The following is a 56,921-nucleotide window of genomic DNA, read 5'->3' on the forward strand; positions in this document are numbered from 1 at the left end:
AGTACAATAAGTGCAGGTGATCAGATGCAATATCCAGATTTTTTAATTCAGCATGTGAAAGAAAAGAGTGCCCCCTATCCATTGGAAGGTTTCTTAAGTGGACAGGGTCCGAAAAACCCGAAATTCATGCTTGTTGGCGAAGCGCCTGGTGAGACAGAAATTCACAATGGTATCCCGTTTAGCGGCCGGGCAGGAAAGTATTTGATGGAATTTTTAAATTATCTTCATATTACGAGAGAAGAAGTGTATATTACGAGTGCAGTTCGAAGTAGACCTTATAAATGGAAAGAGAAAAAAGAAAAAAGTGGAGAAGTGATTCAGAAAAAGTATAATCGAACACCAAATCAAAGAGAAATTGTTGCGCATGCTCCGTTATTAGATTATGAATTGGAACAAATCAAGCCGCGAATGATTGTCACGCTTGGAAATATTGGACTGCAGCGTTTAGTGGGACGAGATAAGAAGATTACGGATGTTCACGGAAAACTACTGAAGCAATCCGTACGAAAGCTAAAAGATATAAATAGCTCAGAGTTTATATGGACAAAAAAAGAGTATTATATCTTTCCTATCTTTCATCCAGCATCTATTTTTTATAATCGAAGTTTATTGGATTTCATATATGAAGATTTAGAAAAGTTGAAGGAGTACATACATCATTAAAAGAGAGAAAACTTTTCTCTCTTTTAATGATGTAACGGATTTTTATTTTCATCGAGGGTAAACCCTTCACCGACGACATCATGCACATCACTAACGGCAACGAAAGCGTGAGGATCAATGGAAGTGATAATGTTTTTTAATTTAACAATTTCATTTTTAGCCACGACGCAATATAATACATTTCGCTCCACTTTTGTATAGGATCCAACCGCTTTTAAAAAAGTTGCTCCACGGCTCATTTCTAATAAAATTTTGTCAGCGATTTGGTCATTTTTATTAGAAATAATCGTAGCACCTTTTGCAGCGTAAGCACCTTCTTGCATAAAATCAATGACTTTCGCCCCGATAAAAACAGCAACTAATGTATACATGCCTTCACGATAAGATAAGTATGTAAGGATAGAAACAACAATCACCACTGCATCAAACATAAACATCGTTTTTCCCATACTCCAACCGATATATTTATGAGCGAGCCGCGCAATAATATCAACGCCGCCAGTCGTTCCGCCATACTTAAAGATAATTCCAAGACCAATACCAATAAATGCACCTGCAAAAAGTGCTGCCAATGTCATGTCGTTTTGCAAGTTTACATGTAATTTGAACAGTTCATAACGCTGAAAAATCCATAAGAAGAAAGATACGCTAAAGGTTCCAATTAACGTATATAAAAATGTTGTTCGACCAAGTAACTTCCAACCGACGAAAAATAGAGGAATGTTTAAAATTAAGTTTGTATAGGAAGGGTCGAGTGAAAAGAGGAAGTATAATAGTAAGGTAATACCTGTAAATCCACCTTCTGCTAGATGGTTTTCAATATTAATATTAACAATACCGAAAGAAAAGATAGCGGAACCGATAAGAATGAAAATAACATTGCGAATCTTCAAGTTTGTCTTCATATAAAAAGCCCCCTCAATAATGTAATGATTTGCACTGCTCCGCTTAAACGGCTAATAGGTGGCAAAAAAGAATAGCCAGTAAGAGTTCGCGCAGTTTAGGCGAATTTTTAATAAAAATAGCATTGCGAAAGAGAATTTCACTTTATTATAGTCTATCCCAAAAAACGGAGCAAATCGGCAAATATGGGGGGATAATATTTGTCAAATTGCGATGAATTGGCTAACATGAAAGAGGAAGGAATAGAGGTGAACAAGATGCAATCAAAAACGATGAAAGATATGCAAAAGGAAGTAGATGCATATATTGGTCAATTTAAAGAGGGCTATTTTAGTCCGCTTGCCATGATGGCTCGTTTAACAGAAGAAATGGGTGAACTTGCAAGAGAAATCAATCACTATTACGGTGAAAAGCCAAAGAAAACGACTGAAAAAGAGAAAACAATTGAAGAAGAGCTTGGCGATATATTATTTGTGATGATTTGCATGGCAAATAGTTTAAATATTGATTTAGAAATAGCGCATAACACTGTAATGAATAAATTTAATACACGTGACAAGGATCGTTGGACACGCATTGAAGAAGGAGAGGAAGAACGATGAAAGACATTAAAGTAATTATTGCAGGACCTAGAGGCCGTATGGGACATGAAGCAGTTCTTCTTATGGAAAGAACACCGCATTTTCAATTTGTAGCAGCTGTTGACTATAAACATGGTGGGGAAAAGATTTCAGACTTACCAGGAATGCCCGCGTTAGATGTTCCGATTTATGAGGATTTACATACTTGTTTAGATGAGATAGAAGCAGATGTGCTGTTAGATTTAACAACACCGGAGGTAGGCAAGAAGCATGTAACGCTTGCGGTTGAACATGGTCTTCGTTCTGTTATTGGTACAACTGGATTTACAGAAGAAGAATTACAGCATTTAACAAATATAGCGAAGGAAAAAGAAGTAGGAACTATTATTGCACCAAACTTTGCAATTGGGGCAGTATTGATGATGAAATTTTCTCAAATGGCGGCGAAATATTTCCAAGATGTCGAGATAATTGAATTGCACCATGATCAAAAATTAGATGCTCCTTCTGGAACGGCTGTAAAAACAGTAGACTTAATTCGCCAACATCGTGAGCCAAAGCAGCAAGGTCATCCAAATGAAACAGAACAATTGAAAGGAGTACGTGGGGCAAATGTAGATGGTATTCATATTCATAGCGTACGTTTACCAGGTTTAATTGCACATCAGGAAGTTTTATTTGGCGGGGATGGACAAATGTTAACAGTTCGTCATGATTCATTCAATCGAGCTTCCTTCATGTCAGGGGTAAAACTTTCTATCGAAACAGTAATGAACTTGGATCATCTTGTATACGGTTTAGAGAATATTATGGATTAAGGGAGAGATAACGGATGAAAATTGCCTTAATTGCACATGACAAAAAGAAAGATGATATGGTTTCGTTTGCATACGCATATAAACCAATTTTTGAACAACATGAACTTTTCGCGACAGGAACAACGGGCCTTCGTGTTATGGAAGCAACAGGTCTTGCTGTTACAAGATATCAATCAGGTCCTCTTGGTGGCGATCAAGAAATTGGTGCTATGATTGCAAAAAATGCTTTAGACATGGTCATTTTCTTCCGAGATCCACTAACAGCACAACCGCATGAACCAGATGTAAATGCGCTACTTCGTTTATGCGATGTATATGCAATTCCACTTGCAACAAATATGGCAAGTGCTGAAATGTTAATGCATGCATTAAATCGGGGAGATTTGGACTATCGAAAGTTTAGAAAATGAGGGGAACGATTATGAGTGGATTACATATATTAGCGTTTGGTGCTCATGCCGATGATGTTGAAATCGGCATGGCAGGAACGATTGCCAAATATACGAAACAAGGATATGAAGTCGGTATTTGTGATTTAACAGAAGCGGACTTATCTTCGAATGGAACAATTGAGCTAAGAAAAAAAGAAGCTCAAGAGGCTGCGCACATTATGGGTGTGAAGACGCGAATAAACTTGGCGATGCCTGATCGCGGTCTATATATGAAAGACGAATATATACGTGAAATTGTAAAGATAATCCGTACATATAGGCCAGCGCTAATTTTTGCACCATACTATGAAGATCGTCATCCAGATCATGCCAATTGTGCAAAACTTGTAGAAGAAGCGGTCTTTTCTGCTGGTATTCGCAAATATATGCCAGAAATTTCACCGCACCGCGTGCAATCTTTTTATTATTATATGATTAATGGTTTCCATAAGCCCAATTTTTGCGTAGATATTAGTGAACATCTTTCTGAGAAGATAGCAGCATTAGAAGCGTATGAAAGTCAATTTACAACGGGAAATGATGGCGTAAAAACGCCTTTAACAGAAGGATATGTAGAAACAGTAGTAGCTCGTGAGAAAATGTTTGGAAAAGAAGTTGGAGTTATGTATGCTGAAGGATTTATGAGTAAGAAGCCAATTTTATTACATGCTGATTTAATAGGAGGATGTAAATGAAATTAAAAATAGGTATTACATGTTATCCTTCTGTAGGTGGCTCTGGAGTTGTTGGGACAGAACTGGGCAAGCAATTAGCTGAAAGAGGCCATGAAATTCATTTTATTACATCAGGTGTTCCATTTCGTTTAAATAAAGTATATCCAAACATTTATTTTCATGAAGTAACAGTGAACCAATATTCTGTTTTTCAATATCCGCCGTACGATTTAGCATTGGCGAGTAAAATGGCAGAAGTTGCGCAGAGAGAAAAGCTTGATATATTACATGTGCACTATGCAATACCACATGCGATTTGTGCATACTTAGCAAAACAAATGATTGGAGATCATATTAAAATTGTTACAACATTGCATGGAACGGACATTACTGTACTTGGTTCAGACCCTTCACTGAACAATTTAATTCGATTTGGTATCGAACAATCCGACGTTGTTACTGCTGTATCTCACTCATTGATTAAGGAAACGAATGAACTTGTGAAACCAAATAAGGAAATTCAGACTGTATATAATTTTATTGATGAGCGTGTCTATTTTAAGCGAGATATGTCTCAACTAAAAAAAGAATATGGTATAAGTGAAGATGAAAAGATATTGATCCATATTTCAAATTTCCGCAAGGTGAAACGTGTGCAAGATGTTGTGCAGGCTTTTGCTAAAGTTGTAAAAGAAGTCAATGCGAAACTATTGCTCGTTGGCGATGGACCAGAGTTTTGCACGATTTTGCAATTAGTGAAAAACTTACATATAGAGGAACGTGTCTTGTTTTTAGGAAAACAGGATAATGTAGCAGAGCTACTTGCTATGAGTGATGTGATGTTACTTTTATCAGAAAAAGAAAGCTTTGGCCTTGTTTTACTAGAAGCAATGGCTTGTGGTGTGCCATGTATTGGCTCGCGAGTTGGGGGCATTCCAGAGGTTATTAAACATGGTGAAACGGGATATATATGTGAAGTTGGTGATACGTCAGAGGTAGCCAAGCAAGCTATACAACTTCTTCAAAATAAGGAACTCCATCGAAATATGGCGGATCAAGCATTAGAAACGGTGCACGAGCAATTTCGTTCAGAAAATATCGTTTCACAATATGAAGCAATTTATTATGACATATTAAGGGATGACAACAATGAAACGATTTAAAAGAGCTGGAGCAATTATTGAGACGTTAAAGGAACATGGACATGAGGCCTACTTTGTAGGAGGAAGTGTACGTGACTTTATTATTGATAGACCGATAGGAGATATTGATATTGCTACATCTGCTCTCCCAGAAGAAGTTATGAAATTATTTCCAAAGCACGTTCCTGTTGGTCTTGAACACGGAACGGTTATCGTTTTGCAAGATGGTGAGCCATATGAAGTAACTACTTTCCGTACAGAGAGTGATTATGAAGATTTTCGCAGGCCAAGTAGTGTACAATTTGTTCGCTCGTTGGAAGAAGATTTAAAACGACGTGATTTTACAATGAATGCGATTGCGATGAATGAGGATGGAGAAATCATTGACTTATTTGGAGGTCAAGAAGCCATTCAAAAACGAGAAATTGTGACAGTAGGAAATGCGGCAGAGCGTTTTCAAGAAGATGCGCTGCGCATGATGCGTGGTATTCGTTTTGTGAGTACATTAGGATTTTCTTTAGAAGAGAAAACAGAGTGTGCGATTAAGCGCTACGGTCATTTATTAGAACATATAGCGATTGAAAGAATTACTGTTGAATTTGAAAAGTTATTAACGGGTCCATACTGTGTAAAAGGACTTCAAAAACTAGTAGAGACGAAATTGTTTATGCATTTACCGTATTTACAAATGTCAGAAGAGAAAATTTTAAAGGCTGCGGAGTATAACTGGGAGTCTTTTGAAACAGAAATTGAAGCATGGGCGTTTTTCTTATCCTGTATAGGAGAGGAACATCCATCTGTATTTTTACGTCAATGGAAATTTTCAAATAAGAAAATAAAAGAAATTGTGGCTGTTTTGTTAGCTATTCGTACTCGAAAGACAAAAGAATGGGATGCAGTTTTCTTATATCAAACTGGTGTACAAATTGCTCTCATGGCAGAGAGAGTCTATCAAGTGATGATAGAAGAATACAATATGTCTACAGTAAGCGAAGTGCAAAGATTATTTGATTCATTACCAATTCAGAAGCGTCAAGAAATGAACGTAAGTGGTAATGATTTATTAAGTTGGACAGATAAAACACCAGGCCCTTGGGTAGCGGAAGTATTACAAAAAATTGAAGAAGAAATTTTGCAGAAGCGATTGGAAAATGAAAAAGAGGCGATAAGGGGGTGGATTGAAGAATGCAATCTACTATGAGAAAACAATTGTTACAAATTTTTTCTGAGGCAAATGGAGAATTTGTATCTGGACAAACGATAAGTGAAAAGCTCGGTTGTTCTAGAACGGCTGTGTGGAAGCATATGGAGGATTTGCGCACAGAAGGTTATGAATTGGAGGCGATTCGCCGCTTAGGATACCGAATTACGAGTAAGCCAGATAAAGTGACAGCAAATGAAATTCAATTAGGGCTACAAACAGACTTTATAGGGAGAACGGTATACTTTGAAGAGTCGGTTGAATCTACGCAGCATGTTGCAGCGAAACTTGCATATGAAGGTGCAGCGGAAGGAACAATAGTCGTCGCCGAAGAACAAACAGCAGGGAGAGGACGCTTAAGTCGAAAATGGTATTCGCCAAAAGGAACAGGAGTTTGGATGAGCATTATTTTACGCCCATCCATTCCTGTTCATCATGCGCCTCAGCTTACTTTACTAGCTGCTGTTAGCGTGGCGCAAGCAATCGAGAAATGTACGGGCGTGAATGTAGGGATTAAATGGCCGAATGATATTTTAATAAATGGAAAAAAAACTGTAGGTATTTTAACAGAAATGCAAGCTGATCCAGATAAAATTAATGCAGTTATTATGGGGATTGGAATTAATGCAAATCAACAAACAGAACATTTTGTTGATGAGATTAAACAAATTGCTACCTCTTTAGCCATCGAGTCAGGAAAACCAATTGTTCGTGCAGAACTTATGCAGCAAATCTTTTTACAAATGGAGAAACTGTACAAAGAATACTTAAATAATGGATTTACGGTTGTTAAGCTGTTATGGGAAAGTTATGCAGTGAGCATTGGAAAAGAAATTACAGCTCGTACAATGAGGCAAACGATTACCGGTGTAGCGAAAGGGATTACCGATGATGGCGTCTTACTATTAGAAGATCATCAAGGTTATATTCATCATATCCATTCTGCTGATATAGAAATGAACTAAAAAGAAGGTTCTATGGTTTGGATTTGAAATAAAATGTAGTCATTTTTATTCTCAGTTTGCTATAATTATTTCGAATATGGGCAGTATCGAAATGAACTGCACCGTTATTCCAAGCAGGGAACAATAATAATTTGGATTCTGCCTTGATCCAATAATGGACTGGGACAGAGGGATGGATTATGCCGATTTACAAACACTACCCTTCTGCCCTTTTATGGTCAGAAGGTTTTTTTATATCATTTCGGCCATCGCCTCTCTCCTAAATAAAGGAGGAGTAATATTTGAAAACGAAAACAGATTTTTTGAGAATGAAACAGAAAGGTGAGCCGATTACGATGCTGACAGCGTATGACTACCCCTCAGCTAAGTTAGTAGAGGAAGCTGAAGTCGATATGATTTTAGTTGGAGATTCTCTCGGAATGGTTGTACTTGGATATGATTCCACAGTACCTGTGACGGTAGAGGATATGATTCATCATACAAAAGCTGTCCGCCGAGGGGCGAAGGATACGTTTGTTGTAACAGATATGCCATTTATGTCTTATCATGTATCGCTGGCAGAAACTATGCATCATGCGCGTCGCATTGTGCAAGAAGGCGGAGCGCATGCTTTAAAAGTAGAAGGAGCTGGAGAAGTCATTTCCACTATTCATTATTTAACGAATGCAGGAATTCCTGTTGTTGCTCATCTTGGATTAACGCCACAGTCTGTCGGTATATTAGGTGGTTATAAAGTACAAGGGAAAGATGCTGAAAGTGCAAAACAACTAATAGCAGATGCGAAGAAATGTGAAGATGCTGGAGCAATCGCTCTCGTATTAGAATGTGTACCGATGCAGTTAGCAAAGATAATATCAGATGAGTTAACTATTCCGACAATTGGCATCGGTGCTGGTAAAGATGTGGATGGACAAGTGCTAGTCTATCATGATTTGATTTCTTACGGAGTAAATAGAGTTCCGAAATTTGTCAAGCAATATACGGCTGTTCAGGATGAAATTGTGCGTGGGATTTCGCAATATGTGGCTGAAGTAAAAACAAGACAATTTCCAGAAGATCAATATTCATTTACGATGAAAGAAGAAGAGTATGTAGCTTTATATGGAGGAAAACAGGGATGAAAGTGATAACAACAGTGAAGGACATGCAACAAATTGCAGGCGAACTTCGGGCAAGTGGTAAAGAGATTGGGTTTGTTCCAACAATGGGATATTTACATGAAGGACATGCAACTTTATTGCGCCAGGCCAAAAAAGAAAATGACATTGTCATTTTAAGTGTATTTGTGAATCCGTTACAGTTTGGACCAGATGAAGATTTTGATCGTTATCCAAGGGATATAAAGCGAGATGAAAGAGTGGCAAAAGAAGCGGGCGTTGACTACTTATTTTATCCGAGTGTAGACGAAATGTATCCAGCAGAACAAACAACAAAAATAGAGGTTGTAAAACGTACAAATGTTTTATGTGGGAAAAGACGACCGGTTCATTTTGCAGGTGTTGCGACGGTGTTGATGAAACTGTTTCATATTACAATGCCAACTCGTGCTTATTTCGGAATGAAAGATGCACAGCAAGTAGCAGTTGTTGAAGGGATTGTCAGTGACTTTCATATCCCAGTTACAATTGTACCAGTTGAGATTGTTAGGGAAGCAGACGGGTTGGCGAAAAGCTCCCGCAACGTATATTTATCGGAGCAAGAACGTAAGGAAGCACCACATTTATACCGCAGCTTATGTATAGCAAAACAGAAAATAGAAGAGGGGGAGCGTCATCCACGAAACATTACCACAGTTGTAAAAGAATACATTGAAGCAAATACAAACGGTATAGTTGATTATGTAGATATATATGCATATCCAGCTTTAACGCCACTAGAAATCATCAAAGGCAGAATAATTTTAGCAATTGCAGTTCAGTTCAAGAATGCGCGATTAATTGACAATATAACATTAACGGTTCAATAAGGGGGAGACATCCATGTTTCGTACAATGATGAGAGCAAAGTTACATCGTGCAACTGTAACAGAAGCTAATTTAAATTATGTTGGAAGTATTACAATTGATGAAGATTTAATGGACGCTGTAGAAATTGTCGAAAATGAAAAAGTACAAGTTGTCAATAATAACAATGGAGAGCGCTTAGAGACATATGTGATTAAGGGGGAGCGTGGTAGCGGCGTCATTTGTTTAAATGGAGCTGCAGCAAGACTTGTGCAGCCTGGAGATAAAGTGATTATTATTTGTTATGGCCTTGTATCAGCTGAAGAAGTCTATAAACAAATACCCAAAATTGCAGTGCTAGATGATCGCAATCAAATTATTGAAATGTTAAGTGCTGAAAAGGCAGGCACTGAAGTATAAACTGATGGGGGGATTCTTTCTCTCGCACTGATTATAAGCCCTTACCAAGCGGGCTGTACTGCCCTAAAATAGCGAGATAAATGGTGAAAACAGGAGTCAGAAGGCTCCTGTTTTTTATCGGCTATTACAAGAATGTCTTTTCTATATGGTTCTTTTTGGAGAAGCAGCATCATTGGAATTGTAAAATCAGTTCATTTTATGCATCTTTTCATTAAGATAAGACAAAACGTGGTATAGTAACAATATATGAATTTTTGTTGTTTGAAAGGTAAGAAATTGAGGTGTTACATATGAGTAAACGTTATGTCGTTGTCGACTTAGAGACGACAGGGAACTCTTGGAAAGATGGGAAAGACAAAATTACCCAAATCGCAGCTGTTGTGGTGGAAGGTGGAGAAATATTAGAAATTTTCTCGTCTTTTGTGAATCCAAAGAGGGAGATTCCCCCATTTATTACAGAATTAACAGGGATTGATGAAAATCTTGTAAAACAAGCCCCGCTATTTCAAGATGTAGCGCCGATGATTGTTGAGCTATTACAGGGTGCTTCTTTTGTTGCACATAACGTTCACTTTGATTGGAATTTTTTAAAAGAAGAATTAAAGCAGGCTGGCTATGCAGATATACATTGTCCTAAAATTGATACGGTTGAATTGGCACAGATTTTATTGCCGACGGCTGATAGTTATAAATTGAGAGATTTAGCTAAAAAACATGAGTTAGAGCACGATCAACCACATCGTGCAGATAGTGATGCTCTTGCAACGGCAGAATTATTTTTACAATTTCTCACTCAAATTGAAAAATTACCGCTTGTTACTTTGCAATCTTTATACGAATTGAGTGATGTATTTCAAAGTGATATGTCTCATATTCTTTCAGAAAATATTCTCAAGAAAATGACGGCTGGTAAAGAGGAATCGGAGGAATATGACATATATCGAAATATTGCACTGCGAAAGCGTAGCTATTCGTTGCACTTAGGTGAAAATCAAACATCTAAATTTAGCATTTTTTTGCACAAGTCAATGGAACAACTTGAGAAAAAGGTGCCCAAATTTGAAAAAAGAGAAACGCAACAACAAATGATGAAAGAAATATATGCTGCCTTACAAGACGCACGTTTTTCATTAATAGAGGCAGGGACAGGTACAGGGAAGACGTTAGCTTACCTCCTTCCAAGTATTTATTTTGCGAAGAAAAAAGAAGAACCGGTCGTGATTAGTACACAAACGGTGCAGTTGCAGCAACAAATATTAGAAAAGGAAATACCGTTATTACAAAGTGTGCTGCCATTTCCTTTTGAAGTTGCTTTACTAAAGGGAAGAAAACATTATCTTTGTTTACATAAATTTGAGTATGCTTTACAAGAAGATGAGAAGAATTATGATATTGCGTTAACGAAAGCGAAAATTTTAATATGGTTATTGAAGACGGAAACAGGTGATTGTGACGAACTTAACATTCCAGAAGGTGGAAAATTACTGTGGAATCGAATTTGTAGCGATGCATATAGCCCAAATGGAGTTCAAAGTAGTTGGTTTAGTCGTTGCTTTTATCAGCGTGCGAAGAATCGGGCATTATTTGCAGATATTGTGATTACAAATCACACATTACTATTTCAAGATTTTATTAGTGAGGAATCGCTGTTTTCGTCTTATAAATACATTATTTTTGACGAAGCGCATCACATTGAAGAAGCAGCAAGTCGAACGTTAGGAGAGCGTTTTTCATGTATGTATTTTCAAATGGTTTTATCACGTCTTGGTACGTTAGATACAGATGATGTATTAGCTAAGGTGTATAAAATGATGAAAGAATCAGGACAAGCCTCTCGCTCTACATTTCGGAAGATTAGTCATAGGTTGAAGGAAATGAAGTTTGATGCCGATGAACTTTTTCAAATGTTGCGCGTATTTATATTTCAGAAAACAAAGCAAGAAAAAAGTTCAAATAACAATATACCACTTATTTATCGATATCATACTGAACGAGAGAACGGAAAGCTATGGAGTGGTATTATAGAATTAACAAGTCGGTTTATATTTGAATTAAAAGATTTGTGTACGGATTTGGAGAAACAAGCTGATTTGCTGCAAAGTGGAATGAAGTGGAATATGCATGTTGTTACAGGTGAATTTTTTCATTTAATTACTACACTCCGAAAGATGACTCATTCTTTACAAGTACTTTTATTAGAAGCAAATACATATGTAACATGGATGGAAACTGAAACGAAAGGGACCATTCATTCAACAATGTTATATGCACAGCCTATTCATATTGGGGAAAGACTTGCGGATGAGTTTTTTGCAGAGAAGAGAAGTGTTATTTTTACATCTGCTACATTGACGGTGAACCATACTTTTGACTATATAAAAGAAGAGCTTGGATTAGAGGATTTTGCGCCACATACATTAATGGTTCCATCACCGTTTCGCTATGAAGAGCAAGTGAAATTAATGGTTCCAACAGATATTCCTCTTATTAAAGAAGTGAAGGAAGAGGAATATATTCGTGAAATTTCTCAACAGCTTAAAAAGATTGCGCAGGCTACAAATGGAAGAATACTCGTACTATTTACTTCCTATGAGATGTTGAAAGAAACGTACGCAAAGTTAAAAAATGAAGCTGCATTAGAAGAATATATATTGCTAACACAAAGTGTTCACAATCGTAGTCGCAGTCGTTTAATCCGGAAATTTCAAGAGTTTGATAAGGCAATATTATTGGGAACTAGTAGTTTTTGGGAAGGAATTGATATTCCTGGGGCTGCATTAAGTCATCTTGTCATTGCTCGATTACCATTTACGCCACCTCATCAACCGATGATGGAGGCAAAAAGTGAATGGTTGAAGAGGAACGGAGAAGATGTGTTTACAAAGCTAGCGCTCCCGCAAGCAATTCTTCGGTTTAAACAAGGATTCGGTCGATTAATTCGAAGTACTTCGGATACAGGTACTGTATTTGTGTTAGATCGCCGGCTAACAACATCTTTTTATGGAGAAAAGTTTTTGCAATCGATCCCAAATGTTCCGCTTTATGAAGAATCATTAGATGAACTTTTACGCCGCTTATAAAATGAATAAATATGAAAAATACGCCTGAAGTAGCGTATGCTTCAGGCGTAAACGATGTGGGTAGGAGGAATTTTATTTTTTCTTACTTCTTATATACAAATTATATTGCTTTTCGACTTGAAACCTTTTTTTGCTGTACATGTCCTGCTATAATAGATGGGTGATGAAGCAGGGGTTGTAAAGAATGTACTATTATTGTAACCGCATTGCGTTCTTCTATAATTAGAAATTTTGTGTAACGGAGGAGTTTTCATGGAGAAGAAAATCGAAGTGCTATCAACGACGCGTATAAAATATTCATCTGATTTGTATAAAATTGTTGATAGTTTAAATCGCACTTTAAAGGAACAGGACCTCATGTTCGGATTGGCGTTAGACGAAAACGAAAAAGAAACAGCAATATTTACGATATACAGAACGTAGTGGTACAATGAAAAAGTGGATCTTTGCCATCATTATCGTTATCGTTGCTATTGGATTGTATGGGGTGCATGTTTATCATGCTACAGTGGAAAAGAAAATTCCGAAAGAATCAAAAGTTGTAGCAATTGCAAAAGAAAAAGCTAAGCTGACAAAGGTAAAATCCGTTGATTATTATAACGGGAAATCTTCATATGTAGTCGTACAAGGTGTAGATGAAAAAGGAGAACAACTGATTGTATGGGTACCTGAGAAAAAAGGAAAAGTTCTAGTAAGGAAAAAGAGTGAAGGCATTTCTGAAAAACAAGCTATACAAAAAATGATGGAGTATTTGGAAACGGTAAATAAAGAATCAAAGCCGCAACTTCCAAAAGAAATTGTAAAAGTAAAATTAGGTATCGAAAAAGATGTTCCGCTTTGGGAAATTACATATATTGATCAAGAAGGTCGTTATAAGTATTATTATTTGAGATTTCAAGATGGGGAATTTGCTGCATTTTACAGCATTGAAAAATAGATACAGGGGGAAAACCGCAAATGAAATTAGCAAAGCGAGTAGCTGCTTTAACACCGTCTGCAACTTTAGAGATTACAGCAAAGGCTCAGGTACTAAAGGCCGAAGGGCATGATGTCATTGGTTTAGGAGCAGGAGAACCTGATTTTAATACGCCGGAGCATATTATAGATGCTGCACATAAAGCGATGTTACAAGGACATACAAAATATACACCTACTGGTGGGTTACAAACGCTAAAACAAGAAATTGTAAAGAAATTTATGCGTGATCAAAAACTAACGTATGATCCGACAGAAATTATTATATGTAACGGTGCAAAACATTCACTTTATACACTCTTTCAAGTATTGCTTGATGAAGGGGATGAAGTGATTATTCCAACTCCTTATTGGGTAAGTTATCCAGAACAAGTAAAACTTGCTGGTGGAAAACCAGTTTATGTGGAAGGGTTAGAAGAGAATCAATATAAAATTACAGCAGAGCAGCTACGTGAAGCGATTACAGAGAAAACAAAAGCTGTTATTATTAATTCACCGAGCAATCCAACAGGAATGATTTATAGCAAGGAAGAATTAAAACAGCTTGGAGAAGTATGCTTAGAACATGACATTTTAATTGTTTCTGATGAAATTTATGAAAAGTTAGTTTATGGCGGAGTAGAATATACTTCAATTGCTCAGCTTTCTAATGAATTGAAAGAACAAACGATTATTATAAATGGTGTATCTAAATCACATTCTATGACAGGATGGCGAATTGGATATGCAGCAGGAAATAAGCAGCTTATTAAAGCAATGACCAATTTAGCAAGTCATAGTACATCAAACCCTACTTCAATTGCTCAATACGGTGCAATTGCTGCATATGCAGGGCCACAAGAACCTGTGGAAATGATGCGACAAGCATTCGAAGAAAGATTAAACATTATTTATAATAAATTAATTCAAGTTCCTGGTTTCACTTGTATCAAACCACAAGGCGCATTTTACTTATTTCCAAATGTAAAAGAAGCGGTAGCACTAGCTGGATACAAAACAGTAGATGAATGGGCAAAAGCGCTGTTAGAGGAAGAAAAAGTAGCACTTGTTCCTGGAACAGGATTTGGTGCTCCAAACAATGTTCGTTTATCATATGCTACATCTCTTGAGCAATTAGAGAAAGCTTTAGAACGAATTCATACATTTATGAAAGGTAAAGTGCAGGCTTAAAAAGAATATTTTGGATTTGCACTTTTGAACAAATGAACATGACCTCCCTATATAGGGAGGTTTTTTGACGAATTGTGGAAAAAGAAATGCTATGAGGTTGTGTTATACTAGAAAGCGAGGTGTTTTGGTTATGAAGAAAAAAATGATGTTACATTGGTTTGAACAGGGGAGTATTGCCATTCCAAAATTGCTTATGATGCACTATAAAAAATTGGGCTTAAATGAGATGGAATTTATGATTGTACTTCATGTTCATACTTTTTTAGAGTCGGGTAATTCGTTTCCAACTCCTTCTGAAATTGCAGAACGAATGACAATTTCAGAAATGAAGTGTATGGAAATGATTCAATCATTAATTCAAAAAGGCTTTCTTGCTTTAGAAGGTGGACAAAGGTCTGAAGCGAAGATGTGCGAAAGTTATTCTTTACAACCACTTTGGGAAAAAATATTACATTATTTAATGAATGAAACAATAGAAGAAGAGCAGAAAGAACAAAAGCAGTTACAACTGAATTTATATACTATTTTCGAACGTGAATTTGGGAGACCATTGTCACCATTTGAATGTGAGACATTGGCAATGTGGCAGGATCAAGATCAACACCATCCTAATTTAATTCAAGCTGCTCTTAAGGAAGCTGTAATGAGTGGAAAGCTTAATTTTCGATATATTGATCGGATTTTATTTGAATGGAAAAAGAATGGAATCAAAACGGTAGATCAAGCACAAGAGCAAGGACGGAAGTTTCGAGCAAATCAGCAACGCTCACATCAGATAACAAAACAAGAGACAAAGTACACAGGGAAAGTCCCTTTTTATAATTGGTTGGAGCAATAAGGTAGGAGGAAATGTATGTTAAATAAAACACAAATTCGCTATTGTCTAGATACAATGGCGAAAATGTATCCAGAGGCACATTGTGAATTAATTCATGATAATCCATTTGAACTTGTCATTGCAGTGGCTTTATCTGCACAATGTACAGATGCACTTGTAAATAAAGTGACGAAAAATTTATTTCAAAAATATAAAACACCTGAGGACTATTTGAAAGTTTCTTTGGAAGAATTACAACAAGACATACGTTCCATAGGGCTTTATAGAAATAAGGCAAAAAATATTCAAAAGCTATGCAGAATACTAATCGATGAGTATGATGGGAAAGTTCCTGCAGATCGTGATGAATTAACAAAATTACCAGGGGTAGGTCGAAAGACGGCAAATGTAGTTGTTTCTGTTGCTTTTGGCATTCCAGCAATTGCAGTCGATACACATGTGGAACGAGTGAGTAAGCGTTTAGGAATTTGTCGATGGAAAGACTCTGTGTTAGAAGTTGAAAAAACATTAATGAAAAAGGTGCCTATGGAAGAATGGGGCGTTACGCATCATAGACTGATTTTTTTTGGACGTTATCATTGTAAAGCACAAAAGCCACAGTGTGAAGTATGTCCGTTATTAGAAATATGTCGTGAAGGTAAAAAGCGGATGAAGGTGAAGTAGGGAATGGAAAACAGAGTTGTGGAGATACCACCTGAGTTTCAATGTGAGCCGTTTTTCAAAGAAAGTGAAACAAAAATTGTGTATACATGTAGTCAATCATTTGAAGAATTAATCCAAAATACTTATTTTTTGTTTGATATAGAACAAAAATATCAACCGTGGCGTAAAATAGAAAAGAGTATACCGGCAGTGCTACAAATGTGGGCGAATAAGAAAGAGGCACTTTCGAAGTTATTTAAAGAGAGAAAAAGAAACGAAGCGAAAGCGCCTATGATTCATTTCAGTGCTTATTTATTATCGATTTTATATTGGATGAATGAAAAAAGAATATCTAGTTTAAAAGATATAAAACAGGATACAGAGAAGTTAAAGCTACAGCCTGTTAATTTTATGGAACGCTATGCATTTATTATAGAGCAACCGAATCATTACCAATCGTACATCCAATTGACACAGCTATATATTGAAATAGAAAAAATATACGCCAAAAACATGATGATAAAAAAGAAGTCACTATCTTAAAAGTAGATAGTGACTTCTTTTTTTATTGTCCATCTGGTTGAGGAGTCGATTCTCCATTCGTTCCACCGTTTCCACCAGTTGGCTGTTCTGGTGGAGTTTGTTGGGGATGCTGATTCTGCTGCTGTTCTTGTTGTTTTTTTGCTTCTTCTTCAGCTTTACGTTTTTCTTCCTCAGCTTTTTTCTTCGCTTCTTCTTCAGCTTTACGCTTTTCTTCTTCGGCTTTTTTCTTTAGTTCTTCTTCAGCTTTACGCTTTTCTTCTTCGGCTTTTTTCTTCAGTTCTTCTTCAGCTTTACGCTTTTCTTCTTCAGCTTTCTTTTGAGCGTCTGCATTTTGACCAGGAACGGTAAAGGAAACGCCAGCTGGACTACTTGTGCCAGTCCCTTTTTGGGCTACGACAGAGAAGCTATATGTTACACCTGATTTTACACCGCCAAGTGTAGCAGATGTTCCTTTTACGGATAAGCTACCACTAGAACCGTCATTTGCTTTATAACTTGCTGCATAAGATACATCAGAAGGACCGGACCAACTTAATGTAATTGTATTTGATCCTGCGTCATAAGAAGGTGTTACACCAGTTGGTGGATCTACCTTAATTTGTTTAATCGCATCTTTTTTCGCACCTTTTACGTAAAGTTCGCCATTGATTCGTTCTACAGAAGAAGGTTGTTCAAAACGACTGCGGTCTGTTGCGAATTTACCCATCATGACTTTAAACATTTGTTGAGCAATTTTCGTTGAGCGGTCGCCTATATAGTTTTCTGAACTATCATTTTCATAACCTGTCCATACAGCCATTGTATATTGCGGTGTATAGCCGGCAAACCAACTATCGCGGTTCGCATCTGCTGGAATATCATATTTTTCAATCACCGATTTGTCATAGTTTTGCGTCCCTGTTTTACCAGCAAGATCGACGCCTGAAACATAAGCTGCTGAGCCAGTTCCACCAGATCCTGGTTTAACAACATCGCGAAGCATATCTGTAATCATATACGCTGTATAGTCTTTCATTACTCGCTCTTCTTTTGGTTTAAAGTTTTTCTTCTTACCATCAGGGAAGACAACTTCTTTTACGAAATGAGGTTTATTATAAATACCGTCATTCCCAAATGCTGCATAGGCACCAGCTACTTGTAACGGAGAACTTTCATTACTACCGATTGCTGCTGATTCATATGGTCCTTGCTTAAATGTCATCCCGAGTTTTTCAGAAAACTCTTTTGACTTATTTAGTCCGACTGCTTGAGCAGTTTTTAATGCTGGGATGTTTAAAGATTTTTTTAATGCTTCACGCATTGAAACATCCCCTTTATAGCTGCTCGTTGCATTTCGAATTTTTGTACCATCTGAGTACGTATATTCTGAGTCATTTAATTGATGATAAGTTGACCATTGCATATATTCAATTGCTGGGCCGTAGTCAAAAATAGGTTTCATTGTAGATCCAACTTGTCGATCTAAATCAGTGGCTAAGTTATGACCTTTAAATGTTGATTTACTTTCTTTACGTCCAGCACCGACTGCACGAACTTCACCAGTTTGTGTGTCCATAAATACGAAAGAACCTTGGAATTTATCATTTGGATATCGGATAAGATCCCCATCTAAAATCTTTTCAGCATAATCTTGTGCTTTTGTATCAAGAGTTGTATAGATTTGTAATCCATCAGATCCAATATTTACATCAGGTATTTGCTTTTCAACTTCTTTTACAACTGCATCTAAAAAAGCAGGATAAGGCATTTCAGTAACCTCTTTAGAAGGAAGGAGTCCTTCTGTTACTGGAATTGCCATCGCTTCTTCCATCTGTTGTTTTGTTATAAAGTTATGACGATTCATTAATGTTAAAACAACGTTACGACGTTTTGTTGCACGTTGTACATTTTCTTTTTTCGTTGGATCATAAATATTAGGGCCTTGTGGTAAGCCAGCGAGCATTGCAGCTTCATGTAACTTTAAATCTTTCAAATCTTTTCCATAATAGTTTTGAGCTGCTGTTGCTACGCCATAAGAGCGATTACCTAAATTAATTTTATTTAAGTACATTTCTAAAATTTCATGCTTAGAGTATTTCTGTTCTAGTTTGTAAGCTAAATACCATTCTTGCACTTTTCGTTTTGGTGTTTTTTTCATTGTAAGGAAGTAATTTTTAATTACTTGCTGCGTAATTGTACTACCACCTTGTGAACCGAACCCGCCTGTGATGTTTTCCATAATGGCTTTTCCTGTACGCTTAAAGTCAATTCCATGATGGTCATAAAATCGAGCATCCTCGGTGGCAAGAAAGGCATTTTCAACTACTTTTGGAACTTGATCATAAGTGATAGCAGTCCGTTTCTCAGCACCATATTCATAAAAGAAGTTACCGTCTTTATCATAAAATTTAGTTGATAGAGGATTGACAAGTTTCGCTTTGTCTAGCTTTGGAGCATCTTTCACTATGACAAAGAATGCTGAAACTCCAGCTACAAGTCCGACAATGCCAAGAAGCAGGCAAGTCACTAAAAATTTCTTGAAAAAGGATCCTTTTTTCTTGGGTTTATCCTTTTTATTTTTATCTTTTGTTTGCTGTTTTGCATGTTTTCGTTCTGTACGAGAACGATAATTTTCTGACATTATACTTTCTCCTACCTTTCATCTTCTCCCCAAAAGTCGAAAAAAGAGCCTTATTTTTGACTCTATCACGAAAAATAAACCATGTCTAGTATAGAAATATAATCGATTCGAGGATGATAACCGCATGATAACAAAGAGCCGTGTTCCTCAATTTCTTGTTTTGTAATTGATTTTCTCCCTCCGGTATCTTTGCGATTCCAAAATGAAATAACGTGTTTTGCATCGAGTAAATAAATTTCGTTATAAAGTGTAAATTTAATAATGACGAATGCAATTCCATCATGAGCAATAACTTGTTTCATATGCTCAATTTGGTGGAGATGGAAGTTTTGGAGCGGGAAGTTTGTTTTATTTTTTGTTTCCTTTGCTTCAAAATCAATGTATTTACCCTTATAAACACCGTTGTAATCTGTTGTAGAAGGCTGTTTAAAATAAGCTTCTCTTACAACTGCAGCACTTCGGGCAGGATAATCCACTTTTACAATTTGAAGAGGTGTTGGTTTTTTGTGTACACAGGCAATATTATGACTCAAATAATATTGATTTGTTTCATTTAGTTCCTCTTCAAGAGACATCCCCCTGTTACCATAAGTATGTTTTTTCATTTTTGTTTTTTGAGGTTGTAAAGCTTGATTATATCTTTTTCCGTTTGGGTAACGAATGGTCATGTTTTGTCCACTCCATCTTGCTTAGAATCACTTACACAGGTGATTATATCAAAAAAAGCAATGAAAATGCGATTTTTTTAAAGAGAGGCGGTGAATGGATGAGAGGTAACGGAAGTGAAGATAAGAATTGGAAAAGAGATGAAGAAATGGTTTCGTTTACAAAAGAGGAGAAACAACTCATTACCTATATTAAGGAAAAGACTGCTATTGCAAATATGGACAACATTTCGCGTACACGAGCTTATCAACAATATTATTTGCGAAATAAAGAGGTCGAGTGGTCTTTTTTAGCGAGTATGGTTTCGAGAAATGCTGGCTGGAATATGACAGATTTAGAAGGAGAAAATTACTCGAATATCCTATCTAAAGGGATGAGACAACAATTATTCCTTACATATGAGAAAGCAAATTGCCTTATTTTTTTAGATGCTTATCCACAGTTATTACTATATGAAGAGAGTAAAAAAAGAAATAGAACGTTCTTTCATTTGTTGCCTTCTTTTTATGTATCTGTTTTTATGGAAAAGGAATGGAATCGTTTTTGGAGAGAAAGAAATAAAAAGCGGTTAATGATAGCATTAATTATTAATGAGCAAAATAAAATTCAAAAACCAGTTATTGAAAATCGGTATATTCAGTCTCGTGTATTGGATCGATTACTTTTTAAAATGCAAGAAAGATTTCATTTGAACGCGGTTGTTTTTCCAACTTTAGAAGGGGATTTATATGGTTTTTCGGTTACTGGATTTGAAAATGTAAAAAAACGTATTGAACTTGGTAAGAAGTTAGCGTGGCTATTATTTCATCCGAAGTATAAGGAGTTATTTTATGATTTTGCTTTGCATACGATTCCTACAGGCTCAAGATTAGATTATGAACAATATTTCAAGGGAATGAAAGGATATCGTACACCGCAACTTAGGGAGGTGTTTTCTATTGTCCCTCCGGCGCGACAAGATCCATTAGATTGGTTTCATTCTTATACAAATGTAGAGAATTTTTTTATAGTTAAGGAGCCGCAGGAAAAGATTGATGTTACTACATGGTTTCTAAAGAAACAAAGGAAGATTCATTACATTGCTTCATTCATTAGCTTTCGTAAACGATTCAACAGCTTCGTGTTATAATAAAAAAAGCCCCGCACCTTTGTGAAAGTGCGGGGATCGATTATATAGCTTACGTTCTTTACGTATTGAATGAAAAAATGCTGTTGTAACAGCGTGAAAAAAGATGAACTTTAGAAGGAAATAGCGAATTTGGATGAACAGCCCCCTGTTTATGTAGCAGGGAAGTTTGGTCCATCTAATTTTGGATTTCCTGTTTCAGGTTTGTTTTGCTGTTTGCTTTGTTTTTTCTTCTTTTCATTTTTATTTTTAGCCATAGTAACACCTCCCATTTGTATTGTTACCATTTCTATAAAACACATGCAGAATACAAGCTTTTCTAATTTTTAAAGGATGAAGAAGAAATACGAATGAAAGTTTCACTTTATTTGCCGAATCACAACTAGTTTTGTCAATCGTGCAGGAGTGAGAACTGGGGTGTCGAAATTACATGGCAAAGGGAAAGCAAATAAGGAGGCGTTTTATAGATGGCGATGGTTCAGAAGGAAAATGTAATGAAGAAAATGGATCAAATGTTAAGTGCTCTTGATTTGCTGGAAATGAAAGTTTCACTTAGGATTAATCATGATTTAAAGGACAGACGTGAGGATATATGTAAGAAAGTAGAAATAACAGAAATGCACATTCAACATATGGAAGATAAATTAGTGCATCATCAGGAGAAAGGAAATTGGCTCCAAACGTTTCAAAACGTTGTCGTAGGTGCATAAGCAAGGTGGGATAAAGTGAAGGATCAAGCGTTAAAGCAATCTTCAATAAAGTTAATAGAGTATAACGATGAAACAATTGTTAAAAAAAGAGAAGTGGTAGAATATGATTTTTATACCGATATGAAGCCGTTTGTGGATATGGTAGATAACGAGTTGAGGGCTTGGAAAGAATTGGCTTACAGATGGATAAAAGAAGAACATCCTAAATATGTCCATTTTCAACAAATAGATCAAGTGTGCGAAAATTTACAAAATAATGCTTTGCAATGCTTTGTGAATAAAGGAAAAGGGAAACGGTTTTATGAAACGCATCAGGCGATTTTATATACGTTACAGACTATTGTGGAATTATGTAAATAACAAGAGGGGAATCCCTCTTGTGTTTTTTATGATTCTGTAATTTTATGACGTGGTCTTGTTGCTCCACTTGTTTCCAATTCTCGTATCAACACTCGATATTCTGAAATACAGATTTTCCCTTCCAAATAACAATGTCGCGCAAAGTCGAGCAATTCATTCATATTTTCTGTACAATACCCCTTTTTTTGTAAAAACGCTTGTTTTAAATCCCCTAATATCATGTTGATTCCTCCCCCATGAGAATCTTCTTCTTTTATATCATAACATGAAAGGGTTTACTTTTTTATTTTTTTAAAAATTTAAACTTCCGACAAAAACAGACAATTATATAAGAACACCTTTTATTTTGTAGGTACATATTCTAAAGGTAGAAACGAAGATAAAGGGGGAGAGAATGCATGTTTCAACAACCTACTTATCAAGGGTTTCATTCAAACCCACAGCCAAACGCGTATCAACATAATGGAGCGCCGCATTTACGCTACAATATGTATCCTTTCGCACCTTATTATGGGAATCAAAATTATTATCAGCCATTTGAAGTATCATTTATGAATCAGCATGAACAACCTTATATGAATATGCCGTATTACGTACCGCCGCACTCACAACCATCTATGTTTTATCCGCCGCAGCAGCCCTTTCAACCATATCCAAAAATGAACAAGCAGAAACAGCAACCGAGTCAGTTTTCTAGTTTGGTGTCTCAATTTAAAACAGCAGATGGAAATTATGATGTGAACAAAATGATGAATACAGCAGGCCAAATGATGAATGCGGTAAATCAAGTTACAGGAATTGTAAAACAAGTTGGGGGGTTCTTCGGAAAGTAATCGTGTGACAATAAGCCAAGCTCTTCATCTAATGACTTATAATCTAGACGAATTTCCTTTGAAGAAATAGGTATATATAACAAGCGGCTTTTACTCTTTTCTCATATTGTAAAGTGTAGTTAGATTTTGAGTGAGAGAGGAGAGAAAAACTATGCGTCATTGTCATCCTTGTTTTGGAGGGCATAAGCCAACAGGTCCTATTTGCACAGCACCTCCTGTTGTTCATCCAACAAAACAATGTGTAACACACACTTTTTCTACAACGGTGGTGCCACATATTCACCCAACTCATACAACGCATGTGCATCATCAACAAATTAAAAACCAACATTTCTTCCCGCAAACACATTCAAATGTAAATGTTGTAGATCCAGGATTTGAAGACCCAGGTCATGGTGGAGGGTGTGGACACCATGGATACCCTCATCAAGTATCACCATTTGGTCCAAATGTAGGCCCTAGTGCATCACCGTTTGGTCCAAATGCAGGCCCTAGTGTATCACCGTTTGGTCCAAATGCAGGCCCTAATGTATCACCATTTGGCCCAAACGCAGGCCCTAATGTAGGTGGAATATTTAAAAAGTAAATGTTATGTTAGAACTAGCGAGATGCTAGTTCTTTTCTTTTTATTGGAGTGTTGATATGAAAGTTTTAGCTGTAACAGGATATAAACCTTTTGAACTTGGAATATTTCAGAATGATCACCCAGGTGTGACTTATATAAAAAAAGCGTTACATCGTAAATTTCTTGCCTTTTTGGAAGAAGGATTAGAATGGGTGATGATTAGTGGACAACTTGGGGTTGAATTATGGGCTGCAGAAGTTGTGTTTGACTTACAATTAGAATATCCCGATTTAAAACTTGCTGTGTTTACCCCTTTTTTAGCACAAGAGGAAAACTGGAAAGAAGAAAATAAAGAATGGTATGAATTCATTTTAGAGCAAGCTGATCATGTTGATAGTATTACAAAAAGAAGATATGAAAGCCCAGAGCAATTTCGATTAAAAAATCAATTTTTTATTGACAAAAGTGACGCACTTTTAGCTGTATATGATGAAGAAAAACCAGGAAGTCCAAAATATATAGTAGAGGTGGCTAAGAAAAAAGAAGAAATAGAAAATTATCATAGCTATTTCATTCTTTTTTCTGATTTACAAGATATAATAGAAGAAGAACAGTGGAATGATGCAGAGTAATATAGAAGATTGCTTGTGCAGATATGATTGACAAAAGTGACTGTTTCTGAAAAAATTTAGCTAATAAAAGTTTTGGTGAAAATTTGAGGTGAAGAGAATGATTTCGGATAAAATTAAATTAACGGCAAAAGATATTTTAGAAAAAGAATTTAAAACAGGCATGAGAGGATATCAGCAAGAAGAGGTCGACAAGTTTCTTGATATGATTATTAAAGATTATGAAGTATTTCATAAGGAACTGGAACAATTGCAACAGCAAAACGCACGTTTGAAACGTGAATTAGAAGAGCAGAAACTTGCTGCGGCACAAGCTCCGCAACAAACGATTCCAACACCGGCTGCACAACCTGTATATAGCAATACAAATACAGATATTTTGAAACGTTTATCTAATTTAGAAAAAGCTGTTTTTGGAAGCAAATTATACGAGTAATGTAGAAATGGAAAAGATTGAAACATCTTACATATAAAAAAGCATTGCAAAATCTTTTTGTTTCCACTATACTAATCTTTGTCATAGCGTTTGGGTAATCGCTGCAACGTAAACGTTGTAGAGGAAAGTCCATGCTCGCACGACCTGAGATGGTCGTAGTGTTCGTGCCTAGCCAATTCATAAGCTAGGGTATTCTGGCCGCGAGGCTGGTTTAACGGCAGGGAAAAAACCTAAGTCCTTTTGGATATGGTTTGACTACCTTTAAAGTGCCACAGTGACGAAGTCCTTGAAGAAATGATAGGAGTGGAACGAGGTAAACCCCACGAGCGAGAAACCCAAATAATGGTAGGGGAATCTTTTCCAAGGAAATGAACGATGGAAAAGGACAGGTTTGAGTAACCTGTAGATAGATGATTACCACCGGAGTACGAGGCGTGGGCCGTTTGTAGTACAAAGGAACAGAACATGGCTTACAGAACGTTATGAACCAATTACGTAATGACTCAGCTCTCCTTTGAAAGAGGAGAGCTTTTTATTTGTATGAAGTAATGATGCTTGAGTTACAATGGTAAAGAAAACAATACGTTATCATACTTAATCATTTATAGAGTGATGATTGTTTGATTATACATAAGAGGTGAATAGAAAATGGGAAAAGTTACTTTAATTGCAACAGCAGCGATGGGAATTGAAGCTCTAGTTGCAAGAGAAGTTCGTGATCTTGGCTACGAGTGCCAAGTAGATAACGGAAAAGTAACGTTTGAAGCAGATGTAAATGCAATTTGTCGTGCCAATTTATGGTTGCGTACTGCTGATCGTGTCAAAATCAAAGTGGGGGAATTTAAAGCAACTACGTTTGATGAATTATTTGAGAAGACAAAGGCTCTAAATTGGGGAGATTATATTCCTGAAAACGGGGAATTCCCTGTTATTGGTAAATCTGTGAAATCAACTTTATTTAGTGTTCCAGATTGCCAACGTATCGTCAAAAAAGCTGTTGTTGAAAAGTTAAAATCAACATATAAGCGTACAACTTGGTTTGAAGAGAATGGTCCTTTATTCCGCATTGAGATTGCCATGTTAAAAGATATTGCAACGTTAACAATCGATACAAGTGGTGTCGGATTGCACAAGCGCGGATATCGTGTTGATCAGGGAGAAGCACCGTTGAAAGAAACGTTAGCTGCATCCTTAATTAAACTTACAAATTGGAAACCAGATCGTCCATTCGTTGATCCGTTTTGTGGTTCTGGAACAATTCCGATTGAAGCGGCGCTGATTGGACAAAATATTGCACCAGGATTTAACCGAGACTTTGCATCGGATGAATGGGACTGGATTGGTAAGCAAAATTGGAAAGAAGCGCGTCAAGAAGTAGAGGATTTAGCAAATTATGATCAGCCATTACAAATTATCGGATCAGATATTGATCATCGTATGATAAGAATCGCGCAAGATAATGCGGATGAAGTTGGATTAGGCGATTTAATTTCCTTTAAACAAATGCAAGTAAAAGATTTTACAACAAAAGAGGAATATGGCTATGTTGTAACGAATCCTCCATACGGAGAACGTTTAAGTGAAAAAGCACTTGTTGAAAAGTTATACAAAGAAATGGGAGAAGTATTCCGTCCGTTAGACACTTGGTCCTTATATGTATTAACAAGCTATGAGGCATTTGAAAAATGTTATGGACAAGAAGCGTCGAAAAAGCGTAAATTATTCAATGGCTTTATTCGTACAGATTACTACCAATACTTCGGAAAACGTCCGCCTCGTAATTCGTAGTATAAAACCTCTTTTTTGCGCATATACTGGCTACTATGTAATGTGCAAAAGGAGGAATCGATATGGATGGGTTCCAGTTGTCAATGATTCAAAAAGCGATTCATCGTACGTATGATGAACTCGGCAAAGAACTTGATTTTCAAAGTGTAGCAGCAGATGAAATTCAAAAGGCACAGGAAGAATATTTATCTGCGTTATCATATGAAACATTAATTGATAAGCGTTATTTAAAGTCATTAATAGAGTAAAAAAAGTTTTCCTTTACATAAAGGAAAACTTTTTTCACGCATTTCTATGTATTACAACAGGGGAAAGCAACTGCTATTTATAAGTAGCAGTTGCTATATCTTTTTATAGAAAAACTTTTTGGTTGGAGGCTAAGCATGTTTACTAAGAAGAGATTACCATTTGAAGTAGGGAAACAAGATAATTTTTATGATAAGTTGAATGAGTGGATTGGAGATGTATTTTACGATATCCTCCCAGAAAAAGGTTTTGAAGAGCGCGATGAACAAATTTTTATGGCGTTTCAATTAGAACGAGCGTTTCAAGAGAAGAAGGTTATGTTTGCTGAGGCTGGTGTTGGAACAGGGAAAACAATTGTATATCTTTTATATGCAATTTGTTATGCACGTTATACAGGAAAGCCGGCTATTATCGCTTGTGCAGATGAAACGCTAATTGAACAGCTTGTAAAAGAAGAAGGGGACATCGCGAAGTTATCAGAAGCGTTAGGGTTATCTGTTGATGTTAGACTTGCAAAATCAATGGATAATTATTTATGTTTACGTAAACTAGAAGATGTAATGAGTGGACGAGCTCCAGAAGTAATTGAAGATTTATATTATGAATTGCCGCAATTTGTATTTGATCACGGAACAATGCAAAATTTTACACCATATGGAGATCGTAAAGAGTTTCCGCTATTAAATGATGAAGAGTGGTCAAAAGTATCTTGGGATTATTTCCAAGATTGTTTCACATGTGAATCTCGCCATCGCTGCGGTCAAACGCTTTCTCGTGAACATTACCGTAAAGCAGCAGATTTAATTATTTGTTCTCAAGATTTCTATATGGACCACATTTGGACATATGATGCTCGTAAGCGTGAAGGACAGATGCCGCTTCTACCAGAAAGTAGCTGTGTCGTTTTTGATGAAGGACATTTGGTTGAATATGCAGCGCAAAAAGCACTAACGTATCGATTAAAGCAAACGATGATGGAACAATTATTAACAAGATTGTTGCAAAATGATATTCGTGAAGAATTTGCTCATTTAATAGAAGAAACAATTTGGCAGACAGAACGTTTCTTTGATGTTTTACAAGAGAATAAACAAGAAATTCCAGGGTCAGATCGTTTGGAAATTACGGTAACAGAAAAAGTGACTACAGAAGCAAAACGATTATATGCCAAAATTGCTGAAGTCGGCGATGCATTGGTATTTGAAAGTGAAATGTATACAGTCAATACATATGATTTAAATATTGTTGACGAGCATTTAGATGTACTGGAACATTCACTTCGTCTTTTCATGCATGAAAAAAATGCGATTACGTGGGGAGAAGAAGGGGATGGAACATTTACATTAGTTATTATGCCACGTGCAGTAGAAGAAGTATTACAAGAGAAAGTATTCTCTAAAAAAATCCCGTATATTTTCTCTTCTGCTACATTATCTGAAAATGGTTCATTTGCATTTACCGCAAATAGTCTCGGCATAAAAGATTATCTATCGTTCTCGGTTGCTTCTCCATTTGATTATGAAGAACAAATGAAAGTGTATTTACCATCCTATAATGAAGAAAATGCATGGGAAAGAAAGTGTCAATATATACTTGAAAATATTCAAAAAACCAATGGACGTACACTTGTATTGTTCCGAACAACTGAGGAGCTTGCTGTCTTTAAAGAATACGTAAGCAAAGAACAAATGTCTATTCCGTTCTTATATGAGGGAGATCAAGAAATTAGTCAGCTCGTTTCACGTTTCCAAAATGAAGAAGAGACTGTCCTTTGTGCTGTTCATTTATGGGAAGGGTTAGATATTCCTGGTTCATCATTATCACATGTCATTATTTGGTCGCTTCCATTCCCTCCAAATGACCCTGTGTTTGAAGCGAAACGAAAACATGTAAATGATTCATTTTGGAACGTAGATGTACCATATATGATTTTACGACTTCGTCAAGGAATTGGACGCTTAATTCGTACAAGTGAGGACAAAGGAGCGATTTCGTTATTCTTGTCTGAAAATGAGAATGAAAAGGTTGTCGAAGCTGTAAAGAAAGTACTGCCAGTAGAAGGAATAATGATCTAACGAAAAAAGCTTGGTCAATGCCAAGCTTTTTTCTATAGGGAGAAAAGGAATTTATCTATTTATGTCGAAATAAAGGGGAGATAGAAAAAGGAGGGAATGAGATATGAAAATCGCTACACATGAATTAGAAAAAGAATTTTTAGCATATGTGAAAAAGATAAATAATTATGGCGAAGCACTTAATTTAATATTTTGGGACTTGCGTACAGGCGCTCCAAAACAAGGGGTAGATCAGCGCTCTGAAGTCATCGGAATGCTTTCGTCAGAAGTCTTTTCTTTATCAACTTCTGATGAGATGGAGAGATATTTAACAGTATTAGAACAACGAATTGCAGAGAATACAATTTCCGAAACAACGAAAAAAATTGTAGAAGAGTGTCGCAAAAAGTATGACCAAAATAAAAAAATTCCACAAGCTGAGTATGAAGAGTTTGTAAAATTACAAGCAAAATCAGAAAGTGTTTGGGGGGAAGCACGTGAAAAGTCTGATTTTGAAATGTTCAGACCATATTTAGAAAAAATTGTTGCATATAAGAAGAAATTTATTACATATTGGGGTTATGATACGTATAAATATAATACGTTGTTAGATATGTATGAACCGGGTGTAACAGTAGAAATATTAGACCATGTATTTGGACAATTACGTGAGCGAATTGTACCGCTTGTGAAAGACATTTCAGCGTCTCATAAAACATTAAAAACAGATGTATTATTTAAGCATTTTCCAAAGGAGCAACAAAAGAATTTTACTTTAGAAGTATTAAAACAATTAAATTATAACTTTGAAGCTGGGCGTTTAGATGAAACGATTCATCCATTTGAAATTACATTAAATAGAGGCGATGTTCGCATTACGACTCGTTATGATGAGAATGACTTCCGAACGGCTGTGTTTGGAACAATTCATGAATGTGGGCATGCTGTATATGAACAAAATATTTCCGAGGATTTAGAAGGAACACCGCTTTGCAGTGGTACTTCAATGGGGATTCATGAATCACAATCGCTATTTTTTGAAAACTTTATTGGGCGTCATAAATCTTTCTGGAAGAACAATTATGAATTATTGAAGCAATTTAGTGAGGGACAATTTGAAAATGTGTCAGTAGATGAATTTTATGATGCAATCAATGAATCAAAGCCTTCCTTTATCCGCATTGAGGCAGATGAATTAACGTATCCATTACATATTATGGTTCGCTATGAGTTAGAAAAAGAATTATTTGACGGAACGTTGGAAGTAAAAGATTTACCAAAAGCATGGAATGATAAAATGGAGAGCTATTTAGGCATTCGTCCAGAAACAGATGCACAAGGAGTATTGCAAGATATCCATTGGGCAGATGGATCGTTTGGCTATTTCCCATCTTATGCACTTGGTTACATGTACGCCGCACAATTTAAACATAAGATGTTAGAAGATATTCCGAACTTCGATGCATTATTAGAAGAAGGGAATATCACACCAATTCGCGAATGGCTGACAAAAAATATTCACCAATATGGTAAAATGAAAAAACCATTACAAATATTAGAGGATGTAACTGGTGAGGGGCTAAATGCGAATTATTTAGCGGACTATTTAGAAACAAAATATAAAGAGATTTATGAACTAAAAAAATGAAGAACCCAAAGGGACTGCTTTGAAAACATAACACGTATTTTATCAAAATATTGAGAGTGAAAAGGAGACTATCACCTGTATAGAGTAGGTGACAGCCTCCTTTTTATTATAAAGTGGTCTCCTTTTAGGTGGTCTCTTTTTACAAATTTGGGTCTTTGTTTCTATTTATTCGTAGTGGCGATGTGCCGAATCACTGATATACCATGATTTTGTGTTTATCCCGCTATTTGAGGGCAGTAAGGCTCCCATCTCAAGATTCAGAGAGAAGCAAGGAAGATAGGTGGGAGGAGGGCTACCCGTAACAGCTCGATTGGTGAAGGCTCATAATCAGCGGGGGATGAAGAACCCCCCCACTGATTAAAGTTTCCCTTTATGTTACAAGAAATAAATATGTGTGACTCAAAAAGAATTTTTTATAAATATAGAGGGAGGTGAAAGGGTTTTAAAAGTCGAACAAAAAAGATATTTCGATAATATTTGTACGTGTTTTTCTTAGAAATGCTTTTCAAAGTAAAAAAAGTGCGTTATAATCCATCTATAAATAAGTTAGCTACACTCATATAATCGCAGGAATAAGGCCTGCAAGTTTCTACCGAAGTACCGTAAATACTTCGACTATGAGTGAGGACGAATAGATTTGCTTGTTTCGTATTCTTTTTTTCGCGAAGCTCCAAAAGCGCGTCTCTCACTTGTAACGAGTGGTGGCTGCTTTTGGGGTTTTTTATTTGCATAAGAGGAGGAACAAATATGAAAGTATTACAAGAAAAGATTTTAAGTGAAGGAAAAGTTTTATCTGGTGATGTATTGAAGGTAGATGCATTTTTAAATCATCAAATTGATCCAGTACTTATGCAAGAAATCGGAAAAGAGTTTGCAAAACGTTTTCAAGAAGAGAAAATTACAAAAATCGTGACGATTGAATCTTCTGGGATTGCACCAGCGGTTATGGCGGCTTTAGAACTTGGGGTAAAAGTAATCTTTGCAAGAAAGCGTAAATCGTTAACGTTACAAGAGAATATGTATGTTGCAAACGTATATTCATTTACAAAACAAGAAACAAATGAGATCTCACTATCTAAAAAACATATTCATGAAGATGATCGAGTGTTAATTATTGATGACTTTTTAGCAAATGGGCAAGCGGCTTTAGGGCTCATGAGCTTAGTAGAGCAAGCTGGAGCGAGCGTTTCGGGAATTGGGATCGTAATTGAAAAAGCATTTCAAGATGGAGGGAAGAAACTGCGTGAGAGAGGCGTTCGCGTAGAATCATTGGCAGAAATTGCATCGCTTGAAGATGGTACGGTTACCTTTGTTCAACATGAAACTGCGGAGGTGAGATAGCAATGAAGCAACATCCATTTAAAATTGCTTCTCTCGGTATGCAACATATGCTTGCGATGTACGCTGGGGCTATTATTGTTCCACTTATTGTTGGCGGAGGACTTGGACTAAGTCAGAAAGAATTAACTTATTTAGTTTCTATTGACTTATTAATGTGCGGCGTTGCTACAATCTTACAAGCATTATCAAATCGTTTTTTTGGAATTGGTCTCCCGGTTGTACTTGGATGTACATTTACAGCGGTTGGACCGATGATTGCAATCGGTAAGCAGTATGGTGTTTCTTCTATATATGGAGCAATTATTGCTGCTGGATTGTTCGTTGTTATTTTTGCGAAACTATTTGGCAAACTAGTAAAGTTATTTCCACCTGTTGTAACAGGTTCTGTTGTTACGGTAATTGGGGTTACGTTAGTTCCAGCAGCCATTAATGATATGGCTGGTGGTGCAGGGAGTAAAGACTTTGGAAGTTTGGAAAATTTAGCGTTAGCATTTGGTGTGCTACTATTTATCGTTATTATGTATCGTTTCTTTGATGGATTTATTCGTTCCATTTCTATTTTACTTGGTCTTTTATTTGGAACGATTATGGCAGCTTTAATGGGGAAAGTAAGCCTGCAGGCTGTTTGGGAAGCGGATTGGTTTCATGGAATACAGCCTTTTTATTTCGGAACACCTATATTTGCATTCACTCCAATGATTACGATGATTCTCGTTGCTTGCGTAGGGATAGTGGAAGCAACTGGGGTATATTTTGCTTTATCTGATATATGTAATAAAAAGATTGGCGAAAAAGATTTAACAAAAGGGTATCGTGCTGAAGGATTGGCGATGATTTTAGGTGGAATCTTTAATGCCTTTCCGTATACGACTTACTCACAAAACGTCGGTCTTGTGCAATTAACAGGTGTGCGAAATCGCATCATCATTTATGTATGTGGTGGTATGTTAATTGTGCTCGGATTTATCCCTAAAATTGCAGCCATTACAACGATTATTCCAAAGCCAGTGCTTGGCGGTGCAATGCTCGCAATGTTTGGGATGGTGATGGCATATGGAATTAAAATGTTAAGCAATGTTGATTTTGGAAAACAAGAAAACTTACTTATCGTGGCATGTTCTGTTGGAATTGGCCTTGGCGTAACAGTCGTTCCAACGTTATTCTCACAATTTCCAGAAAGTATTCGTATTTTAACAGACAATGGTATTGTACTTGGAAGTGCTTCAGCGGTTATTTTAAATATTGTATTTCATATGATTCCGGAGCGCAGAGCGAAAACAAAAGAAGAGCAAGTTTCAATGAAAAGTGCTGTCACAGAAATGTAAATCAACAAAAGCAAGGTTCTCATGAAGAGACCTTGCTTTTCTTTTTGATTGACATCAATTTCCCATATGTACCAAGGCGCCAAATGTATTCAAGTGGGCCATACAGATAGTGAGAAAGCCACCAGCGGCTAATAAAGATTTGTAGTGCATAAAAACTAATACAAAATAGCGGGCCTATCCATAATGGAACCGGCAAATCATTTTTGAAAAATAGACCGAACACAATCAATGTAATTGCTGTGTGTGAAATGTAGCTTGTTAGTGCCATTCGTCCTACATATTGGAAAGGCTGTAATAATTTTTGCCATTGTTCCTTTTGTAATAAACGCATAAGTGTGAGGATATAAAAAATAAATAAGGTTTTCCCACTAAACATTGTAAAACCACTCATGTAGATTGGTTCATAAGGCTGTTTTGTTACAAAGTAACGAATCATAAAGAACCACATCGGAAGTGTTAAGATAAACATAATGATTTGCCACTTTTTTAGTTTGGAATCTAATTCTTTTGCTTGGCGGAAAATGTCTTTTTTGCCAGCGTATAAGCCGAGTAAGAATAAACCAACTGTTTCGGGAAGCATTGAAATGTTTAAACCAATGGATTCAGAATAAAAGGCATGAAAGCGATCTTGCACTTGTATGCTCCAATTTTCTAATGGCATAATGGGTAGAGAAGACGCTAGTTCTTCTATTGGTACAAAAGCAATCATGATGCTAGCTAATAACATAAACAGTTGGAAAAGACCTAATAGAATCAATGAACATACTAAAATGGTATGTGGTTGTCTTTTGTAAAATAATAATAAGAAAAACCCCGCAATTGCATAACTATGTAAAATATCACCATCCCATAAAAGGACGTAATGCAAGAAGCCGAATAAGAATAAAATGAGAAGTCGACGAACGAATAATGTTTTTGGATGATCTGTTTTCGCTTCAGCGCGCTGCATAAAAATGAAAAAGCCTAATCCGAATAAAAATGAAAAAATAGTATAAAATTTTGTTTGAATAAACATGTCATAAAATAGGCGAATATAGCTGTCTATTCCTTCATAACTTCCTGTAATGTCACGAGAATCAACACCAGCAATAACGGGCCAGTTCACAAGAAAAATACCAAGTACAGCGATTCCTCTTATGATATCGATAGAATGAATCCTCTCACCTTGCGAAAGATTTTGTTCCATTATTCTCCTCCTTATCAAGTAAATCCCTTTTATTATACAAAATAGACAGGAAAGGGCATAGCGGGAATTTCCAATTATTGAAGCTACTAAGATGCGCTTGATGAGATATAATAAAGATGCACAACAAATTTTTTCACTCCTTTAAAACAGGTGGTCAAAGCCCCTTGGAAGAAAGGGGCTTTCTTTTTTAGAAATGTATTGATAATGATTCTCTTTAATGATAAAATGTATTCAAAAGTGATAATCATTATCAAAAAGGTTGGTGTGCGAAATGATATATGCATTTGTTGCAGGCACAGTTGCTATATATATTGGCATAACAAAGTATGTGTTAAATGGAGTCGGAGCAACAAAATGAAAAAGTTAATATAAAATCCCTTTCATCCTATAAAAAGAATGAAAGGGATTTTTTTATTTTTAATGAGAATATGCTGAAAATTTAGTATGATAATAAGGTATATACATCTTGGAATAAAGGGGAACAAGGGGATGACAAACATAGTACAGACAAACAGTATGAAAAAACTTGTTTGTTTTTATGAAGAATGGCAAAAGCATGGTGACACAGAAAATAGCTTGAAGTTGTTTGAAGTAATTCAAAAATATAAAGAAGAGCAGTTGATGATTGCTTTTTGTGGGCATTTTTCTGCTGGAAAATCGACGATGATGAATTACTTGTACAAAGCACAGTTATTGCCAACAAGTCCAATTCCAACTAGCGCAAATGTCGTTAAAATTGAAAAAGGACTGGATCGAGTTATTGTTACATTAAAATCAGGGGAGCATTATGAATATAGTGGTGCATATTCAGCAGAAGAGTTAAAACAGCTCTGTAAAAATGGGGATGAAATTATCGGTGTACATATTTACCGAAATGATGCACCGATTCCTGATGGTGTTATGCTTGTTGATACTCCTGGAATTGATTCAACAGATGATGCGCATCAACTAGCGACCGAATCTACACTGCATCTTGCGGATGTTATTTTTTATATGATGGATTATAATCATGTGCAGTCTGAAGTGAACTTACAATTTGTGAAAGAGCTAAAGCAGCGCAACAAAACGGTGTATCTTGTTGTGAATCAAATTGATAAGCATAAAGAAAATGAATTGTCATTTGCAGAGTATAAGCAAAGCGTGAAACAATCATTTTTAAATTGGGATATTCAAGTAGATGGTATCTTTTACACTTCATTGCGAATGATGAACCATCCGCATAATGAAATTCAAAGTTTAGAGCGTTTACTATTTTCTATTATGAAAGAGCGCGACCAACATGTGAAACAAGGGATGGAAAGAGAAACAGAATATTTATTACAAGAGCACCTTTCTGCTATTCTTGCTGAAAATGAAAAGCAACTTCAACCTTTTGAAAAAGAATTAGCTTCGCCGTTATCTCTTTCAGAAGTGAAAGAAAAGAAGGAAATGCTTCTTGAAAAGAAACAGCGTGCAATTCATAAAGAATCCGATGTAAGAAATGAATTTATAAAAGGCTTACAAGGAATATTGGATAATGCGTATTTAATGCCGTTTGAAATGAGAGAATTAGCAAATCAATATTTAGAAACAAAGTTAACGAAATTTAAAGTGGGTTTCCTATTTGCAAAAGGAAAAACAGAGCAAGAGAAACAAAGGCGATTGGAAGCATTTTATTCTGCTCTGAAAAAGGCTGTGGAAACACAAATTGATTTTCACGTGAAAGAATTTATCGTCTCTTTCTTAAAAGAAAAGGAGTTATTTACAGAAAATACAGGGAAATCCATATATGAATTGGAAATTGATTTTTCTCCTGCATTGTTAGCAGAAACGATTAAGCAAGGAGCTGGTTTTACAGGGGATTATTTACTTCTTTATACAGAAGATGTCGCAAATGAGCTTAAGAAAAGATATTTTGCGAAAGCGCGGCAAATTTTAGAGAGCAGTACGAGTATATTGAAAGAAAAGATCAAAGAAGAAATGGTTCATCTTGATGAAGAACTGGAGCAATATACCGTATTACAAACTGCAAAAGAAACGAAATTACAATATGCGGCAGCATATGATAAATACGAGAACTACTTACAGGACATTTGGAGAGAGCGCATCCCTGTGCCAGATGGGTTACAAATAGAAGAAATATTGCAAGGGAAGAAGTTAGTTGTAAATGAGAAGTTCACATTACAAGAACAAGAAGTGAAAACGGAAAGACTTTCTTATAATGAGGAAGAAAGAAAGAGCGAAGCAAAATTAAATATTCCTCACATATTAGAGCGGGTAAAAGGTGCAGAAAAGATAATAGAGTCACTTCCTACTTTGCAGCATTTATATCAAGAGGTGCTTGAAAAAAGAAAGCGTGTGGAAACAAAGCAGTTTACCGTTGCCCTTTTTGGAGCATTTAGTGCAGGGAAATCTTCATTTGCCAATGCGTTGCTTGGCGAAAACGTACTTCCGGTATCACCAAATCCAACAACGGCGACGATTAATCAAATTTTACCGGTTACAAAGGAGAAACCTCATGGTACGGTAGTTGTTCAGTTTAAATCAAAACAGGCATTATTAGAAGATATGAAAGCTGTTTATAAACTGTTTCATTATGAAATATCTACGTTGGAAGAAGCGCTGTCACAAATAGAGACAATTATTCAGTATCCATCACCAAGTGGAAAGCAGAAAACAACATTTAGTTTCTTGCGGGCAGTACAAAGAGGATATAGGGCGGTTTTCAATCAGTTAGGAGAGAAAGTGCAAGTAACAGTAGCTGAATTTGCTGATTATGTCGCGAATGAAGAAAAGTCATGTTTTGTGGAATATATGGAGCTTTATTACGACTGTGCGTTAACAAGACAAGGGGTGGCTTTAGTTGATACGCCAGGAGCAGATTCAATTAATGCTCGCCATACAGATGTGGCATTCCAATATATTAAAAATGCAGATGCGATTTTATTTGTAACATACTATAATCATGTGTTCTCAAGAGCAGATCGGGAGTTTCTCATTCAGCTTGGTCGCGTCAAAGATACATTTGCTCTTGATAAAATGTTCTTTTTAATCAATGCTGCAGATTTAGCACAATCTGAAGAAGAGCTTGAAATGGTAAAAGGTTATATTGCAGAGCAACTCTTACAATATGGTATTCGTAATCCGCGTCTCTTTGCGATTTCCAGCTTATGTGCATTAAAAGAAAAACAAGGTGACGTTATTGCGAAAGAACAGTATGGTGTTTTACAAGATTCGGGAATTTCTAAATTTGAAGAGTCATTTACATCATTTATGATGCACGATCTTATGCTTGTATCGATACATTCTTTATACAGAGCACTGCAAAGTGCAGATCAGCTGCTAACAAATATGATACAGGGGGCAAAACAAGGGAATAATGAAAAAGAGAAGCAAATAAAAAAATATGAAGCAGAGCGAGCACGGCTACTTCATATGATTTCATCATATAGTGTTTTGGCAGAAGAACAAGCAATGAAGAATGAAGTAAAAGAGCTGTTATATTATGTACAGCAACGCTTATTTTTACGTTATAACGATGTGTTTACGGAATTTATTAATCCTGCAGCACTTCGAACAGATGGAAGTGTGAAGGTGAAATTACAAGAATGTCTTATGGAATTAGTTGCGTTTATCCAACATGATGTATTACAAGAAATGCGAGCAACATCACTACGTCTTGAGAAATGGATTGATGAAGCGATAGGGCGGGCAAGAGATGAGATTGTAATGACATGCCAAAAAGAAAATGAATTCATTTCAATGAGCGAAGTAGCAGAGTATGAATATCAAGTGATAGCACATCAAGAACCATTTCCATCTATTGAAATGAAACATTTTAAAAAGGCGTTATCTCATTTTAAAAATGAGAAAAGCTTTTTTGAAAAAAATGATAAAGCAGCTATGCAAAGCGATACGAAAGAAGCGCTTGAGCCTTTCGTATCTCAATATGTAGCGGATGAAGAAAAATTATTTGTTAATCATTATAAACAGGAATGGGAAAGGAAATGGAACTTATCCCAAAATGTTATGCAGGAAGATGTGAAGCAGTATTACGCAAGTCTATTATTTGCTTTAGCAGAAACAATTGATGTGTCACTATATGAAACAAGTAAGGAACAATTACAAGAACAATTGATAGCGATTGAGAAAGAGATTCATATTTTATAATCTTTATGAAAAAAAGATTCGCTCAATTTTCTTCTGCAGAACAGTATCGAGTGATTTTACAAATCCGGCAAACTCGTCTGTGGAAATCATATGAGTTAATACTAAACGTCTACCATCCGGTGTTTCACCGCATAAGACGAATGAAGAAAATTCATATGTTTTCCCTTCGATAACTAATTTTGGATAGGAATAAGTTTCACTTTTCTTTTTCTTTGCATCAATTGAGATGACGTTGCACTTTTTCTCATTGTTGTCCATGGTGAATCCCTCCTTTGTATTACTTATGGTAGACAAGGAGGGTTTAGAACAAGAGAAAGGAGAGAATTTTTATAGCGATTGTAATTGAACGCATACAAAAGGAAAATGCTCCTCGGTCATTATTATTACTTGCTGATCCGAGTGAGCAACAAATTGATTCATATGTAAAACGTGGTCGCATTTATGTTGCAAAAGATGAAGAAAACGTAATAGGTGTATATGTATTACTGGAAACAAGGCCATATACAATGGAAATCATGAACCTTGCTGTTGTAGATGAGCTGCAAGGGAGAGGAATTGGTAAACAATTGTTATGCCACGCTATTCAAACAGCGAAAGAATATCATATGCATACACTTGAAATAGGGACAGGAAATTCTAGCGTTTCGCAGCTTGCTTTATATCAAAAATGTGGTTTTCGCATTGTTTCGATTGATTTTGATTACTTTTCAAAGCATTATGAAGAGGAGATTATTGAAAATGAAATTGTATGTCGTGATATGATTCGGCTTACAATGACGCTTTAAGTAGTGGTTTATCCCGCTATTTTAGGGCAGTAAGACTCCCGCCTCAAGATTCAGAAAGAAGCAAGGAAGATAGGTGGAAGTAGGGCTGCCCGTAACAGCTCGATTGGTGAGGGCTCATAATCAGCGGGGGATGAAGAACCCCCCCCACTGATTAAAGTTTCACTTTATTAAATCTAGGGGGTAGTGAAGATGGAAGTACATACAGCAATTACAGCACATTCTCGTAAGCAAAATGAAATTGTGAAGACTTTTTTACAATTAGAAGCGCAGCGTGAAGCAGCAATTGATGCTGTAGTAGCACTTGCGTCAAGTGGAAAGCAGTTTTCGGTAGATGCAATTAATAGGATCACAAAACAAATGAATGAACTGGCTAAACGAGGTATCGTACCACAGCGTAAGATTGTAACAGCGAATATGGTTATGGAGTATGTAAAGCGCTTGTCAGAGAAAGAAGGTCGTTAAGCATGATTGTCACGGTTGAATGGTTACGTAATCATATAGAAGATGAACATGTTCGAGTGATTGATTGCCGTTTTGATTTAGCAAATCCAAATTGGGGCCGGCAGCAGTATGAACAAGAGCATATCCCTTACGCATTATATTTTGATTTGAATCGTGATTTATCGAGCCCTGTAACGAAGCACGGTGGGCGCCATCCGCTTCCTAATATGAAAGAGTTTGCCGAAAAGCTTTCGCAAGCTGGCATTGATGAAAATACGACAGTTGTTGCATATGATAGTCAAAGCGGTGCGATGGCTTCACGTTTATGGTGGCTGTTAACGTATGCAGGGCATAAGAAAGTATATGTGTTAAATGGAGGATTTCCTGTATGGAAAGAACGGAATTTACCAACAGAATCTGAATGTACTGAAGTGAAGCGGAAAGAGTTCATTCCAAACGTACAAGAAAATATGCTTATAACGATGGAAGAGGTGAGAGAAAGTATTCGTACCAATGCCGATATGACATTAATTGATTCGCGAGAGCCAAAACGGTATGCTGGTATAGAAGAGCAAGTGGATTCTCAGGCTGGACATATTCCAACAGCACAAAACTATTTTTGGAAAGAAGGAATCACAGAAGAAGGTAAGTTCAAAGAACAAAAAGAACAAGAAGAGCGCTTCCATCATCTCGATAAAGAGAAAGAAATCATCGTGTATTGTGGCTCTGGCGTAACGGCTTGTCCGAATATATTAGCGTTACAAACAGCTGGTTTTCAGAATGTAAAATTATATGCCGGAAGTTGGAGCGATTGGATTTCTTATCCAGAAAACGAAATTGAAAAAGAACAGTAGTAAACTCTTGCATACGAAAATATTTTGTATTAAAATAAGGTCACAGTAAGAAGTTGTTGTATAAATATTATATTTTACACATTGTTTGTAATGTGGTAAGATAACGACAAGTAAATAACACATCCTGCGGTGTGCGTAACTCATTTATGTCTAAAACCGATGTTAGTAATAAGGAAGCTCAACATTTAGTTATTATAATCAAGCCTTCCTTGTGGAGGAAGATGTATGGTAACTGTGAGGGCATCCACCTGCGAGTAGCGGGTTTTTGGACATTTAGGAGGAACGGCACGTGCGGGGGTTTTATTTCAACTCATATCATATAAAATTCCTACGGTGTACGTAGCTTATGTATGTCTTAAACCAATGAGTATAATAAGGAAGTTCAATATTTAAATGTAAACAGTAGGCCGTCTTTTTAAGAAGGAAACTGGGAGCGTTTGTGAGGACATCCACCTGTGAGAGCAGGTTTATGGACATCTAGAGAGAACGGCAGATGTGGGACTATATAAAAAACCTTACGTTTGAGGCGTAAGGTTTTTATTATGGTAATTGGAAAGCTTATCGATGTTCGTTATTAAAAGTTCCATAATACACATAGCATTTTCGGTCTTCATCAATTTCTCTTGAGTCTAATGTAAATTCTATAAATTGTTCATCTTTTTGTATATAGATGATATCGGAGTGGAGAATCGCTAAAATATCCTCATGATTCCAAACCTCTTTACTTTCAAGTAAAATAGAGTCCGTCCCTTGTAGCTCTCTAATTTCAAAACCGATATGAGAATATGTATGATCTAAGGGATCATTAAGAAAATCTTCTTTTTGTACGTATAAGACCGCTGTTTCATCATGATCCATCGCGGTTGCTGTTACAACATACGTATCCCCTTCTTTCACGAAATACTCACAGGTCATTCTAGCGATGACTTCCGAAACAGGAATATTTATATAGTTCCATAAGGCAGGATATTGTTCCTCTTTACTATTCAGTCGATATTCTAACCGCAATTTCCATCCCTCTTCCTTTTTCTTCTACTTTATCATGAATTCTTTTATAATAAAAATATAATTTATAAAGGGGAGTGGGAAGGTGACAAAAACAAAATTGTTAGTATCAAGTGTAATTACTTCTTTAATGGCAACTACTGTATCAGGTTGTACACAAGATCTTCCACCAAAACCAAAGGATAAAAGTTGTTCGAAGTGGAAGTGGGATGATGAGATGGGGGTTTGGCGATGTAATGATGGTTACTCGAGCCATGGTGGAGCTTATTATTATGGCGGGAAATATTATCGTAATAAGGATACTCTTACAAAATCATCGAAGTTTAAGTCGTATCAAGCTTCTTCCAAATTTAAAGGAGGGATTGGTAGCGGTACAAAAGGTGGATTTGGAGGGTGAATAATGTCCTTATATAGAAAGGAAAGAAAACGATTTTATTCCAAATTCCCTCATTTTTGGTCTGATTTATATGGTGGGGAATATAGCTTGTTTTATCTTTTTGAAATAACGGAAGAAACGGTTCGGAATTTACAACTTGCGACAGAGCGAATGGGAAAAATATTTTTTAAGACTGCTAGACTTCTTCGCACGTTATCTGACGCACAGCTTCTTGAACTTGGATTTCCACTTTCCAGTCTACCTTATATTAGAATGAGGTCTTTGTTTCCTGAATCTGTTATTTCGCGTTTTGATTTCGCTGTGACAGATGGTGGAATAAAAATGCTGGAGTTTAATAGCGATACGCCGACCTTTATTATGGAATGTTTTCAAATAAATGGAGCAGTTTGTAAGGCCTTTGATTGTTATGATCCAAACAAGCAGCAAGAACGTCTTCTTTCTTCGGGGATAACAAAAGCTGTAACGGAAAGTGCGAAAGGAATTGCAAATCCAAATGTAGTATTTACAGCTCATCATGAACATATAGAAGATTGGAATACAACGCAATATTTGAGAGAATTATGTCAAGTGGAAAGTAAAATCGTACCAATGTCAGAGCTAAGAATTACGGATGAAGCTTTAGTTGATACGGACGGTATTCCGATTGATGTTTTATATCGGCAAACGTATCCAATTGAAGACTTACTTGAGGATCATGACCCGATTACTGGAGATTTTGTTGGGATTGAGTTATTGCAACTTGTGAAGAGAGGGAAGCTTTCGATTATTAATCCGATTTCGGCCTTTCTTATGCAGCCGAAATCCGTTCAAAGTTTAATTTGGGGGTTAGCAGAGGAGGAGGCTTTTTATACAAGGGAAGAACAAGAGTGGATTCAGACATATATGCTTCCTACATACTTAGAGCCTGATGAATTTTTAGGAAAAGATGCCTTTGTTCAAAAGCCTTCGTTTGGCCGGGAAGGCGACACTGTTACAATTCGTGATAAAGACATGAAAATTATGACGCAAAATACATATCAAACATATAAAAAAGAACTACCAGTATTTCAAAAGTACATAGAACTTCCAGTTGTTTCTCTTGAGACTGCAAAAGGGAAAGAAGATTTGTCCTATGTATTTGGTTCGTTTTTAATTGCTGGGAAGCCAAGTAGCATTGGGATACGTGCTGGTGAAAAGATTACAGGGAATGAATCTTATTATTTACCTATAGGAATCAAAAAGGGGGAGTATACATGACGAATTTTTTACTTTATTTAGTTGTTTCGTTAGGTCTTTTATGCATCGGTCTGTTTCTTATGGAAGTGACGACAAAAGTGAAAGAATTTTCGCTTATGGCAAAAGGAAATAAAGCGGCGAGCTATGCGCTTGGAGGGAGAGTTCTTGGTCTCGCCATCGTTCTTTATTCAACGGCCGCTCATTCCGTTTCATTGCTTGATATGCTTATATGGGGAGCAATTGGTGTATTGGCACAAATCATTGTGTTCTACTTAGCAGAATGGTTAACGCCTCGTTTTAATATTAATCAAAGCATTGAAGAAGATAATCAGGCGGTTGGCCTTTTCCTTATGTTTTTATCCGTGTCCATCGGAATTGTCATTGCTGGATGTTTAACCTATTAAGCTCCTAGTTTCCAAGAAATACTTGTTGCAATTTAAAAACTTTAAACCGAAAGTGTTGACATCTATTTTAAATCAGAGTAACATTTTCTATGTAATGCAATAAAGTCTCTGTTAGGTGAGGCTCCTGTATAGAGAAATGCTACTGCCCAAAAATGTCGAGAGACGCCAATGGGTCAACAGGAATGATCGAATTAAGGTTTTTCTTAATGTAGCTGGTAATGTACCTATGCTATACAGTGCTAAAGCTCGGCGAGGGAGAGGTTCGTAGATTTCTATATGGAGTAGAAATCGTTTATTTCTGTATGTTATGGCCTTTACTCGTTTTTGAGTAAAGGTCTTTTTGTTAACGTGCTATGAGAATTTTCATAGTATGAATTGTAATTAAAATGAAAGAGGAGGTGAGGAGCATGTCGAACTCTGACTCGGTTCCGTTACCCATATACTTGGAAGCAAAAATATATAATGTAGGTAGGAAACGACTTGTTCCTCCCCCTATATGGAATCATAAGGTGACACTTTTGGAGCATCGTAAGCTAAATATGGAACACTTTAAAGGGGATACTGTTAAAGTGGGGTAAATTGAGAAACAAAGCGTTTCTTCCTATGTTGTAAAGGAGGAGACGAGCATATGTTACATGTAAACAAACTTGTGGGTAACACTTCTCACAAACAGAGTAAAAAAGGAATGAAAGAACAAATATTGTTACAACAAAATAAAGAGTTGTTAATTGAAATCGCAACAAGAGACGTGAAATCTGTATTTGTTTATTTTAAAACAACAAGAGACGGTCTTTCTATGAAAGAAGCACAAAAGCGTATCCATGTGTACGGGAAAAATGAATTCTCTTCCAAACGTACACTTTTGACAAATGTAATCATGAAACTAGGCGGAGTGATTCCTAGTTTGACAAAACAACGTGAGCAGTGTGATGTGGAAACAGTTACAGTTTCTAGGGTAGAAGGAGAGATGAAGCAAGAATCGAAAAGAATCAATCTTCCTGTTACAGAACTTGTTCCGGGAGATATCGTTTTTCTTTCTGCAGGTGATACAGTTCCAGCTGATGTTCGCATTATTTACGCAAATGATTTATTAGTGGATGAATCTATGTTAACTGGAAAAGAAACAAATGTAGAGAAATTTGAAAGCTGTTATTATCTCGAACGCAAACGTTTTATTCCATTAAAACGAATGAAAGACTACAACCCACTTCAACTTGAAAATGTATGTTTTAAAGGAACAAAAGTGGTAAGTGGTGCAGCGAAGGCAGTTGTTATTTCAACAGGTAAAAATACGTATCCTGGATTGCTTCATACATGTTGCATGCAAACATCTTGAGTTACGAATGGTGCTAAATATGAAAAAACATTGTATAATAAATGGGTTGAAAAAACGTAGAATGGTAATCTATTTGATATAACCTTACGTGTTAGCGTGAGGTTATTATTTTTTGTTAGTAGGAGAGGAATTATGAATAAAGTATTGTTAGTTGATGGAATGGCATTATTATTTCGTGCTTTTTATGCAACAAGTGTATACGGACAATTTATGAAGCGACAAGATGGTACTCCGACAAATGGGATTCATGGTTATATGAAACATTTATTAACGGCGGCGCAAACGATTGAACCCACTCATATTGTAACGTGCTGGGATATGGGCAGTACAACATTCCGAACAGAATCATTTTCAAATTATAAAGCAAATCGGGCAGCGCCTCCAGAAGAGTTGATTCCGCAATTTGATTTAGTTCAGGAAATGACTGCACAGTTATCCATTCCTGTCATCGGTATGAAAGGGTATGAAGCTGATGACTGCATTGGAACGTTAGCGAAAAAGTATTGCAGTGAAGCAGAGGTATATATATTAACCGGCGATACAGATTTATTGCAGCTTGTTGATACGAATGTTACAGTCATGCTACTTCGCAAAGGGGTTGGAAATTATGAGTACTATACCCCGGAAAAAATTATGGAAGAAAAAGGAGTAGAGCCTTGGCAAATCGTTCACGCTAAAGCATTTATGGGTGATACAAGTGATAATTATCCAGGTGTAAAAGGAATCGGTGAAAAAACGGCTTATAAATTAATTCAAGAATATGGTACAGTAGCTGCGGTATTAGAAAATATTTCATCGTTGACGAAAGCGCAGCGAACAAAAATTGAAAATGATTTAGAGAATTTAAATCTATCCTTACAATTAGCGGAAATTCATTGTGAAGTTCCCATTTCGTGCTCATTAGAAGAAAGTGTGCACGAAATTGATGAAAGTAAGATGCGCAGTGTTTGTAATCAAATGAATTGGGGCAGACCTGAAATGTTCATAAGTATGTTATAAAAAATGTCTGATCAAGTAGAGCTTGGTCAGACATTTTTTTGTTAGAATATTTTACTATGATTTCTGCTTTAATTCTTGTATTCTTTTTTCTCCCCAGTCATACATCATTTGTAAAATAGGTTGTAAGCTTTCACCAAGTTCTGTTAAAGAATATTCAACTTTAGGTGGAACTTCTGGATAGACCTTTCTTGTAACGACCCCATCATCTTCTAATTCACGTAACTGTTTGGTTAACACTTTATGAGTAATTTTTGGGAAAAGTTGCTGAATAGCACTAAAGCGCATTGGACCATGTATTCCTAGCCGATATAAAATAACAATTTTCCACTTGCCACTTATAATAGATAACGTTAATTCTTTTGCGCAATGAAATTCTTTACTCTTTATTTTTTGTAATACGTCATCACGTAAGTCTTTTCCCATGTTTTTCACCTTCCATTTCATATCCTAGAGGATACTTTCTATCCTTAAAGTGCATTCTTTTCCCATTGTTACATTACACTTATAATAAAAGAAAGCGCTTTATTCTATATTAACACAATTAGGGTTGGGAATTTTAGTATAGAGGGGGAGTATAGATGCAGGAAGTGGGGGAAATGACAAAAAATTTTATTAGTATCTCTTTGGTAGAGGAACCAATCAATATTAATAGTCGTTATACATTTAGTCTACCGCTATATACGATTGGTATATTATGTATGGAGTTACTTAACAAAGGGTATTTACAGCTTAACCATAAAGAAGAATTAGAAATCATCAAAGAAAAAACTAGTAATCGTGGGTATGTAAAACATCTTATGGAATATGTGAAGCAGAAGCGAGGACGTACGTGTAAAGAATGGATGCATTATTTTGCCGAAAAGACGAAAATAACAAATGATATATTTAAAAGTATTGTGAAAGAAATGAAGGAAGAAGGTACAGTTCGGTACCATATGAAAAAAAGCGTTATGAATGTGTTTTCACAAACAAAAATTGAATATGTTACAGGTACAAACTCGTTTGTAGAGCATATGAAACAAGATTCCTTGATGGAAAGAGAAGATAAACTTGAGCTGATGCTGCTGTTATGTGAATACGGTGGTGCAGAACGAGCTACTTTACAAAGAGACAAAGTCTATCGATTCATACAACAAATGCAAGAAGGGATTTTAGAAGGGGCACAAAGAAAGGTTTTATTTGTGTAAAAATAAATTTGATGAAAACAGGTTCTTCGGATAGGAGAACCTGTTTATGTAGGAAAAATCCAAACGCGTGCGAATAAAGAAATTTTCAAAGAAAATTCATTCTCATCTTGCATAAAAACATGTATGATAGGAAAGGGACAATTTTTAAATTAGGTGGGAACAGCATGCAGACAGTGCAGGATTATCTTTCATTCTTATATGCAAAAGGATTCAAGTTATCTGAAGAAGCACAAGGGTTTATTAGGTTTGGTCAAGGATATACAGGTGCATCGGATACAATTGTAAACGCAGCGATTGAGGCGACAATTAAACATCAATTAGAGTTTGATGGGAGTTATTTTGTGGCGCTGCTAGAAAGATTGAAAGAAGAACAAATTACCGATAAAAAAAGCGCAAAGGCTTTTATGCGGAAGTTACAAGCTTAACTTCACGCAGCCTGCGCTTCTTTTTTTGCTTTTGAAGGAAGTTCCACAAAAATCATACCGAGAAAAATACAAAGGCAGCCGAGGATGGCTGAAGTAGATAGCTGTTCACCGGCAACAAGGACGCCTGTTAAAGCAGCGAAGACGGGTTCCATTGCAAAAATAATCGCAACCCTTGTTGGAGAGGTATGTTTTTGGGCTGCTGTTTGAATAAAAAAGGCAATAGAGGTTGCAAATAAAGATGTAGCAAGTAGCGCAAATAAGAAAGCGCTGTTCGTCCATAAAGAAGTAGAGAATATTTTTTCGTAATCTTCAAATAAAAAGGCGCAAATAGTCGAAAAGACTCCGACAGATAAGATTTGAGATGTACTTAATAATAAAGGTGATATTTTTTTGGAAAAGACGCCGTTGATTAAAATATGGGCTGCAAAGGCAATCGCACAGCCGAGAACGAGTATGTCTCCGATATTAAGCTGAAAGGAATCAGCAGCAGTTAATAAATAAAGGCCGATTGTGGCAGTGAGAATGCCGATTAAAACAGAGGGCGACGCCTTTTGTTTTAAAAAAATGAATGAAAGAATCGGAACCATAATAATGCTGAGCCCCGTCAGAAATCCTGCTTTAGAAGAGGTTGTATAAAGCAAGCCAAATGTTTGCAAAAGATAGCCAGCAAACAGAAAAAAGCCTACAATGAGTCCAGCGAAACTACTACAGTACATTTGTTTCTTTGAAATCTTTTTTGAAAATAGAATTTGGATGAATAATAAAATGATGCCAGCGCATAAAAAACGAATAGCGTTAAATGTAAAAGGATTCACAAATGACATTGCATTTTGAACAACGACAAATGTAGCTCCCCAAATAAAGGAGACGAATAATAAAGCAAAAGGAGCAATCCACTCTTTCTTCATATTAAGACCTCCGTTCATTTTGTAAAATCGCTTTTCTTGCTAGCTCATCTGCAACTTTATTTTGACTGCTTGGAACCCACTTGATAAAGAAAAGCTCGAACTTATCAATATATGTTAATGCTTCTTGTAAAAGTGGAGCGTATGTTTTGTTTTTTGCATATTCTTTTTCAATCGCACGTTCTACAAGCTGAGAATCGGTGCGAAATGATACAATGCTATAATTATGTTTTATACAATATTTTAATGCGATAAGTAAGGCATGGTACTCAGCTTCATGGTTTGACATGCTCCCAAGAGGGATAGATAATTGCACCGGTTGCTGAATCCCTTTAATAAAAACGCCTGCACCAGAAGGACCAGGATTTCCTTTTGATGCGCCATCAATATATACTTCAATCAAAATAAGATACCTCCGTTAATGAATCATAAGGATCCCCCCGCCTTATTTATGAGAAAAGCGGGGGAGAAAGTTGTATATGTACTATCCAATTGTAATGCTATAACGACATGTAAATGTTTCATTCGCTTGTAAAGACTGAATTCCCTTTTTCTCTTTGAAATCTTTTGCTCTGTTTACTTCATCAGCAATTCCATACCAAGGTTCAATGCATAGGAAAGGAGCATTGTTTCCGGGTGTCCATACCCCGACGAATGGGAAGCCTGTAAATGTTACTTTCACAAATTTATTATGCTTATGAGATCGAATTGCGATTTCATTTGTATTCATATTTTCAAAAATAAGAGCATCATTTTTGAATAAATCATATGTAAGCGGTAATTCTGATGCATGATCTACAATAAGCTGTTTTTCCTTTGAAAGAAATGGTCCTTCTAAAATGCTCGTTTCTAAATATTCTGGTCCACGGAATGCAAGGTAGTAATCTGTAAATGATGTACTTTCTACAAGTGGGCAATTGAATCCAGGGTGAGCACCAATGGAAAAGAACATTTCTTGCGAAGATGGATTATGTACGTTGTAAGTAACGTGTAGAGTTTGCCCCTCGAGTTCATAAGAAACGAATAATTCAAATTCATAGGGATATTTTTGTAACGTTTCTGCATTGCTCGTGACGATATAAGTAATAGTTGTTTCACTCTGTTCTTTTATAGAAAAGGGAAGATCGCGGGCGAAACCGTGTTGTGTTAATGAGTAAGCAATGCCGTCTACATAATAGGTATGATCGACTAATCTACCGACGATTGGGAATAAAAGGGGAGCGCGGCGTCCCCAATAGTTAGCGTCTCCTTGCCATAAGTATTCGGTGTTGTCTTCTTTTAAACGAATGCTTTGTAGTTCTGCACCTTTTTCAGAGATGGAAACGATTACTTTTTCATTTTGAATTGTTGCTATCATGAAGTGAAACCTCCTAAATAGTTCATCGTTCTTATTATACGTTGTCTATAAGAAAAAAGGTAGTAATCTATTGACGAATGGTTAGCTATTGCGTACAATATGAAATTGTTGTGTAAAAACGAATCACGTGGTTCGAAACCATCCCACGTAAAAAAACTAAGGAGTTTTTATGATGAATATTAAAACATTAGTTGGAAATGGTATTATTGCAGCTTTATATATTGCTGTTTCCACACTGATTCAGCCATTTGGCTTTACAAATGTACAGTTCCGGGTGTCGGAGATGTTCAATCATCTCGTTGTATTTAATAAAAAATCCATTTACGGAATTGTTTTAGGTGTATTTTTAACAAACTTATTTTTCTCACCGATGATTGCATACGATTTAGTATTTGGAGTAGGACAGTCAGTTTTTTCGCTTCTTGCTACCATTATTTCGATGCGCTTTATTAAAGGAGTTTGGGAACGGATGATTTTTAATACAGTTATCTTTACGATTACAATGTTTATGATAGCGATTGAACTTCATCTTGCATTTGATCTACCATTTTTACTGACATGGCTTACATGTGCAGCTGGTGAATTTGTTGTCATGGCAGTTGGAATGCCGGTTATGTATTGGATTAATAAACGAGTACAATTTGAAAAAATGATGTAAATCATAAAGAAAGAGGCCGTGCCAATTGAAATAGATTGGGCGGCCTCTTTGTACATAAAGTGAAACTTTAACCAGTGGGAAGGTTCTTCAGTCCGCATCGACCTTTCTTGTTCCGCTCTCTATCTTGAGATGGGAGTTTTACTACCTTAAATTAGAAAGATAAACGTTTCCCTGAAAAATGAAATGTTCATATAACAAATGGATACCGGATTCACTCGCATATAATATACGGATTTTTGATAAAATATAATAACAGATAAGAAGTCATCTATAAGGGGAAAATAATATGAAATACAAAATTCATTGGCAATATAAAACAAAACATGGTCTTCAAACTGAATTAACAACAGAGTATATAAGTATCGAGGAAGCACTTCAACTTGCAGCTGACTTTGAGAAAACTGGACGTGTAAAGACCCTTATATTTTATGATGAAATGAATGTAGAGTGGACGCTAAAAGAAATGAAAAAGCTCAGTAAACAAGTAGAAGAGGAACCACAAGATATTCATCTTTATTTTGATGGTGGCTACGATGTCGAAACAAAAACAGCAGGTATTGGTATATGCGTCTACTATAAAAAGGGAAGTAGTAATTATCGAATTCGTCGCAATGCTTACATAGAAGGAATATATGATAATAATGAAGCTGAATATGCAGCATTGCAATATGGCATACATGTATTGGAAGAATTACAAGTGAAATATGAAGCAGTTAGACTACGCGGTGATTCGCAAGTTGTACTGCAACAACTTGCTGGAAAATGGCCATGTTACGATGAGCATTTGAATGATTATTTAGATCAGATTGAACAAAAGGCGAAGCAAATGAAATTGAAACTGATTTGTGAGCCAGTAGCGCGAAAACAAAATAAAGAAGCTCATCAATTGGCGACACAGGCGCTAGAAGGGATAGCAATCGATAGTCATATAGAAATAACTGGATAAAGGGGTGTAGTGGTGAATAAAAAGCGACTGATTATCGAGGTGAATGATTTATTAGAGACATATTGTCAAGATTGTTTTTTACAAGAACATAATCGGCAAACGCATAGTAAGTACTATGCCCATTCTTTTTGTATTCGGCAATGCACAGTTGGACAACAGTTAAAGAAATATGGAAATCAATTATCATAAAAAAACATCCAGAGGTTCCTCTGGATGTTTTTTATCGTCTCATTTCTTCCTCTCATATATAGAATTCAGTTAGAGGGAAGATCAATGCTTAGCTTCTTGTAATTGATGTTCGCATTGGTCTAATTTTTTTTCTTCATTTCGTAAAAAAGGTTCATCTAAATCCGTTGCAACGGATTTCATAATTTCAAGTTGGGAGCGTGCCGACTCAACTGCATTTGTCGCATGCTCCAAGGATTCCGGGTCCATTGTAATCGTTGCAGAACCTACTAGTTTTTGTGCAGTTTCTACGCGGAATTTTACTTCTTCAAAATCATTTACATGTGAGCCCATCCTGATTACCTCCTTTGTAGTTTCACATTTCACATAGTTTTTGCTCTGCAAAAGGGAAATATACAAAGGAATAAGAAAGGAGGCTACCTCATTGGTAACCCCCTATTATACGTTAGATTAAAGTTTTACTACGTTAGCTGCTTGAGGTCCGCGGTTACCTTCAACGATGTCGAAAGAAACTTCTTGACCTTCTTCTAAAGATTTGTAGCCTTCGCCTTGGATTGCTGTGAAGTGTACGAATACATCGTCAGCACCTTCGATTTCGATGAAACCAAACCCTTTTTCGTTGTTAAACCATTTTACTTTTCCTTGCATGTTACAATTCCTCCTAAAAACAATTACTTTTTCATTTAGTCATATTCATTTTAAATATTGCACATTCACAAAACTAGAAATGCTATATTCTCGAATATTCTGCTAAATGATTAATTTAAATATACACGAAATGGTAGAATTTAGTCAAGTAAGCGGTTTTAAATTTTTGTATTTTTAAATAATTTTTTGCTCAAATTTCTTATATTTTGAATGGAACAAAATATAAAAAACTGCATTGAATCCAACTTTTCTTTATTATTTTGGAATCCTAGTTTTAATGGGAAATACATACTGCTATTTTTCTTCATGCGCACAACTACTTCTGTATAGTATGAGAGTATTTTTCAAACGTTTTTAGTGTAAAACAAGGAATTTTGCAGCAGAATATAGAATATATTCATTAAGAAGGCTTCGGTGTTTTTTCATAGCGGATTTTTCCTTACAATATATACTCCTTCAGTCTTATTTGAAGGGATATGTGAGAGGAAGCTGAACTGATGTTGTTCATACAAGATTGAAGGGGAGATTGTTATGTATCGAACCATTATTCATGGAAAAGAAATCATTATTACACTAGGTCCAAAAATTCGAAAAGAAGTGACCGACAGAAATTCGTTATATGAAGCTGTACTTCAAACGGTAGAAAGACTATTACAAACAAAGCAACCAACGTTTGCAGTAAATCATGATGAGTTTGGACTGATTATTGGTGAAGTGCAGAGAGGGGAAGTAACGGTTTTTGCGGTTGAACATATTATTCCGAAGCAAAATATATTTGATCCAAAGAACTTTTTGTCTACAATAAATCGGCAAGCAAATTTGTAATATCATGTGAATACGATAGATAAAAAAGCAGTCGTAACGGTAGTCGTTACGACTGCTTTTTTTCTGAAAGAGGGGGATGAAACGAGTTGTTAAGGGATTCTTTTTACGACATGATAGTGTAATGATGTTTAGATTTATTGCGAAAAAATATAGTAGAAAATTGTAGTAATATGACAGGAAATGTCTACTGAAAAACCTTTGCAGCAAAGGAGAGATTGTCTAAAATAAATATAAGTTTCTGAATATTTATAAAATTTAGACCTTTGAAATGGAGAGGAGAATGGGAAATGAAACGAGAGGATAGTTCGGCGCGTCAGTTGCAAAGAGAGATCAATTATACAGAAATTGTGCAATCAACTGAATTTCAAGCATTGTTAGAAAAGAAGAAGAGATTTATTATTCCGATGAGCATCTTTTTCTTTAGTTTTTTCATTGCCTTACCGATTTTAACATCGTATTCAAAAGTGTTACATACAAAAGTGTTTGGTGATGTGACATGGGCGTGGATTTTCGCTTTTGCTCAATTTGTTATGACGTGGGCGCTTTGTATGATTTATAGCAAAAAAGCTGAATCATTTGATGAAATTGCTCAGAGGATTCTCCACGATGTGAAAAAAGGGAGGGGATAAAAGTGAATACGACGGCATTTATACTGTTTTTAATAATTGTGCTTGGTACGCTAGTGATCACGTATTTTGCCTCGAAAAAAACGAAAAATGCGAGCGAGTTTTATACAGCTGGCGGAGGATTAACGGGTTGGCAAAATGGACTGGCTATTGCTGGTGATTATATGTCAGCTGCCTCGTTTCTTGGAATTGCAGGAGCGATTGCGTTAACGGGATTTGATGGCTTTTTTTACAGCATTGGTTTTCTAGTTGCTTATTTAGTCGTGTTATATTTAGTAGCTGAGCCCTTGCGGAATTTAGGGAAATATACACTAGCGGATATGATTGCAGCACGTTTTAATGCGAAAAAAGTGCGAGGCATTGCGGCGTTAAATACAATGACCATCTCCATTTTTTATATGATTGCTCAATTGGTAGGAGCGGGTGCACTTATTAAATTATTGTTAGGGATTGAATATACAACGTCAGTTTTAATCGTTGGTACATTAATGACGGTATATGTTATTTTTGGGGGCATGACGGCAACGAGCTGGGTACAAATTGTAAAAGCGGTATTACTTATGGCAGGTACATTTATTATTTCAGTCATTGTATTTTCCAAATTTCATTTTAGTATAACGGACATGTTCACCCAGATGAAAACAGCAACACCGCTGAAAGAAGCATTCTTACATCCAGGAGTGAAATATAAAGATGGACTGGATACACTTTCTTTAAATTTAGGACTTGTTCTTGGAACAGCAGGCTTACCTCATATTCTTGTGCGCTTTTTTACGGTTCGCGATGCAAAAACAGCACGTCAATCTGTTGTATGCGCAACATGGTTAATCGGTGCATTTTATATTATGACGATTTTTCTCGGCTTTGGTGCAGCTGCATTTGTTGGAAATGCAGCGATTGTGAAGGCGAACCCAGCAGGGAATATGGCAGCGCCGCTATTAGCCAAAGCGCTGGGAGGAGATTTCTTATTTGCCTTTGTTTCTGCTATTGCATTTGCAACGATTTTAGCCGTTGTAGCGGGACTTGTTTTAACAGCTGCTTCAGCTTTTGCTCACGATTTTTATAATGAAATTATTCGCAAGGGGAAAGCGACCGAGAAAGAACAAGTATCGATGGCGCGCTATGCATCACTTGGCGTAGCTATATTGTCGATTATTTTGGCGCTATTTGCTCAAACGCTCAATGTTGCGTTCTTAGTTTCCTTAGCATTTGCAGTTGCTGCAAGTGCGAATTTACCCGTTATTTTATATACAATTTATTGGAAGCGTTTTAATACGACGGGGGCTATTTGTGGAATGCTTGTTGGATTAATTTCAGCCATTGTTTTAGTAGCATTTAGTCCAAATGTGTGGAGCCCAGAAGCCGGGAAAGCAATTTTTATTGGCGAGGCGTTATTCCCTTATACAACACCAGGAATTATTTCCATTCCACTCGGATTTTTGGCGGCTTACTTAGGAACAATTTTTTCCAGCAGGAAAGAGGATAAAGCGAAATTTGATGAAATTCTTGTTAAATCTAATACAGGATATGGCGTGAGTGATGTTTCTAGTCATTAAACGAAAGAGCTTTCCGATTTGGGAGAGCTCTTTTTTCATTTTAAACGCTGGAATGGGTAGGATTTGTATCGTTCATGTGGAATGAAGATAAGCAGGAAGTTTTAACTCATCATGGCACCAGCACAGCTTGAGAAAGAATAAGTTGTTATGAAAGGTGGAATGTATGGTGAAAATGAAGCAAACAGATGCACTACTTGTAAAGGATGAAAAATATGTTTGGCACGGCATGCGACCATTTAGCCCGAAAGGAATAATGGTTGGAGCGAAAGCAGAAGGGTGCTGGGTAGAAGATATAGACGGGAAAAGATATTTAGATGGAATGAGTGGTCTTTGGTGTGTAAATAGCGGATATGGGCGAAAAGAGCTTGCTGAGGCGGCGTATGAGCAATTGCAAAGGTTATCCTATTTTCCAATGTCACAATCGCATGAGCCTGCAATAAAACTTGCCGAAAAATTAAATGAATGGTTAGGAGGAGAATATGTTATTTTCTTCTCTAATAGTGGTTCGGAAGCAAACGAAACAGCATTTAAAATAGCAAGGCAATATTATGCCCAAAAAGGGGAAGCATCCCGCTATAAATTTATATCGCGTTATCGCGGTTACCACGGAAATACGATGGCAACGATGGCAGCGACCGGACAGGCGCAGCGTAAATATCAATATGAGCCATTTGCTTCAGGCTTTTTACATGTAACACCACCAGATTGTTATCGAATGCCGGAAATAAAATCGCAAGACATTTATGATGTAGAGTGTGTAAAAGAAATCGATCGCGTTATGACATGGGAATTAGGCGGAACGATCGCTGGGTTTATTATGGAGCCAATCATTACAGGTGGTGGCATTTTAATGCCGCCGCAATCCTATATGAAGGCTGTGCATGAAATTTGTCAAAAACATGGAGCTTTACTGATTAGTGATGAAGTTATTTGTGGTTTTGGTCGGACTGGAAAAGCATTTGGCTTTATGAATTATGGTGTGAAACCTGATATTGTGACAATGGCAAAAGGGATAACAAGTGCATATTTACCATTGTCGGCGACAGCGGTAAAAAAAGAAATATATGAAGCATTTAAAGGGACAGGGGAATATGAGTTTTTCCGTCATATTAATACATTTGGTGGAAACCCCGCAGCTTGTGCACTTGCACTTAAAAACTTAGAAATTATGGAAAATGAAAATTTAATTGAGCGTTCTGCACAAATGGGAGCTCTCTTGTTAGAACAGTTAAAAGAAGAACTTGAAGAGCACCCTTTCGTCGGAGATATTCGAGGAAAAGGATTGCTTGTTGGGATTGAGTTAGTTCGTAATAAACAGACGAAAGAACCGATTGAGGATGAGAAAATAGCAAGCGTAGTGAATGGTTGTAAAGAAAAGGGATTAATCATTGGACGAAATGGGATGACAACAGCGGGCTACAACAATGTGTTAACGTTGGCACCACCGCTTATTATTTCAAGTGAGGAAATTGCTTTTGTAGTAGGGACGCTGAAA

62 protein-coding genes, 3 other RNA genes and 3 riboswitches (1 of these 68 running past the window's edge) are annotated in these 56,921 nt (G+C 36.4%); of the genes, 52 read left to right on the plus strand and 13 right to left on the minus strand.

The genetic code is table 11. The annotated features are described in order from the left end of the window. Window positions 1–24 precede the first annotated feature (24 nt). Complete coding sequence (locus MR059_RS01190) at window positions 25–663, plus strand: uracil-DNA glycosylase (protein ID WP_011984325.1); 639 nt, start codon at window positions 25–27, stop codon at window positions 661–663. A gap of 23 nt (window positions 664–686) precedes the next feature. Here MR059_RS01190 and MR059_RS01195 read toward each other — a convergent pair whose 3' ends face one another. After that, entirely contained in the window at window positions 687–1,568 is an 882-nt protein-coding gene (locus MR059_RS01195) for a YitT family protein (RefSeq protein ID WP_011984326.1), read from the minus strand. 255 nt (window positions 1,569–1,823) lie between these two features. On the opposite strand from MR059_RS01195, the gene MR059_RS01200 reads away from it, so the two are divergent. The 17 genes from MR059_RS01200 (at window position 1,824) to MR059_RS01280 (ending at window position 16,989) form a co-directional block, all read left to right on the plus strand. Continuing rightward, a complete protein-coding gene (locus MR059_RS01200; protein ID WP_012093744.1) occupies window positions 1,824–2,168 on the plus strand; it encodes a nucleotide pyrophosphohydrolase in 345 nt (114 codons plus the stop codon). Further along, entirely contained in the window at window positions 2,165–2,965 is an 801-nt protein-coding gene (dapB, locus tag MR059_RS01205) for a 4-hydroxy-tetrahydrodipicolinate reductase (RefSeq protein ID WP_012093745.1), read from the plus strand. Before MR059_RS01200 ends, dapB begins: the two co-directional genes overlap by 4 nt. 14 nt (window positions 2,966–2,979) lie before the next feature. Further along, on the plus strand, window positions 2,980–3,375 hold the full coding sequence (mgsA, locus tag MR059_RS01210) for a methylglyoxal synthase (RefSeq protein WP_012093746.1): 396 nt from the start codon (window positions 2,980–2,982) through the stop codon (window positions 3,373–3,375). Window positions 3,376–3,386: 11 nt separating this feature from the next. Beyond that, on the plus strand, window positions 3,387–4,091 hold the full coding sequence (gene bshB1, locus MR059_RS01215) for a bacillithiol biosynthesis deacetylase BshB1 (protein ID WP_012093747.1): 705 nt from the start codon (window positions 3,387–3,389) through the stop codon (window positions 4,089–4,091). Then, window positions 4,088–5,233 carry an N-acetyl-alpha-D-glucosaminyl L-malate synthase BshA gene (gene bshA, locus MR059_RS01220; RefSeq protein WP_012093748.1) on the plus strand — a complete coding sequence of 382 codons (1,146 nt, stop codon included), beginning with the start codon at window positions 4,088–4,090 and terminating at the stop codon, window positions 5,231–5,233. The genes bshB1 and bshA overlap by 4 nt, the downstream gene beginning before the upstream one ends. Further along, complete coding sequence (locus MR059_RS01225; protein WP_012093749.1) at window positions 5,220–6,413, plus strand: CCA tRNA nucleotidyltransferase; 1,194 nt, start codon at window positions 5,220–5,222, stop codon at window positions 6,411–6,413. The genes bshA and MR059_RS01225 overlap by 14 nt, the downstream gene beginning before the upstream one ends. Then, window positions 6,398–7,378 (plus strand): biotin--[acetyl-CoA-carboxylase] ligase, encoded by a 981-nt coding sequence (locus MR059_RS01230; protein ID WP_012093750.1) that lies wholly within the window; start codon window positions 6,398–6,400, stop codon window positions 7,376–7,378. Before MR059_RS01225 ends, MR059_RS01230 begins: the two co-directional genes overlap by 16 nt. Before the next feature lie 281 nt (window positions 7,379–7,659). After that, window positions 7,660–8,499, plus strand: coding sequence for a 3-methyl-2-oxobutanoate hydroxymethyltransferase (gene panB, locus MR059_RS01235; protein WP_012093751.1), 840 nt, complete (start codon window positions 7,660–7,662; stop codon window positions 8,497–8,499). Then, the gene (gene panC, locus MR059_RS01240) at window positions 8,496–9,344 is read left to right on the plus strand and encodes a pantoate--beta-alanine ligase (RefSeq protein WP_012093752.1); all 849 of its coding nucleotides are present in this window, start codon (window positions 8,496–8,498) and stop codon (window positions 9,342–9,344) included. Before panB ends, panC begins: the two co-directional genes overlap by 4 nt. A gap of 13 nt (window positions 9,345–9,357) precedes the next feature. Then, window positions 9,358–9,741, plus strand: coding sequence for an aspartate 1-decarboxylase (gene panD, locus MR059_RS01245; protein WP_012093753.1), 384 nt, complete (start codon window positions 9,358–9,360; stop codon window positions 9,739–9,741). A 290-nt stretch (window positions 9,742–10,031) separates the two neighbouring features. After that, window positions 10,032–12,821 (plus strand): ATP-dependent DNA helicase DinG, encoded by a 2,790-nt coding sequence (dinG, locus tag MR059_RS01250; RefSeq protein ID WP_242161391.1) that lies wholly within the window; start codon window positions 10,032–10,034, stop codon window positions 12,819–12,821. Between the two features lie 252 nt (window positions 12,822–13,073). Next, a complete protein-coding gene (locus MR059_RS01255) occupies window positions 13,074–13,244 on the plus strand; it encodes a YpmA family protein (RefSeq protein ID WP_012093755.1) in 171 nt (56 codons plus the stop codon). Between the two features lie 7 nt (window positions 13,245–13,251). Next, window positions 13,252–13,758 carry a cell wall elongation regulator TseB-like domain-containing protein gene (locus MR059_RS01260; RefSeq protein WP_012093756.1) on the plus strand — a complete coding sequence of 169 codons (507 nt, stop codon included), beginning with the start codon at window positions 13,252–13,254 and terminating at the stop codon, window positions 13,756–13,758. Window positions 13,759–13,778: 20 nt separating this feature from the next. Next, window positions 13,779–14,966: a pyridoxal phosphate-dependent aminotransferase gene (locus tag MR059_RS01265; RefSeq protein WP_012093757.1), complete on the plus strand. Its 1,188-nt coding sequence runs from the start codon at window positions 13,779–13,781 to the stop codon at window positions 14,964–14,966. A 130-nt stretch (window positions 14,967–15,096) separates the two neighbouring features. Next, on the plus strand, window positions 15,097–15,804 hold the full coding sequence (gene dnaD, locus MR059_RS01270) for a DNA replication protein DnaD (protein WP_012093758.1): 708 nt from the start codon (window positions 15,097–15,099) through the stop codon (window positions 15,802–15,804). Between the two features lie 15 nt (window positions 15,805–15,819). After that, the gene (nth, locus tag MR059_RS01275) at window positions 15,820–16,467 is read left to right on the plus strand and encodes an endonuclease III (RefSeq protein ID WP_242161393.1); all 648 of its coding nucleotides are present in this window, start codon (window positions 15,820–15,822) and stop codon (window positions 16,465–16,467) included. A gap of 3 nt (window positions 16,468–16,470) precedes the next feature. Beyond that, entirely contained in the window at window positions 16,471–16,989 is a 519-nt protein-coding gene (locus MR059_RS01280) for a YpoC family protein (protein WP_012093760.1), read from the plus strand. A 22-nt stretch (window positions 16,990–17,011) separates the two neighbouring features. On the opposite strand, the gene MR059_RS01285 is transcribed toward MR059_RS01280, so the two are convergent. Together MR059_RS01285 and recU are read right to left on the minus strand one after the other, a co-directional pair. Further along, window positions 17,012–19,609 (minus strand): PBP1A family penicillin-binding protein, encoded by a 2,598-nt coding sequence (locus tag MR059_RS01285; RefSeq protein ID WP_087094718.1) that lies wholly within the window; start codon window positions 19,607–19,609, stop codon window positions 17,012–17,014. Window positions 19,610–19,674: 65 nt separating this feature from the next. Then, window positions 19,675–20,277: a Holliday junction resolvase RecU gene (gene recU, locus MR059_RS01290; protein ID WP_012093762.1), complete on the minus strand. Its 603-nt coding sequence runs from the start codon at window positions 20,275–20,277 to the stop codon at window positions 19,675–19,677. Between the two features lie 98 nt (window positions 20,278–20,375). Here recU and MR059_RS01295 point away from each other — a divergent pair, with 98 nt between their 5' ends. The 3 genes from MR059_RS01295 to MR059_RS01305 all read left to right on the plus strand — a co-directional run bounded on the left by MR059_RS01295 (window position 20,376) and on the right by MR059_RS01305 (window position 22,471). Then, window positions 20,376–21,404 (plus strand): DUF2515 domain-containing protein, encoded by a 1,029-nt coding sequence (locus tag MR059_RS01295; protein WP_242161395.1) that lies wholly within the window; start codon window positions 20,376–20,378, stop codon window positions 21,402–21,404. Between the two features lie 464 nt (window positions 21,405–21,868). Then, window positions 21,869–22,111: a hypothetical protein gene (locus tag MR059_RS01300; RefSeq protein WP_012093764.1), complete on the plus strand. Its 243-nt coding sequence runs from the start codon at window positions 21,869–21,871 to the stop codon at window positions 22,109–22,111. 15 nt (window positions 22,112–22,126) lie between these two features. After that, entirely contained in the window at window positions 22,127–22,471 is a 345-nt protein-coding gene (locus tag MR059_RS01305) for a YppE family protein (RefSeq protein WP_012093765.1), read from the plus strand. A 26-nt stretch (window positions 22,472–22,497) separates the two neighbouring features. On the opposite strand, the gene MR059_RS01310 is transcribed toward MR059_RS01305, so the two are convergent. Beyond that, window positions 22,498–22,692, minus strand: coding sequence for a YppF family protein (locus MR059_RS01310; protein WP_012093766.1), 195 nt, complete (start codon window positions 22,690–22,692; stop codon window positions 22,498–22,500). Between the two features lie 177 nt (window positions 22,693–22,869). Here MR059_RS01310 and MR059_RS01315 point away from each other — a divergent pair, with 177 nt between their 5' ends. From MR059_RS01315 to pbuX, 11 genes are all read left to right on the plus strand, one after another. After that, window positions 22,870–23,304: a YppG family protein gene (locus MR059_RS01315; protein WP_242161397.1), complete on the plus strand. Its 435-nt coding sequence runs from the start codon at window positions 22,870–22,872 to the stop codon at window positions 23,302–23,304. 151 nt (window positions 23,305–23,455) lie between these two features. After that, on the plus strand, window positions 23,456–23,890 hold the full coding sequence (locus MR059_RS01320) for a CotD family spore coat protein (protein WP_242161399.1): 435 nt from the start codon (window positions 23,456–23,458) through the stop codon (window positions 23,888–23,890). Window positions 23,891–23,946: 56 nt separating this feature from the next. After that, window positions 23,947–24,501 carry an SLOG family protein gene (locus MR059_RS01325; protein WP_012093769.1) on the plus strand — a complete coding sequence of 185 codons (555 nt, stop codon included), beginning with the start codon at window positions 23,947–23,949 and terminating at the stop codon, window positions 24,499–24,501. A 97-nt stretch (window positions 24,502–24,598) separates the two neighbouring features. Next, a complete protein-coding gene (gene gpsB, locus MR059_RS01330) occupies window positions 24,599–24,934 on the plus strand; it encodes a cell division regulator GpsB (RefSeq protein ID WP_012093770.1) in 336 nt (111 codons plus the stop codon). A gap of 86 nt (window positions 24,935–25,020) precedes the next feature. Then, window positions 25,021–25,412: RNase P RNA component class B (rnpB, locus tag MR059_RS01335), an RNA gene on the plus strand. A 170-nt stretch (window positions 25,413–25,582) separates the two neighbouring features. Then, window positions 25,583–26,722: a THUMP domain-containing class I SAM-dependent RNA methyltransferase gene (locus MR059_RS01340; RefSeq protein WP_012093771.1), complete on the plus strand. Its 1,140-nt coding sequence runs from the start codon at window positions 25,583–25,585 to the stop codon at window positions 26,720–26,722. Window positions 26,723–26,784: 62 nt separating this feature from the next. Then, window positions 26,785–26,970: a DUF3921 family protein gene (locus MR059_RS01345; RefSeq protein ID WP_012093789.1), complete on the plus strand. Its 186-nt coding sequence runs from the start codon at window positions 26,785–26,787 to the stop codon at window positions 26,968–26,970. Between the two features lie 135 nt (window positions 26,971–27,105). After that, window positions 27,106–29,043 (plus strand): ATP-dependent DNA helicase, encoded by a 1,938-nt coding sequence (locus MR059_RS01350; protein WP_048722607.1) that lies wholly within the window; start codon window positions 27,106–27,108, stop codon window positions 29,041–29,043. 103 nt (window positions 29,044–29,146) lie between these two features. After that, window positions 29,147–30,670, plus strand: a complete 1,524-nt coding sequence (locus tag MR059_RS01355) for a carboxypeptidase M32 (RefSeq protein ID WP_242161401.1) — start codon at window positions 29,147–29,149, stop codon at window positions 30,668–30,670. Between the two features lie 536 nt (window positions 30,671–31,206). Then, window positions 31,207–31,308, plus strand: a riboswitch (purine riboswitch). Between the two features lie 109 nt (window positions 31,309–31,417). Next, window positions 31,418–32,011: a xanthine phosphoribosyltransferase gene (locus MR059_RS01360; RefSeq protein WP_012093792.1), complete on the plus strand. Its 594-nt coding sequence runs from the start codon at window positions 31,418–31,420 to the stop codon at window positions 32,009–32,011. A 2-nt stretch (window positions 32,012–32,013) separates the two neighbouring features. Then, the gene (gene pbuX, locus MR059_RS01365; protein WP_242161403.1) at window positions 32,014–33,336 is read left to right on the plus strand and encodes a xanthine permease PbuX; all 1,323 of its coding nucleotides are present in this window, start codon (window positions 32,014–32,016) and stop codon (window positions 33,334–33,336) included. Between the two features lie 19 nt (window positions 33,337–33,355). Here the strand turns inward: pbuX and MR059_RS01370 are convergent, their stop codons facing one another. Next, window positions 33,356–34,522: a DUF418 domain-containing protein gene (locus MR059_RS01370; protein ID WP_242161405.1), complete on the minus strand. Its 1,167-nt coding sequence runs from the start codon at window positions 34,520–34,522 to the stop codon at window positions 33,356–33,358. Between the two features lie 489 nt (window positions 34,523–35,011). On the opposite strand from MR059_RS01370, the gene MR059_RS01375 reads away from it, so the two are divergent. Further along, window positions 35,012–38,671 (plus strand): dynamin family protein, encoded by a 3,660-nt coding sequence (locus MR059_RS01375; RefSeq protein ID WP_242161407.1) that lies wholly within the window; start codon window positions 35,012–35,014, stop codon window positions 38,669–38,671. A 3-nt stretch (window positions 38,672–38,674) separates the two neighbouring features. Here MR059_RS01375 and MR059_RS01380 read toward each other — a convergent pair whose 3' ends face one another. Beyond that, window positions 38,675–38,929 carry a DUF3931 domain-containing protein gene (locus MR059_RS01380; protein WP_012093796.1) on the minus strand — a complete coding sequence of 85 codons (255 nt, stop codon included), beginning with the start codon at window positions 38,927–38,929 and terminating at the stop codon, window positions 38,675–38,677. Between the two features lie 71 nt (window positions 38,930–39,000). On the opposite strand from MR059_RS01380, the gene MR059_RS01385 reads away from it, so the two are divergent. The 5 genes from MR059_RS01385 (at window position 39,001) to ssrS (MR059_RS01405) (ending at window position 41,257) form a co-directional block, all read left to right on the plus strand. Next, the gene (locus MR059_RS01385) at window positions 39,001–39,456 is read left to right on the plus strand and encodes a GNAT family N-acetyltransferase (RefSeq protein ID WP_087094724.1); all 456 of its coding nucleotides are present in this window, start codon (window positions 39,001–39,003) and stop codon (window positions 39,454–39,456) included. A 189-nt stretch (window positions 39,457–39,645) separates the two neighbouring features. Continuing rightward, window positions 39,646–39,918 (plus strand): YpbS family protein, encoded by a 273-nt coding sequence (locus tag MR059_RS01390; RefSeq protein WP_087094725.1) that lies wholly within the window; start codon window positions 39,646–39,648, stop codon window positions 39,916–39,918. A 2-nt stretch (window positions 39,919–39,920) separates the two neighbouring features. Next, the gene (locus tag MR059_RS01395) at window positions 39,921–40,751 is read left to right on the plus strand and encodes a sulfurtransferase (protein WP_087094726.1); all 831 of its coding nucleotides are present in this window, start codon (window positions 39,921–39,923) and stop codon (window positions 40,749–40,751) included. Window positions 40,752–40,869: 118 nt separating this feature from the next. Then, window positions 40,870–41,053: non-coding RNA, 6S RNA (ssrS, locus tag MR059_RS01400), on the plus strand. 20 nt (window positions 41,054–41,073) lie between these two features. Beyond that, window positions 41,074–41,257: non-coding RNA, 6S RNA (gene ssrS / locus MR059_RS01405), on the plus strand. A 52-nt stretch (window positions 41,258–41,309) separates the two neighbouring features. On the opposite strand, the gene MR059_RS01410 is transcribed toward ssrS (MR059_RS01405), so the two are convergent. Continuing rightward, window positions 41,310–41,759, minus strand: a complete 450-nt coding sequence (locus MR059_RS01410; RefSeq protein ID WP_242161409.1) for a hypothetical protein — start codon at window positions 41,757–41,759, stop codon at window positions 41,310–41,312. 82 nt (window positions 41,760–41,841) lie between these two features. Here MR059_RS01410 and MR059_RS01415 point away from each other — a divergent pair, with 82 nt between their 5' ends. The 5 genes from MR059_RS01415 to MR059_RS01435 all read left to right on the plus strand — a co-directional run bounded on the left by MR059_RS01415 (window position 41,842) and on the right by MR059_RS01435 (window position 46,107). Beyond that, a complete protein-coding gene (locus MR059_RS01415) occupies window positions 41,842–42,153 on the plus strand; it encodes a hypothetical protein (protein WP_242161411.1) in 312 nt (103 codons plus the stop codon). 3 nt (window positions 42,154–42,156) lie between these two features. After that, complete coding sequence (locus MR059_RS01420) at window positions 42,157–43,389, plus strand: glutathionylspermidine synthase family protein (RefSeq protein WP_242161413.1); 1,233 nt, start codon at window positions 42,157–42,159, stop codon at window positions 43,387–43,389. Further along, on the plus strand, window positions 43,386–43,772 hold the full coding sequence (locus MR059_RS01425; protein ID WP_012093803.1) for a DUF350 domain-containing protein: 387 nt from the start codon (window positions 43,386–43,388) through the stop codon (window positions 43,770–43,772). Before MR059_RS01420 ends, MR059_RS01425 begins: the two co-directional genes overlap by 4 nt. 100 nt (window positions 43,773–43,872) lie before the next feature. Beyond that, window positions 43,873–44,036: riboswitch (M-box (ykoK) riboswitch) on the plus strand. Between the two features lie 364 nt (window positions 44,037–44,400). Further along, the gene (locus tag MR059_RS01430) at window positions 44,401–45,108 is read left to right on the plus strand and encodes a P-type ATPase actuator domain-containing protein (protein WP_012093804.1); all 708 of its coding nucleotides are present in this window, start codon (window positions 44,401–44,403) and stop codon (window positions 45,106–45,108) included. 132 nt (window positions 45,109–45,240) lie between these two features. Continuing rightward, window positions 45,241–46,107 carry a 5'-3' exonuclease gene (locus tag MR059_RS01435; RefSeq protein ID WP_012093805.1) on the plus strand — a complete coding sequence of 289 codons (867 nt, stop codon included), beginning with the start codon at window positions 45,241–45,243 and terminating at the stop codon, window positions 46,105–46,107. 54 nt (window positions 46,108–46,161) lie between these two features. Here MR059_RS01435 and MR059_RS01440 read toward each other — a convergent pair whose 3' ends face one another. Next, window positions 46,162–46,530, minus strand: coding sequence for a winged helix-turn-helix transcriptional regulator (locus MR059_RS01440; protein ID WP_012093806.1), 369 nt, complete (start codon window positions 46,528–46,530; stop codon window positions 46,162–46,164). Window positions 46,531–46,685: 155 nt separating this feature from the next. On the opposite strand from MR059_RS01440, the gene MR059_RS01445 reads away from it, so the two are divergent. Next, window positions 46,686–47,294, plus strand: coding sequence for a hypothetical protein (locus tag MR059_RS01445; protein ID WP_087094729.1), 609 nt, complete (start codon window positions 46,686–46,688; stop codon window positions 47,292–47,294). Between the two features lie 164 nt (window positions 47,295–47,458). After that, window positions 47,459–47,719 carry a DUF6123 family protein gene (locus tag MR059_RS01450; RefSeq protein WP_012093808.1) on the plus strand — a complete coding sequence of 87 codons (261 nt, stop codon included), beginning with the start codon at window positions 47,459–47,461 and terminating at the stop codon, window positions 47,717–47,719. A 2-nt stretch (window positions 47,720–47,721) separates the two neighbouring features. On the opposite strand, the gene MR059_RS01455 is transcribed toward MR059_RS01450, so the two are convergent. From MR059_RS01455 to MR059_RS01465, 3 genes are all read right to left on the minus strand, one after another. After that, window positions 47,722–48,627 (minus strand): DMT family transporter, encoded by a 906-nt coding sequence (locus MR059_RS01455; protein WP_242161415.1) that lies wholly within the window; start codon window positions 48,625–48,627, stop codon window positions 47,722–47,724. A 1-nt stretch (window position 48,628) separates the two neighbouring features. Then, entirely contained in the window at window positions 48,629–49,027 is a 399-nt protein-coding gene (locus MR059_RS01460) for a reverse transcriptase-like protein (RefSeq protein WP_012093812.1), read from the minus strand. An 81-nt stretch (window positions 49,028–49,108) separates the two neighbouring features. Beyond that, window positions 49,109–49,981 (minus strand): aldose 1-epimerase family protein, encoded by an 873-nt coding sequence (locus MR059_RS01465; RefSeq protein WP_242161417.1) that lies wholly within the window; start codon window positions 49,979–49,981, stop codon window positions 49,109–49,111. Between the two features lie 121 nt (window positions 49,982–50,102). Further along, window positions 50,103–50,147, plus strand: a riboswitch (PreQ1 riboswitch). Between the two features lie 6 nt (window positions 50,148–50,153). Here MR059_RS01465 and MR059_RS01470 point away from each other — a divergent pair. From MR059_RS01470 to MR059_RS01480, 3 genes are all read left to right on the plus strand, one after another. Further along, window positions 50,154–50,639 (plus strand): QueT transporter family protein, encoded by a 486-nt coding sequence (locus MR059_RS01470; RefSeq protein ID WP_041809608.1) that lies wholly within the window; start codon window positions 50,154–50,156, stop codon window positions 50,637–50,639. Window positions 50,640–50,925: 286 nt separating this feature from the next. Next, window positions 50,926–51,585: a ribonuclease H family protein gene (locus tag MR059_RS01475; protein WP_012093816.1), complete on the plus strand. Its 660-nt coding sequence runs from the start codon at window positions 50,926–50,928 to the stop codon at window positions 51,583–51,585. Window positions 51,586–51,597: 12 nt separating this feature from the next. After that, on the plus strand, window positions 51,598–51,774 hold the full coding sequence (locus MR059_RS01480) for a zinc-finger domain-containing protein (protein ID WP_012093817.1): 177 nt from the start codon (window positions 51,598–51,600) through the stop codon (window positions 51,772–51,774). 81 nt (window positions 51,775–51,855) lie between these two features. Here the strand turns inward: MR059_RS01480 and MR059_RS01485 are convergent, their stop codons facing one another. Both MR059_RS01485 and cspD read right to left on the minus strand, forming a co-directional pair. After that, on the minus strand, window positions 51,856–52,104 hold the full coding sequence (locus tag MR059_RS01485) for a DUF2564 family protein (RefSeq protein ID WP_048722634.1): 249 nt from the start codon (window positions 52,102–52,104) through the stop codon (window positions 51,856–51,858). Window positions 52,105–52,221: 117 nt separating this feature from the next. Beyond that, the gene (cspD, locus tag MR059_RS01490; RefSeq protein WP_012093819.1) at window positions 52,222–52,419 is read right to left on the minus strand and encodes a cold-shock protein CspD; all 198 of its coding nucleotides are present in this window, start codon (window positions 52,417–52,419) and stop codon (window positions 52,222–52,224) included. A 531-nt stretch (window positions 52,420–52,950) separates the two neighbouring features. Between cspD and MR059_RS01495 the strand changes: the two genes are divergently transcribed. The 4 genes from MR059_RS01495 to MR059_RS01510 all read left to right on the plus strand — a co-directional run. Then, window positions 52,951–53,244 (plus strand): hypothetical protein, encoded by a 294-nt coding sequence (locus MR059_RS01495; RefSeq protein WP_012093820.1) that lies wholly within the window; start codon window positions 52,951–52,953, stop codon window positions 53,242–53,244. 287 nt (window positions 53,245–53,531) lie between these two features. Next, window positions 53,532–53,873 (plus strand): DUF485 domain-containing protein, encoded by a 342-nt coding sequence (locus MR059_RS01500; protein ID WP_012093821.1) that lies wholly within the window; start codon window positions 53,532–53,534, stop codon window positions 53,871–53,873. A 2-nt stretch (window positions 53,874–53,875) separates the two neighbouring features. Further along, a complete protein-coding gene (locus tag MR059_RS01505; protein WP_242161419.1) occupies window positions 53,876–55,426 on the plus strand; it encodes a solute symporter family protein in 1,551 nt (516 codons plus the stop codon). 163 nt (window positions 55,427–55,589) lie between these two features. Next, window positions 55,590–56,921: the 5' portion of an aspartate aminotransferase family protein gene (locus MR059_RS01510; RefSeq protein ID WP_012093823.1), read on the plus strand. The gene runs 24 nt beyond the window's last position; 1,332 of the gene's 1,356 nt are visible here — the first part of the coding sequence; it begins with the start codon at window positions 55,590–55,592; its stop codon lies beyond the right edge, outside the window.

The organism is Bacillus cereus group sp. BfR-BA-01522 (assembly GCF_022662635.1).
Classification (GTDB): Bacteria; Bacillota; Bacilli; order Bacillales; family Bacillaceae_G; genus Bacillus_A; species Bacillus_A cytotoxicus.

Excerpts from the sequence above, each read along its gene's own strand:
- MR059_RS01190 (WP_011984325.1), top strand. The coding sequence starts at position 25 with ATGCAATATCCAGATTTTTTAATTCAGCATGTGAAAGAAAAGAGTGCC.
- MR059_RS01195 (WP_011984326.1), bottom strand. The coding sequence starts at position 1,568 with ATGAAGACAAACTTGAAGATTCGCAATGTTATTTTCATTCTTATCGGT.
- MR059_RS01200 (WP_012093744.1), top strand. The coding sequence starts at position 1,824 with ATGCAATCAAAAACGATGAAAGATATGCAAAAGGAAGTAGATGCATAT.
- dapB (WP_012093745.1), top strand. The coding sequence starts at position 2,165 with ATGAAAGACATTAAAGTAATTATTGCAGGACCTAGAGGCCGTATGGGA.
- mgsA (WP_012093746.1), top strand. The coding sequence starts at position 2,980 with ATGAAAATTGCCTTAATTGCACATGACAAAAAGAAAGATGATATGGTT.
- bshB1 (WP_012093747.1), top strand. The coding sequence starts at position 3,387 with ATGAGTGGATTACATATATTAGCGTTTGGTGCTCATGCCGATGATGTT.
- bshA (WP_012093748.1), top strand. The coding sequence starts at position 4,088 with ATGAAATTAAAAATAGGTATTACATGTTATCCTTCTGTAGGTGGCTCT.
- MR059_RS01225 (WP_012093749.1), top strand. The coding sequence starts at position 5,220 with ATGAAACGATTTAAAAGAGCTGGAGCAATTATTGAGACGTTAAAGGAA.
- MR059_RS01230 (WP_012093750.1), top strand. The coding sequence starts at position 6,398 with ATGCAATCTACTATGAGAAAACAATTGTTACAAATTTTTTCTGAGGCA.
- panC (WP_012093752.1), top strand. The coding sequence starts at position 8,496 with ATGAAAGTGATAACAACAGTGAAGGACATGCAACAAATTGCAGGCGAA.
- panD (WP_012093753.1), top strand. The coding sequence starts at position 9,358 with ATGTTTCGTACAATGATGAGAGCAAAGTTACATCGTGCAACTGTAACA.
- dinG (WP_242161391.1), top strand. The coding sequence starts at position 10,032 with ATGAGTAAACGTTATGTCGTTGTCGACTTAGAGACGACAGGGAACTCT.
- MR059_RS01255 (WP_012093755.1), top strand. The coding sequence starts at position 13,074 with ATGGAGAAGAAAATCGAAGTGCTATCAACGACGCGTATAAAATATTCA.
- MR059_RS01260 (WP_012093756.1), top strand. The coding sequence starts at position 13,252 with ATGAAAAAGTGGATCTTTGCCATCATTATCGTTATCGTTGCTATTGGA.
- MR059_RS01265 (WP_012093757.1), top strand. The coding sequence starts at position 13,779 with ATGAAATTAGCAAAGCGAGTAGCTGCTTTAACACCGTCTGCAACTTTA.
- dnaD (WP_012093758.1), top strand. The coding sequence starts at position 15,097 with ATGAAGAAAAAAATGATGTTACATTGGTTTGAACAGGGGAGTATTGCC.
- nth (WP_242161393.1), top strand. The coding sequence starts at position 15,820 with ATGTTAAATAAAACACAAATTCGCTATTGTCTAGATACAATGGCGAAA.
- MR059_RS01280 (WP_012093760.1), top strand. The coding sequence starts at position 16,471 with ATGGAAAACAGAGTTGTGGAGATACCACCTGAGTTTCAATGTGAGCCG.
- MR059_RS01285 (WP_087094718.1), bottom strand. The coding sequence starts at position 19,609 with ATGTCAGAAAATTATCGTTCTCGTACAGAACGAAAACATGCAAAACAG.
- recU (WP_012093762.1), bottom strand. The coding sequence starts at position 20,277 with ATGACCATTCGTTACCCAAACGGAAAAAGATATAATCAAGCTTTACAA.
- MR059_RS01295 (WP_242161395.1), top strand. The coding sequence starts at position 20,376 with ATGAGAGGTAACGGAAGTGAAGATAAGAATTGGAAAAGAGATGAAGAA.
- MR059_RS01300 (WP_012093764.1), top strand. The coding sequence starts at position 21,869 with ATGGCGATGGTTCAGAAGGAAAATGTAATGAAGAAAATGGATCAAATG.
- MR059_RS01310 (WP_012093766.1), bottom strand. The coding sequence starts at position 22,692 with ATGATATTAGGGGATTTAAAACAAGCGTTTTTACAAAAAAAGGGGTAT.
- MR059_RS01315 (WP_242161397.1), top strand. The coding sequence starts at position 22,870 with ATGTTTCAACAACCTACTTATCAAGGGTTTCATTCAAACCCACAGCCA.
- MR059_RS01320 (WP_242161399.1), top strand. The coding sequence starts at position 23,456 with ATGCGTCATTGTCATCCTTGTTTTGGAGGGCATAAGCCAACAGGTCCT.
- MR059_RS01325 (WP_012093769.1), top strand. The coding sequence starts at position 23,947 with ATGAAAGTTTTAGCTGTAACAGGATATAAACCTTTTGAACTTGGAATA.
- gpsB (WP_012093770.1), top strand. The coding sequence starts at position 24,599 with ATGATTTCGGATAAAATTAAATTAACGGCAAAAGATATTTTAGAAAAA.
- MR059_RS01340 (WP_012093771.1), top strand. The coding sequence starts at position 25,583 with ATGGGAAAAGTTACTTTAATTGCAACAGCAGCGATGGGAATTGAAGCT.
- MR059_RS01345 (WP_012093789.1), top strand. The coding sequence starts at position 26,785 with ATGGATGGGTTCCAGTTGTCAATGATTCAAAAAGCGATTCATCGTACG.
- MR059_RS01350 (WP_048722607.1), top strand. The coding sequence starts at position 27,106 with ATGTTTACTAAGAAGAGATTACCATTTGAAGTAGGGAAACAAGATAAT.
- MR059_RS01355 (WP_242161401.1), top strand. The coding sequence starts at position 29,147 with ATGAAAATCGCTACACATGAATTAGAAAAAGAATTTTTAGCATATGTG.
- MR059_RS01360 (WP_012093792.1), top strand. The coding sequence starts at position 31,418 with ATGAAAGTATTACAAGAAAAGATTTTAAGTGAAGGAAAAGTTTTATCT.
- pbuX (WP_242161403.1), top strand. The coding sequence starts at position 32,014 with ATGAAGCAACATCCATTTAAAATTGCTTCTCTCGGTATGCAACATATG.
- MR059_RS01370 (WP_242161405.1), bottom strand. The coding sequence starts at position 34,522 with ATGGAACAAAATCTTTCGCAAGGTGAGAGGATTCATTCTATCGATATC.
- MR059_RS01375 (WP_242161407.1), top strand. The coding sequence starts at position 35,012 with ATGACAAACATAGTACAGACAAACAGTATGAAAAAACTTGTTTGTTTT.
- MR059_RS01380 (WP_012093796.1), bottom strand. The coding sequence starts at position 38,929 with ATGGACAACAATGAGAAAAAGTGCAACGTCATCTCAATTGATGCAAAG.
- MR059_RS01390 (WP_087094725.1), top strand. The coding sequence starts at position 39,646 with ATGGAAGTACATACAGCAATTACAGCACATTCTCGTAAGCAAAATGAA.
- MR059_RS01395 (WP_087094726.1), top strand. The coding sequence starts at position 39,921 with ATGATTGTCACGGTTGAATGGTTACGTAATCATATAGAAGATGAACAT.
- MR059_RS01420 (WP_242161413.1), top strand. The coding sequence starts at position 42,157 with ATGTCCTTATATAGAAAGGAAAGAAAACGATTTTATTCCAAATTCCCT.
- MR059_RS01425 (WP_012093803.1), top strand. The coding sequence starts at position 43,386 with ATGACGAATTTTTTACTTTATTTAGTTGTTTCGTTAGGTCTTTTATGC.
- MR059_RS01430 (WP_012093804.1), top strand. The coding sequence starts at position 44,401 with ATGTTACATGTAAACAAACTTGTGGGTAACACTTCTCACAAACAGAGT.
- MR059_RS01435 (WP_012093805.1), top strand. The coding sequence starts at position 45,241 with ATGAATAAAGTATTGTTAGTTGATGGAATGGCATTATTATTTCGTGCT.
- MR059_RS01440 (WP_012093806.1), bottom strand. The coding sequence starts at position 46,530 with ATGGGAAAAGACTTACGTGATGACGTATTACAAAAAATAAAGAGTAAA.
- MR059_RS01445 (WP_087094729.1), top strand. The coding sequence starts at position 46,686 with ATGCAGGAAGTGGGGGAAATGACAAAAAATTTTATTAGTATCTCTTTG.
- MR059_RS01450 (WP_012093808.1), top strand. The coding sequence starts at position 47,459 with ATGCAGACAGTGCAGGATTATCTTTCATTCTTATATGCAAAAGGATTC.
- MR059_RS01455 (WP_242161415.1), bottom strand. The coding sequence starts at position 48,627 with ATGAAGAAAGAGTGGATTGCTCCTTTTGCTTTATTATTCGTCTCCTTT.
- MR059_RS01465 (WP_242161417.1), bottom strand. The coding sequence starts at position 49,981 with ATGATAGCAACAATTCAAAATGAAAAAGTAATCGTTTCCATCTCTGAA.
- MR059_RS01470 (WP_041809608.1), top strand. The coding sequence starts at position 50,154 with ATGAATATTAAAACATTAGTTGGAAATGGTATTATTGCAGCTTTATAT.
- MR059_RS01475 (WP_012093816.1), top strand. The coding sequence starts at position 50,926 with ATGAAATACAAAATTCATTGGCAATATAAAACAAAACATGGTCTTCAA.
- MR059_RS01485 (WP_048722634.1), bottom strand. The coding sequence starts at position 52,104 with ATGGGCTCACATGTAAATGATTTTGAAGAAGTAAAATTCCGCGTAGAA.
- cspD (WP_012093819.1), bottom strand. The coding sequence starts at position 52,419 with ATGCAAGGAAAAGTAAAATGGTTTAACAACGAAAAAGGGTTTGGTTTC.
- MR059_RS01495 (WP_012093820.1), top strand. The coding sequence starts at position 52,951 with ATGTATCGAACCATTATTCATGGAAAAGAAATCATTATTACACTAGGT.
- MR059_RS01500 (WP_012093821.1), top strand. The coding sequence starts at position 53,532 with ATGAAACGAGAGGATAGTTCGGCGCGTCAGTTGCAAAGAGAGATCAAT.